62 protein-coding genes (2 of these 62 only partly in view) are annotated in these 55,336 nt (G+C 59.5%); 32 read left to right on the plus strand and 30 right to left on the minus strand.

The features are described 5' to 3' along the window. The 4 genes in view from GRI44_RS09655 to GRI44_RS09670 are tightly spaced (each overlapping or abutting the next) and all read right to left on the minus strand, a layout consistent with a single transcriptional unit that may run on beyond the window. Window positions 1-88: the 5' end (the start) of a glycerophosphodiester phosphodiesterase family protein gene (locus tag GRI44_RS09655; RefSeq protein ID WP_160601599.1), read on the minus strand. Its footprint begins 746 nt before the window's first position; 88 of the gene's 834 nt are visible here — the first part of the coding sequence; its start codon is at window positions 86-88; its stop codon lies off the left edge, out of view. Next, complete coding sequence (locus tag GRI44_RS09660) at window positions 60-521, minus strand: RidA family protein (protein ID WP_160601600.1); 462 nt, start codon at window positions 519-521, stop codon at window positions 60-62. The genes GRI44_RS09655 and GRI44_RS09660 overlap by 29 nt, the downstream gene beginning before the upstream one ends. Then, complete coding sequence (locus GRI44_RS09665) at window positions 518-1,150, minus strand: HAD family hydrolase (RefSeq protein ID WP_160601601.1); 633 nt, start codon at window positions 1,148-1,150, stop codon at window positions 518-520. Before GRI44_RS09665 ends, GRI44_RS09660 begins: the two co-directional genes overlap by 4 nt. Further along, window positions 1,147-1,380 (minus strand): DUF3572 family protein, encoded by a 234-nt coding sequence (locus tag GRI44_RS09670; RefSeq protein ID WP_160602319.1) that lies wholly within the window; start codon window positions 1,378-1,380, stop codon window positions 1,147-1,149. Before GRI44_RS09670 ends, GRI44_RS09665 begins: the two co-directional genes overlap by 4 nt. Window positions 1,381-1,545: 165 nt before the next feature. Here GRI44_RS09670 and GRI44_RS09675 point away from each other — a divergent pair, with 165 nt between their 5' ends. The 3 genes from GRI44_RS09675 (at window position 1,546) to spt (ending at window position 3,641) form a co-directional block, all read left to right on the plus strand. Next, window positions 1,546-1,920 (plus strand): response regulator, encoded by a 375-nt coding sequence (locus GRI44_RS09675; protein WP_160601602.1) that lies wholly within the window; start codon window positions 1,546-1,548, stop codon window positions 1,918-1,920. A gap of 216 nt (window positions 1,921-2,136) precedes the next feature. Then, complete coding sequence (locus GRI44_RS09680) at window positions 2,137-2,382, plus strand: acyl carrier protein (protein WP_160601603.1); 246 nt, start codon at window positions 2,137-2,139, stop codon at window positions 2,380-2,382. Then, on the plus strand, window positions 2,379-3,641 hold the full coding sequence (gene spt, locus GRI44_RS09685; protein ID WP_160601604.1) for a serine palmitoyltransferase: 1,263 nt from the start codon (window positions 2,379-2,381) through the stop codon (window positions 3,639-3,641). Before GRI44_RS09680 ends, spt begins: the two co-directional genes overlap by 4 nt. Window positions 3,642-3,754: 113 nt before the next feature. Here spt and GRI44_RS09690 read toward each other — a convergent pair whose 3' ends face one another. After that, window positions 3,755-4,603 carry a sterol desaturase family protein gene (locus GRI44_RS09690; protein WP_160601605.1) on the minus strand — a complete coding sequence of 283 codons (849 nt, stop codon included), beginning with the start codon at window positions 4,601-4,603 and terminating at the stop codon, window positions 3,755-3,757. 106 nt (window positions 4,604-4,709) lie between these two features. On the opposite strand from GRI44_RS09690, the gene GRI44_RS09695 reads away from it, so the two are divergent. Next, entirely contained in the window at window positions 4,710-5,390 is a 681-nt protein-coding gene (locus tag GRI44_RS09695; RefSeq protein WP_160601606.1) for a Crp/Fnr family transcriptional regulator, read from the plus strand. Window positions 5,391-5,404: 14 nt separating this feature from the next. On the opposite strand, the gene GRI44_RS09700 is transcribed toward GRI44_RS09695, so the two are convergent. Next, on the minus strand, window positions 5,405-6,049 hold the full coding sequence (locus GRI44_RS09700) for a YqaA family protein (RefSeq protein ID WP_160601607.1): 645 nt from the start codon (window positions 6,047-6,049) through the stop codon (window positions 5,405-5,407). Window positions 6,050-6,265: 216 nt separating this feature from the next. On the opposite strand from GRI44_RS09700, the gene GRI44_RS09705 reads away from it, so the two are divergent. Further along, a complete protein-coding gene (locus GRI44_RS09705) occupies window positions 6,266-7,231 on the plus strand; it encodes an IS1595 family transposase (protein WP_160601608.1) in 966 nt (321 codons plus the stop codon). A gap of 205 nt (window positions 7,232-7,436) precedes the next feature. On the opposite strand, the gene GRI44_RS09710 is transcribed toward GRI44_RS09705, so the two are convergent. Further along, entirely contained in the window at window positions 7,437-8,255 is an 819-nt protein-coding gene (locus GRI44_RS09710; RefSeq protein WP_160601609.1) for a DUF3800 domain-containing protein, read from the minus strand. Window positions 8,256-8,372: 117 nt separating this feature from the next. Continuing rightward, window positions 8,373-9,017 (minus strand): hypothetical protein, encoded by a 645-nt coding sequence (locus tag GRI44_RS09715; protein ID WP_160601610.1) that lies wholly within the window; start codon window positions 9,015-9,017, stop codon window positions 8,373-8,375. A gap of 127 nt (window positions 9,018-9,144) precedes the next feature. Here GRI44_RS09715 and GRI44_RS09720 point away from each other — a divergent pair, with 127 nt between their 5' ends. The 20 genes from GRI44_RS09720 (at window position 9,145) to GRI44_RS09815 (ending at window position 25,113) form a co-directional block, all read left to right on the plus strand. Further along, the gene (locus tag GRI44_RS09720) at window positions 9,145-9,636 is read left to right on the plus strand and encodes a hypothetical protein (protein ID WP_160601611.1); all 492 of its coding nucleotides are present in this window, start codon (window positions 9,145-9,147) and stop codon (window positions 9,634-9,636) included. Then, complete coding sequence (locus GRI44_RS09725) at window positions 9,623-10,954, plus strand: DNA-packaging protein (RefSeq protein WP_160601612.1); 1,332 nt, start codon at window positions 9,623-9,625, stop codon at window positions 10,952-10,954. The genes GRI44_RS09720 and GRI44_RS09725 overlap by 14 nt, the downstream gene beginning before the upstream one ends. Before the next feature lie 20 nt (window positions 10,955-10,974). Next, window positions 10,975-12,132, plus strand: coding sequence for a phage portal protein (locus GRI44_RS09730; protein ID WP_160601613.1), 1,158 nt, complete (start codon window positions 10,975-10,977; stop codon window positions 12,130-12,132). Beyond that, complete coding sequence (locus tag GRI44_RS09735) at window positions 12,129-12,437, plus strand: DUF6127 family protein (protein ID WP_160601614.1); 309 nt, start codon at window positions 12,129-12,131, stop codon at window positions 12,435-12,437. Before GRI44_RS09730 ends, GRI44_RS09735 begins: the two co-directional genes overlap by 4 nt. Next, complete coding sequence (locus tag GRI44_RS09740) at window positions 12,434-12,841, plus strand: HK97 family phage prohead protease (RefSeq protein ID WP_160601615.1); 408 nt, start codon at window positions 12,434-12,436, stop codon at window positions 12,839-12,841. Before GRI44_RS09735 ends, GRI44_RS09740 begins: the two co-directional genes overlap by 4 nt. A gap of 102 nt (window positions 12,842-12,943) precedes the next feature. Next, the gene (locus GRI44_RS09745; protein WP_160601616.1) at window positions 12,944-14,107 is read left to right on the plus strand and encodes a phage major capsid protein; all 1,164 of its coding nucleotides are present in this window, start codon (window positions 12,944-12,946) and stop codon (window positions 14,105-14,107) included. 135 nt (window positions 14,108-14,242) lie between these two features. Continuing rightward, on the plus strand, window positions 14,243-14,815 hold the full coding sequence (locus GRI44_RS09750; protein WP_232843097.1) for a head-tail connector protein: 573 nt from the start codon (window positions 14,243-14,245) through the stop codon (window positions 14,813-14,815). Further along, window positions 14,812-14,982 carry a hypothetical protein gene (locus GRI44_RS09755; RefSeq protein WP_160601617.1) on the plus strand — a complete coding sequence of 57 codons (171 nt, stop codon included), beginning with the start codon at window positions 14,812-14,814 and terminating at the stop codon, window positions 14,980-14,982. Before GRI44_RS09750 ends, GRI44_RS09755 begins: the two co-directional genes overlap by 4 nt. A gap of 5 nt (window positions 14,983-14,987) precedes the next feature. Further along, complete coding sequence (gene gp17 / locus GRI44_RS09760) at window positions 14,988-15,398, plus strand: tail completion protein gp17 (RefSeq protein ID WP_160601618.1); 411 nt, start codon at window positions 14,988-14,990, stop codon at window positions 15,396-15,398. A 6-nt stretch (window positions 15,399-15,404) separates the two neighbouring features. Further along, window positions 15,405-15,812, plus strand: coding sequence for a phage major tail protein, TP901-1 family (locus GRI44_RS09765; RefSeq protein ID WP_160601619.1), 408 nt, complete (start codon window positions 15,405-15,407; stop codon window positions 15,810-15,812). Then, a complete protein-coding gene (locus GRI44_RS09770; RefSeq protein ID WP_160601620.1) occupies window positions 15,809-16,123 on the plus strand; it encodes a gene transfer agent family protein in 315 nt (104 codons plus the stop codon). Before GRI44_RS09765 ends, GRI44_RS09770 begins: the two co-directional genes overlap by 4 nt. Next, window positions 16,120-16,329 (plus strand): phage tail assembly chaperone, encoded by a 210-nt coding sequence (locus tag GRI44_RS09775; protein WP_160601621.1) that lies wholly within the window; start codon window positions 16,120-16,122, stop codon window positions 16,327-16,329. Before GRI44_RS09770 ends, GRI44_RS09775 begins: the two co-directional genes overlap by 4 nt. Next, a complete protein-coding gene (locus tag GRI44_RS09780; RefSeq protein WP_160601622.1) occupies window positions 16,322-16,915 on the plus strand; it encodes a tail tape measure protein in 594 nt (197 codons plus the stop codon). Before GRI44_RS09775 ends, GRI44_RS09780 begins: the two co-directional genes overlap by 8 nt. 13 nt (window positions 16,916-16,928) lie before the next feature. Continuing rightward, complete coding sequence (locus tag GRI44_RS09785; RefSeq protein ID WP_160601623.1) at window positions 16,929-19,250, plus strand: DUF2460 domain-containing protein; 2,322 nt, start codon at window positions 16,929-16,931, stop codon at window positions 19,248-19,250. After that, window positions 19,247-20,062 (plus strand): DUF2163 domain-containing protein, encoded by an 816-nt coding sequence (locus tag GRI44_RS09790; protein WP_160601624.1) that lies wholly within the window; start codon window positions 19,247-19,249, stop codon window positions 20,060-20,062. The genes GRI44_RS09785 and GRI44_RS09790 overlap by 4 nt, the downstream gene beginning before the upstream one ends. After that, entirely contained in the window at window positions 20,059-20,472 is a 414-nt protein-coding gene (locus GRI44_RS09795) for an NlpC/P60 family protein (protein WP_160601625.1), read from the plus strand. The genes GRI44_RS09790 and GRI44_RS09795 overlap by 4 nt, the downstream gene beginning before the upstream one ends. A gap of 5 nt (window positions 20,473-20,477) precedes the next feature. Beyond that, the gene (locus tag GRI44_RS09800) at window positions 20,478-22,667 is read left to right on the plus strand and encodes a phage tail protein (RefSeq protein WP_160601626.1); all 2,190 of its coding nucleotides are present in this window, start codon (window positions 20,478-20,480) and stop codon (window positions 22,665-22,667) included. Window positions 22,668-22,697: 30 nt separating this feature from the next. After that, entirely contained in the window at window positions 22,698-23,156 is a 459-nt protein-coding gene (locus GRI44_RS09805; protein WP_160601627.1) for a DUF2793 domain-containing protein, read from the plus strand. A 193-nt stretch (window positions 23,157-23,349) separates the two neighbouring features. Continuing rightward, window positions 23,350-24,474 carry an OmpA family protein gene (locus GRI44_RS09810; RefSeq protein WP_160601628.1) on the plus strand — a complete coding sequence of 375 codons (1,125 nt, stop codon included), beginning with the start codon at window positions 23,350-23,352 and terminating at the stop codon, window positions 24,472-24,474. 108 nt (window positions 24,475-24,582) lie between these two features. Continuing rightward, a complete protein-coding gene (locus GRI44_RS09815; RefSeq protein WP_160601629.1) occupies window positions 24,583-25,113 on the plus strand; it encodes a superoxide dismutase family protein in 531 nt (176 codons plus the stop codon). Here the strand turns inward: GRI44_RS09815 and GRI44_RS09820 are convergent. The 7 genes from GRI44_RS09820 to GRI44_RS14075 all read right to left on the minus strand — a co-directional run bounded on the left by GRI44_RS09820 (window position 25,108) and on the right by GRI44_RS14075 (window position 32,110). After that, window positions 25,108-26,745, minus strand: coding sequence for an MFS transporter (locus GRI44_RS09820; protein ID WP_160601630.1), 1,638 nt, complete (start codon window positions 26,743-26,745; stop codon window positions 25,108-25,110). The two genes, GRI44_RS09815 and GRI44_RS09820, sit on opposite strands and share 6 nt — an antisense overlap. Continuing rightward, on the minus strand, window positions 26,726-27,430 hold the full coding sequence (gene queC / locus GRI44_RS09825) for a 7-cyano-7-deazaguanine synthase QueC (RefSeq protein ID WP_160602321.1): 705 nt from the start codon (window positions 27,428-27,430) through the stop codon (window positions 26,726-26,728). Before queC ends, GRI44_RS09820 begins: the two co-directional genes overlap by 20 nt. A gap of 89 nt (window positions 27,431-27,519) precedes the next feature. Next, complete coding sequence (locus tag GRI44_RS09830; protein WP_232843098.1) at window positions 27,520-27,939, minus strand: DUF3617 family protein; 420 nt, start codon at window positions 27,937-27,939, stop codon at window positions 27,520-27,522. A gap of 87 nt (window positions 27,940-28,026) precedes the next feature. Next, entirely contained in the window at window positions 28,027-28,920 is an 894-nt protein-coding gene (hslO, locus tag GRI44_RS09835) for an Hsp33 family molecular chaperone HslO (protein ID WP_160601631.1), read from the minus strand. A gap of 46 nt (window positions 28,921-28,966) precedes the next feature. Beyond that, complete coding sequence (gene argF / locus GRI44_RS09840; RefSeq protein ID WP_232843099.1) at window positions 28,967-29,917, minus strand: ornithine carbamoyltransferase; 951 nt, start codon at window positions 29,915-29,917, stop codon at window positions 28,967-28,969. Further along, the gene (locus tag GRI44_RS09845; protein ID WP_160601632.1) at window positions 29,895-31,085 is read right to left on the minus strand and encodes an aspartate aminotransferase family protein; all 1,191 of its coding nucleotides are present in this window, start codon (window positions 31,083-31,085) and stop codon (window positions 29,895-29,897) included. Before GRI44_RS09845 ends, argF begins: the two co-directional genes overlap by 23 nt. Before the next feature lie 182 nt (window positions 31,086-31,267). Further along, complete coding sequence (locus GRI44_RS14075) at window positions 31,268-32,110, minus strand: cold-shock protein (RefSeq protein WP_160602324.1); 843 nt, start codon at window positions 32,108-32,110, stop codon at window positions 31,268-31,270. Window positions 32,111-32,390: 280 nt separating this feature from the next. On the opposite strand from GRI44_RS14075, the gene GRI44_RS09855 reads away from it, so the two are divergent. From GRI44_RS09855 to GRI44_RS09870, 4 genes are all read left to right on the plus strand, one after another. Further along, window positions 32,391-32,840 (plus strand): TIGR01244 family sulfur transferase, encoded by a 450-nt coding sequence (locus tag GRI44_RS09855; protein WP_160601633.1) that lies wholly within the window; start codon window positions 32,391-32,393, stop codon window positions 32,838-32,840. A 138-nt stretch (window positions 32,841-32,978) separates the two neighbouring features. Next, a complete protein-coding gene (locus GRI44_RS09860) occupies window positions 32,979-33,380 on the plus strand; it encodes a hypothetical protein (protein WP_160601634.1) in 402 nt (133 codons plus the stop codon). A 4-nt stretch (window positions 33,381-33,384) separates the two neighbouring features. Then, window positions 33,385-34,299 (plus strand): sterol desaturase family protein, encoded by a 915-nt coding sequence (locus tag GRI44_RS09865; protein ID WP_160601635.1) that lies wholly within the window; start codon window positions 33,385-33,387, stop codon window positions 34,297-34,299. A gap of 38 nt (window positions 34,300-34,337) precedes the next feature. Further along, window positions 34,338-35,924 (plus strand): GMC family oxidoreductase, encoded by a 1,587-nt coding sequence (locus tag GRI44_RS09870; protein ID WP_160601636.1) that lies wholly within the window; start codon window positions 34,338-34,340, stop codon window positions 35,922-35,924. Between the two features lie 103 nt (window positions 35,925-36,027). Here the strand turns inward: GRI44_RS09870 and GRI44_RS09875 are convergent, their stop codons facing one another. The 11 genes from GRI44_RS09875 to hisN all read right to left on the minus strand — a co-directional run bounded on the left by GRI44_RS09875 (window position 36,028) and on the right by hisN (window position 48,598). Continuing rightward, the gene (locus GRI44_RS09875; protein WP_160602325.1) at window positions 36,028-38,409 is read right to left on the minus strand and encodes a TonB-dependent receptor; all 2,382 of its coding nucleotides are present in this window, start codon (window positions 38,407-38,409) and stop codon (window positions 36,028-36,030) included. Window positions 38,410-38,661: 252 nt separating this feature from the next. Next, window positions 38,662-40,023, minus strand: a complete 1,362-nt coding sequence (locus GRI44_RS09880; RefSeq protein ID WP_160601637.1) for an ammonium transporter — start codon at window positions 40,021-40,023, stop codon at window positions 38,662-38,664. 20 nt (window positions 40,024-40,043) lie between these two features. Beyond that, entirely contained in the window at window positions 40,044-40,382 is a 339-nt protein-coding gene (locus GRI44_RS09885) for a P-II family nitrogen regulator (protein WP_160601638.1), read from the minus strand. Window positions 40,383-40,513: 131 nt separating this feature from the next. Beyond that, complete coding sequence (locus GRI44_RS09890; protein ID WP_160601639.1) at window positions 40,514-41,233, minus strand: endonuclease/exonuclease/phosphatase family protein; 720 nt, start codon at window positions 41,231-41,233, stop codon at window positions 40,514-40,516. 9 nt (window positions 41,234-41,242) lie between these two features. Next, entirely contained in the window at window positions 41,243-41,818 is a 576-nt protein-coding gene (locus GRI44_RS09895) for a pyridoxamine 5'-phosphate oxidase family protein (RefSeq protein ID WP_160601640.1), read from the minus strand. A gap of 31 nt (window positions 41,819-41,849) precedes the next feature. Continuing rightward, a complete protein-coding gene (locus GRI44_RS09900; RefSeq protein WP_160601641.1) occupies window positions 41,850-43,385 on the minus strand; it encodes a peptide chain release factor 3 in 1,536 nt (511 codons plus the stop codon). A gap of 2 nt (window positions 43,386-43,387) precedes the next feature. Next, window positions 43,388-45,793: a phenylalanine--tRNA ligase subunit beta gene (gene pheT, locus GRI44_RS09905; RefSeq protein WP_160601642.1), complete on the minus strand. Its 2,406-nt coding sequence runs from the start codon at window positions 45,791-45,793 to the stop codon at window positions 43,388-43,390. Beyond that, window positions 45,790-46,905, minus strand: a complete 1,116-nt coding sequence (gene pheS, locus GRI44_RS09910) for a phenylalanine--tRNA ligase subunit alpha (RefSeq protein ID WP_160601643.1) — start codon at window positions 46,903-46,905, stop codon at window positions 45,790-45,792. The genes pheT and pheS overlap by 4 nt, the downstream gene beginning before the upstream one ends. A gap of 144 nt (window positions 46,906-47,049) precedes the next feature. Next, on the minus strand, window positions 47,050-47,409 hold the full coding sequence (gene rplT, locus GRI44_RS09915) for a 50S ribosomal protein L20 (RefSeq protein WP_160601644.1): 360 nt from the start codon (window positions 47,407-47,409) through the stop codon (window positions 47,050-47,052). Between the two features lie 29 nt (window positions 47,410-47,438). Continuing rightward, entirely contained in the window at window positions 47,439-47,642 is a 204-nt protein-coding gene (gene rpmI, locus GRI44_RS09920; RefSeq protein WP_160601645.1) for a 50S ribosomal protein L35, read from the minus strand. 176 nt (window positions 47,643-47,818) lie between these two features. Further along, window positions 47,819-48,598 (minus strand): histidinol-phosphatase, encoded by a 780-nt coding sequence (hisN, locus tag GRI44_RS09925; protein WP_160601646.1) that lies wholly within the window; start codon window positions 48,596-48,598, stop codon window positions 47,819-47,821. 207 nt (window positions 48,599-48,805) lie between these two features. Between hisN and GRI44_RS14135 the strand changes: the two genes are divergently transcribed. Both GRI44_RS14135 and GRI44_RS09935 read left to right on the plus strand, forming a co-directional pair. Then, window positions 48,806-49,837 carry a helix-turn-helix domain-containing protein gene (locus GRI44_RS14135; RefSeq protein ID WP_160601647.1) on the plus strand — a complete coding sequence of 344 codons (1,032 nt, stop codon included), beginning with the start codon at window positions 48,806-48,808 and terminating at the stop codon, window positions 49,835-49,837. Between the two features lie 2 nt (window positions 49,838-49,839). Beyond that, entirely contained in the window at window positions 49,840-50,817 is a 978-nt protein-coding gene (locus tag GRI44_RS09935; protein WP_232843100.1) for a helix-turn-helix domain-containing protein, read from the plus strand. On the opposite strand, the gene GRI44_RS09940 is transcribed toward GRI44_RS09935, so the two are convergent. Both GRI44_RS09940 and glpX read right to left on the minus strand, forming a co-directional pair. Beyond that, complete coding sequence (locus GRI44_RS09940) at window positions 50,798-51,733, minus strand: ribose-phosphate pyrophosphokinase (RefSeq protein ID WP_160601648.1); 936 nt, start codon at window positions 51,731-51,733, stop codon at window positions 50,798-50,800. The genes GRI44_RS09935 and GRI44_RS09940 overlap by 20 nt on opposite strands. Before the next feature lie 160 nt (window positions 51,734-51,893). Next, entirely contained in the window at window positions 51,894-52,901 is a 1,008-nt protein-coding gene (glpX, locus tag GRI44_RS09945; protein ID WP_160601649.1) for a class II fructose-bisphosphatase, read from the minus strand. Window positions 52,902-52,956: 55 nt separating this feature from the next. Here glpX and GRI44_RS09950 point away from each other — a divergent pair, with 55 nt between their 5' ends. Continuing rightward, window positions 52,957-53,412, plus strand: a complete 456-nt coding sequence (locus tag GRI44_RS09950; protein WP_160601650.1) for a hypothetical protein — start codon at window positions 52,957-52,959, stop codon at window positions 53,410-53,412. Window positions 53,413-53,415: 3 nt separating this feature from the next. Here GRI44_RS09950 and GRI44_RS09955 read toward each other — a convergent pair whose 3' ends face one another. Together GRI44_RS09955 and GRI44_RS09960 are read right to left on the minus strand one after the other, a co-directional pair. Then, complete coding sequence (locus tag GRI44_RS09955; RefSeq protein WP_160601651.1) at window positions 53,416-54,735, minus strand: homoserine dehydrogenase; 1,320 nt, start codon at window positions 54,733-54,735, stop codon at window positions 53,416-53,418. A gap of 257 nt (window positions 54,736-54,992) precedes the next feature. Then, a protein-coding gene (locus GRI44_RS09960; protein WP_232843101.1) for a hypothetical protein crosses the window boundary here: on the minus strand, window positions 54,993-55,336 show its 3' end. Its footprint extends 517 nt past the window's final position; only the last 344 of its 861 coding nucleotides appear in the window; its start codon lies beyond the right edge, outside the window — the gene reads right to left on this strand; it ends in the stop codon at window positions 54,993-54,995.

A 55,336-nucleotide genomic window follows, 5' to 3' on the forward strand; every position in this document is an offset into this window, starting at 1 on the left:
TTCGCCTGTTCGGCTGACTGCCAGCCTGACTGCCGGCAGGCGGCGGGGCGCGCCATTGATCAATCAGCGCTAAGAGCAATGATCGCATCCACCTCAACTGCGGCATTAATCGGCAATACCGGGACGCCGACCGCACTGCGGGCGTGGCGGCCGATATCGCCAAACACTTCGACCATCAGTTCAGACGCACCATTGGCAATTTTGGGCTGGTCCGAAAAATCGGCGGTCGAACTGACAAATGCACCGAGCTTCACAATCCGCACCACCCGGTCGAGCGGGATCAGTGCAGCTTTCAACTGCGCCAAAATCATCAACCCGCATGCCCGTGCGGCTGCGGTGCCCTGTTCCAGCGATACGTCTTCGCCCAGCCGTCCTGTTACCAGCTTGCCATCGACAAAGGGCAACTGGCCCGAAACATAGGCCATGTTACCCTGCACCACGACTGGCACATAGCTGGCCACTGGCGCTGCGGCTTCGGGCAGAACGATGCCCAGTTCCGCCAATTTCGCATCAACGCTCATTCTGCATTCTCCCGCAGCAATCTGTCCAGCAGCCATGGCGTTGCCTCGGCCCAGCGGTCAATACGGGCATGGGCATCGCCTGCTTCATGCGCGCAATCGATATGGGGCGACAGCATGGGTTCGCCGCACAAATGCAAACGCTGCACATGGGGTGTCATTTCTGCGACGGATTTGTGGTGCTGGGGCAAATCATCAATAAAGATGGCACGGCTGGGCTGATATTCGTCCATAATGGCCGCCAGCGCCGGGCCTTTTGGCCCCTGATTGGTAAATACCCGCACATCGAGGCCGTGGTCCGCCAATTGTTCGCGGCGGCGTTCCTGGCGTTCGTCCGTCAGATTGGTCAGGATGACGACATCGGCGTGCTCCGACAGGCTCTGAATGCCCGAAATCGCCCCTTCGATGGGGTTCTGGCGGCTCATTTCAGTGTCAAAAAACCCGCCGAGCAATCGCCAGATGTCACGTTCCGCAACAAGCTCGCCGCTTTCCTGCCAGCGCATGGCCGTGGCAAAATTATTGCCTTCCATCTGGAACGTCACGCCGTGGCTTTCATCCAGCCAGTCACGAAATGGGGCGACCATGTGCAGCAACACTTCGTCGCAATCGGAAATAATCAGCGGTTTGTTCATCGGGACAGGCTTTCATGTGCGGCAATCAATGTAGCAGGTTCGACGTTCAGCGCATCTGCCGCCAGCACAAGATCGGGTTCGTGATTGGCAAGAAATTCCAGCACCGCGGCCAGCACGGGCCGGTCTGTCAGATTATCCCGCAGCACTTCCGGCGTCAGGCCGGTCAATGTCAGCAGGCGTTCCGCCCGGAGCGGGTCTGCCAGCACCCATGCCAGCGCGGTCAGCGCCAGCGCTTCGGGATCGCCGGAATGATGTGAGCCATGGTGGCCTTCGGGGGATTGGCAGTCTTGTGTAATTGTCAGTATCCTGCTGGGCGCCTAGAGCGCGTGGATGAAACCAAAGGAGCAGCCCCTGTGACAGAGCATACCGCTACCGGGCCTATCTCTTCAGGTGCAGTGGCAAAGAGAATCCTGGTTGTCGAGGATAACGACCTAAACCGGAAATTGTTCTGCGATGTTTTGAAAGCCAGCGGTTTTGTGGTGGAACCCTGCGCTGACGGGGAACTGGCGCTGAACGGTGCGCGCGCTTTTGATCCTGACCTTGTCATCATGGACATTCAGCTGCCCAACATTTCCGGGATGGATCTGATCGGGCAAATGAAGCGCGATGGCACGCTGTCACGCGTGCCGGTGCTGGCGGTGACTGCCTATGCCGGCAAGGGTGACGAGGAAAAAATCCGCAGTGCTGGCGCCGCCGGCTATCTGTCGAAACCTGTTTCCATCGGCCCGTTCATGCGCGCGGTGAGGGAATTGCTCGATATTCGTGGCTGACGGCACGCTGGCTGAGGAAGGGGCTGGCTGAGGAAGGGGCTGGCTGACAGATCGGGTAAATAGCAGCGAAGCATCGCTGGTCAGGCCGCGCCAGCCGAACATGCCCTTGACAAGCAGTGTCGCAAACCGCTTTTCCCCGCCCTTTGCATCGCCTATTGGATAGGGCATCAGATGGCGGGCACGTGTTCGCCGTAACTTATGATTGGAAATTCCCGCATGGATCGCGCCGCAGTCGACACCAAGATCCGATCGCTGATCGAACCGTTCAACACCAAGGGCGTGGCTATCGAAGATAGCACAACTTTTGCCAATGATCTGGAATTCGACAGCCTTACCGTGATGGATTTCGTCGCCGCAATCGAAGACGAATTCGACATTATCATCAGCATGAACCAGCAGGCTGAAATCGAGAATTACGGCTTGCTCGTCGATGCAGTGACCAAAATGCAGGATGACGCATGAGCGAAGGTATCAGCCAGCCTGACCGGCCCCAGGAAATGCAAGGCGCTGACCATGGCGCCCATGCAGACCTGTTCAGCAAATTCGATCCGCTGATCCAGCAGCGCGAACAATTGCTGGCGGCAGGCATCGAAGACCCGTTCAGCCTGGTGATGGAAAAGGTGATTTCACCCACCCGCGCCATTTGCAACGGGCGCGACACCATCCTGCTCGGCACCTATAATTATATGGGCATGACGTTTGATCCCGACGTGATTGATGCCGGGGTCAATGCCTTGCGCGATTTCGGCACGGGAACCACCGGCAGCCGCGTGCTGAACGGCACCTATCAAGGCCATCGCGACTGCGAGGATGCGCTGAAGGAATTTTACGGGATGGACCATGCGATGGTCTTTTCCACCGGCTATCAGGCCAATCTGGGCATCATCAGCACCATTGCCGGCAAGGGTGATTATGTGGTGCTGGATATAGATAGCCACGCCAGCATCTGGGATGGCTGCGCGATGGGCAAGGCGGAAATTGTGCCGTTCAAGCATAATGACATCGAAGCGATGGAAAAACGCCTGAAACGCATTCCTGAAGGCGCTGGCAAGCTGGTGGTGCTGGAAGGCGTCTATTCCATGCTGGGCGATGTCGCTCCGCTGAAGGAAATGGTCCGCGTGGCCAAGGAAAACGGCGCCATGGTGCTGGTGGATGAAGCCCATTCGATGGGGTTCATCGGCGAAAACGGCCGCGGCGTGGCGGAAGAACAAGGCGTGATGGACGATGTCGATTTTGTCATCGGCACATTTTCCAAAAGCGTGGGCACGGTCGGCGGTTTCTGCGTTTCCAACCATCCCAAGTTTGAAATCATGCGGCTGGTCTGCCGCCCCTATGTCTTCACTGCCAGCCTGCCGCCATCTGTCATGGCCACGGCAGCCACCAGCATCCGCAAGCTGATGCACGGTTCCAACAAGCGGGCGCATCTGTGGGAAAATTCGCGCACGCTGCATGGCGGATTGAAAGCGCTGGGCTTTGCGCTGGGCACAGATACCCCGCAAAGCGCGATTATCGCGGTGATCATGCCCGATCTCGAACGCGGCGCAATGATGTGGGAAGCGCTGCTGACAGAAGGGCTTTACGTCAATCTGGCACGCCCACCGGCCACGCCTGCCAATATGACCCTGCTGCGCTGTTCGCTGTGTGCCGAACATAGCGAAGAAGAAGTGCAGACGATCCTGGGCATGTTCGAGCGCGCCGGTAAGGCTGTGGGCATTATCTGATATTTATGTGCGGGCGCATTTTCATGCGCCCGCACCACCGGGCAGTCTGAATTCCGGCATCCTCAACCCCGGCAAATTTACCTGGGGACCACGTTTCGCACGCAGGAGCCTGTTCAGGCCGGTTTTGCAGGCAAGTCCCCATCCGGTTTTACGCTGACGGTTTCCTTGCTGCTTGTAAAAAGGGGCCAGGCCAGTTGCTGGCCCAGCGTGGCATCGGGCAGATTTTCGACACCGTAACTGACAGGATAGCTGCGGGTTATTTTCGCAGTGCCAAAAATCACGTCCCACAGGAACATCAGATTCCCGAAATTGCCTTTATATTGCACAGCCGGATCGCTGGCGTGACGGCCATGATGGGCATGGTGCGTGGCAGGGGTGGAGATGGTGCGTTCCACCACCCACATGACGGGCGATAACCACTTCATGGCATAAAGCGGCCGGTCCCATGCCACATCACTGTGGGCGCCGATGATAACCAGCAGTTTGACCACGATGTATCCGGCATAGACCCAGCCAAGGCCCATGTAGATAAGCACGCCCGACAGCCAGATGCCCGGCATCATCATGTAATAGAACAGATTGTTCCGGTAAACGAGACGGATGCTCATATAGCGGGCGTTATGGTGCGCGCGGTGGAGATTGTAGAGCCAGGAGAAGCTGTGCGAAGCACGGTGCCACCAATATTGGGTCATATCATCCAGCACGAGGAACAGGCCAATCGCGAGGAATACGTTGATCCCCGTCAGAGCATTTTTCCAGTCCGGTGCGACAAAACTCATCAGCGCCGCCGATGCGAACAGCACGGCAGGCTGTGTGAGACCCAGCAGCACGAAAGTGCTGACAATTTCGACAATCCCATCATCGCGCGTCTGCTCCGACTTGCGGAGCAGGTTTGACCGCCACAGTTCCAGCGCGGCAAAGCCAAGATAAATGGCCAGAATGGCAATGGTCGATGATGGCATTGCAGGTCCCCTCCCCTTGGCGTGCCGGAAAATGTCCGGCGGCTTGTGGCCCAACATCTCGGCCTTACTTGTCAGAGCATCACCTACCCTATAATCCGGCGGGGAAATGTCAGATAGTTTACATTCTTCACCGTCCGGGCGTTCCATGCTGGCGCCAACGCTGTTTGGCGAACTGGGCGCAGCAGCGCAGCACAGCCTGCGCGAGGCCGCGCCAAGGCGGCAATTTGACGGCGGGGCCATCATCAGCCAGCGGGGCGGGACTTCCAACGGTTTCTGGCTGATTGAAAGCGGGCGCGTGACTGTGGGCCAGTTTCAGGCGGACGGCAGTTTTAGGGCGCTGGCGGTCCTGGGCGCGGGCGATAGCTATGGCGAACTGGCACTGTTTTCCGGCCGGCGGCGCGTGGTGGATGCCGTGGCGCGCGGCCCGGCCCAATTGCGCTGGATCGACGGAGCCCAATTCGAAGCGGCGCTGGCGGCGGACCCGCCGGCCATGCGGCGAATGCTGGGCGCCCTGTCAGAAGAATTGCAGGAAATGCTCGATATGCTGTCCGGCATCAGGCGCGGAACCGCAAGTGCGCGGATCGCGGCGGTGCTGGTCAACCTGGCTGGCAGGAGTGATGCCGCAATCGAGATCGGGCAGGCTGAACTGGCCGAACTGACAGGTGTAAGCCGGGTAACGGCAAACAAGGTTCTAGCATCACTGGAGAATTCCGGGCTCATCCAGCGCGGCTATGGCACCATTTTGGTGTCCGACCATGAAGGCCTGGCCCGCTTTTCCAGAACCTAGGAAAGGTTCAGGCTTCAGGCCTCAGGTGCCGCCGCTACAGCGGCAGCCGCACATTTTTCCTGCGTGGCAGCATCGCCGCCTTCCAGCAGCGTAATGGCCAGAAATCCGGCGATCACCAGAACGATGAAACCGGCAGTGACGAGGCCGAGATATTTGTCCACGAAACGCTTGATTGGCGCGCCGAACATCCGGAACAGCACGCCCACAATCATGAAACTGATCGACCGGCTCACGATGCTGGCGAGGATGAAGGTCAGGAAATTCATCCCGATAAAGCCAGCCGTAATGGTCAGCAGCTTGAACGGAATGGGCGTCGCGCCCTTGATCATGATGATTTCGGCGCCGTATTCGCGCAGATAGCAGGCTGCCACGGGGAAGCTCTCGCTCATCCCCAGCCAGCCGAGCAATTGCGCGCCGACGGTATCATACAGCCCCCAGCCAATGGCATAGCCAAGCATCCCGCCGGCGACCGACGCGAATGTCGCCACTGCGGCGAAGCGGATCGCCTTTTTCGGTTCCGCCAGGCACATCAGACCCAAAAGCGGATGCGGGGGAATGGGAAAAAAGCTGGCTTCCATGAAACTGAACAGCGCCAGCCACCACACCGCATTAGGGTGAGCCGCCTTGTCCATCGTCCAGTCGTAAAGTCTGCGCAGCAAAGCCTTGGCTCCTGAAAATTATGCGCCGCGATTAGGGCAGGGCCATGCGGGCCGCAAGCATCCTTAACCGGAAAACCTTCTCAAGCACGTATTTTAATAACCTATCTGGTTATTTTCTATTGACATCGTCACGCTCTTTGGTTAGAGAAAGGCGATTATGTACTTTACAAACCCAGCCCCTTGACCTATACAGAATAGGCAAGGAGCAAACTAACCATGTCGGTACTATCTTCCCCTCATTTCCACGACGAAGCCAAGGCATTCGAATACCTTGAAAGCATCGTATGGGCTGGCGGAATTGTTTGCCCCAAGTGCGGCGTAACGGGTGGCCGCGTGTATGATCTGTCCGGTGTCCGTAGCAAGCCCTCCAAGAAGCATCCCGAAGGCAAGGTGCGCCACGGCCTCAAGAAGTGCGGCGAATGCCGCGCCCAGTTCACCGTCAAGGTTGGCACTGTGTTTGAACACGCCCGTCTTCCCCTGACCAAGATGCTACAGGCCGTTCACCTTATCGTATCCAGCAAGAAAGGCATCAGCGCCCACCAGCTGCACCGCGTTCTGGAAATCCAGTACAAGTCCGCTTGGTTCCTTTCGCACCGTATCCGCGAGGCAATGCGTTCCGGCGATCTGGCCCAGCCTTTCGGTAACGGCGGCGGCGCGGTTGAAGTTGATGAAACGTACATCGGCTTCAAGGCTGGCGTTCCTACCCGCCGTGGCACCGCTCACAAGCGCGCTGTAGTGGCCTTGGTTGACCGTGAAAGCGGCAAGAGCAAGTGGTTCCATGTTGCCAACGCTACGGCTTCTGAAATCCACCCTATCGTACTGGACAACATTCACCGCGAAGCCCGCCTTATGACGGACGAAGCCAAAATGTACCGCAAGATCGGTCGCCGCTTTGCAGAGCATGGCACGACCATCCACGCTACCGGCAACTATGTCAGTAAGGTTGACCGCACCATCCACACCAACACCGTTGAAGGCGCATTCTCGATATTCAAGCGCGGTATGCGCGGCGTGTACCAGCATTGCAGCGAGCATCACTTGCACCGCTATTTGGCAGAGTTCGAGTTCCGCTATAACACGCGCATTGCCAACGGCTTTGATGATAAGGCCCGTTCGGTTGAAGCGATGCGCGGTATCGTTGGCAAGCGCCTGACTTATGAAGGGCCTAACGAAGTCCGCTAAACCGCCTGTGCAGCTTTGGCTTCCGGGCCTTAAGCCACGCAGGCCGAGGCGCTGGCGCTAAGTGATTCAAAATACAAGATTATTAAACGACTGTTTTTCTTGCACGAATCACCGATTTGGTGTAAACAGAATGGGCTGGTTGCGACCCGTCGAATGATTGGGAGTGCACCTGCTTTCCAACGGCCTGGCGGAAACGTCAGGCCGTTTATCCTAGGCGCTTGATGCCATCTAATGTCTTCATGTCCACCTTCCGGTTCAATTTATCCTTTGGTATCCAATTGAACAAATCGACCGCCGCCAAAGACTTCTCTTTGTCCGATAAACGGTCCATTTCTCCTCGCATTTTCATAAGAGTGGCATAAGCAACGATGTCTGCAATTTGGACAAAATGCGACTGCTTGGAGTCCTTAAAGTTTGCATCCTTAATTGTGCGGTCAAGTGGTACGTTTTTGGTTGATGCACCACTGGCCCAATTGCCCTGCGATGATCCAGTAGGGAGGTGGACGCATGCCTTCCGATATAGGCGGCGATATTCGGCGTGGCCTTCGTCGAAAAATATTAAAGCAGCCAATCGTTCCGAGACGCACTTGCGCTGTATGCGCTGGAACATTGCGTAAAGCACAGCCTCTAGCCGGGTGTGCCCGTAGAGTTTGTAATCCCGCTCACAGGTTACCGAAAATATTGAATTGTTGGGCAGAAAATCAAGTGTATCTAGGGCAAAGCGGTATGCCTCAATAGCCTTGGAACCGTACAGCCGCCCCCTACCTCCATCATAGCTATTGCGACCTGTCGCGAGCTTGGAGCCCTTTAGTTCCTTACCGACTGGAATGTTGTAATGGTCCTTCAATCCCTTCCGCCATTCTTTTGCCTTGGTATGATAGTGATTCCAAAGAATTGGCACATCATCCGCAGTCGCGCCAAAAGTAGGCACAGCTACACAAGTCATGATATATGTCTTTTTATCGTCGGACTCATCGGCGTAAAAAGTGTGAAGTCCGCAAGGAGGAAGTTTTTCTAATGGCACCCGACGCGAAAACCGAAAAATGCGAAAAGAGTCAACTTGATAAGTTCAAAGAGACGGCGCGCGAACTTGAATGCGACGACGACGAAAAGCGGTTTAAGGAGCGGCTAGGGAAGCTGGTTAAGAAGAAGCCCTCGGATGAGGAGCCGGTGTAAGCCACACCAATCCGGGCAGTCTCTCATTGGCCCATTCATAGGCCTCTTCGGGAAAGAGAAGCGTAACTTGGTGAATTTTGCAGCGAATGAACTCGCAGTCCTGTAACACCAAGGTATTGATTGACGGGACTCCATCTTTAACCAGAATGGCACACACGCTGCTTAGCTCGCAGTTCCTAATTGCTCCTGCCCCATTGTGGCTGGCTAACATCACGACGTTGACTGGGCCGATAATCTCACACTCTACAAAGCGCTTCCCTTCTACCCGCTCGGTTATGGGTGAGGCCAAATCGGAAAACTTAATTCTCTTCCTTGTGAATTCCTGGTCGACCGGATTTATCCGTTCCGGGCTCTGGAAAAACTGACGCTCGATAGAAGTCCGCACCAGCCTCTGCCTTGCGTGGGCAAAGCCGATCGCAAGCAAGACAAAGAGGCCAGCGCCCAGTGTGGCCGCAGTGACCCAGCCCAGCGGCCCAAAAGCGGCAATCGTCTCCGAAGCACTGGCCGCCCAACCCCACCCTACCGCGAATGCAGCACTACCCACGATTAAAGCCACCAGCGAAACGTGGGCCGATAGGTCGGTGAAGAACTTGTTGAACTTTTGAAGCATAGCCCTTCATATCAAAACCCCGTGGGTTTGTAAGAGACATAATCGCCTAGAGAAACGGAACATCGCGATAGACCGAGTCGGGAATGACCGGTTCTTCAGCGTTCCACAACAGCACGGACATCCGACTATGGCGAAACAAACGCCCGGCGACGCAGCGCGTGGCCGGACCATTCACGTATGGCGAGACGCGTTTCTTGCAGCGCTGGCTGAAAGTTCGAATGTCTCGGCCGCCGCCCGCAAGGCCGGTGTGCCCACCAGCACGGTCTATTCCGCCCGCCGCGAAGATGCAGCCTTCGCCAATCTGTGGTTCGAGGCATTGTGCGAAGGGTATGACAATCTGGAAATGGATTTGCTGCGCCGGCTGCGCGTGGGCGAACTGGATGGCGGCAAGGCCAAGGCACGGCGCAAATTTGACAATGCCATCGCGTTCCGCCTGCTGACCACGCATCGTGAAGCTGTCAGTCGGCAAAAGGCATTGCGGGCAGATGATGATGAAGATGCCATTCTGGCATCGATCAATGCCAAGCTGGATGCCATGCGGGCCCGCGAAAAGGCAGCCACGGCCCTGGCAGCGGAAAACGGCGTTTACAGCGTGAACGACGCCGATGCCGCAGGTTAACCGCTTGCGGCTGCTGCTGTCGCTGGATGATGATGACCGCAAGGCTTTCCTTGGCTGCCTGTCGCCGAGCGAGGCTGAGGAATTGCGCTTTCACTGGCGGCTGTGGGCGCGCGCTGAACAATTGCCCCCGCCCGGCGACTGGCAGACCTGGCTGGTATGTGCCGGGCGGGGTTTCGGCAAAACCCGGGCTGGCTCTGAATGGGTGCGCCTGCAGGCAAAACGTAATCCCGATGCGCGCATTGCGCTGGTGGGCAGTTCAATTTCGGAAGTGCGGGCCGTGATGGTGGAAGGGGAAAGCGGTATTCTGGCCACTTCCCCGCCCCGGAGGATGCCCGTTTTCGAACCGTCGTTGAAACGGATCAGCTGGCCCAATGGGGCGCAGGCGCAGCTGTATTCTGCCGCGGAACCCGAAGGGCTGCGCGGGCCGCAGCACAGCCACGCATGGTGCGATGAAATTGCCAAATGGGACATTGCCGGCGGGCGCGGCATCCGCAGCTGGGACAATCTGATGATGGGTTTGCGGCTGGGGGAAACTCCGCAAGTCATGGCCACCACCACGCCGCGCGCCGTGCCGTTGATGCGCCGATTGCTGGACGAAGCGGCAGATGGCGGCGTGAAGATCACCCGCGGGTCAACCTATGACAATGCCGCCAATCTGCCGGAACGTTTCGTCAAGGAAATCCGCCGGGCCTATGGCAGCACTGCCCTTGGCCGGCAGGAACTGGACGGCGAGATGATTGCCGAAGTGGAAGGCGCGTTGTGGAGCAGGCACATGCTGGAACGGTGCCGCGCCGCAGGAACGGTGGAAGCATTGGCGCGCGTGGTAGTGGGGGTTGACCCGCCCGCCAGCGCGCGCGGCGACGAATGCGGCATCATCGTAGCGGGCATTACCGAAACGGGCATGGGTGTTGTGCTGGCCGATTGCACGGTGGCACGCCCCACGCCGGAACGCTGGGCCCGCGCCGTGGCAGAAGCGGCCCGCGCATGGTCGGCTGACCGGGTCATTGCCGAAGCCAATCAGGGCGGCGAGATGGTCGGCAGTGTGTTGCGCGCCGCAGACATCACCCTGCCGCTGAAACTGGTCCATGCCAGCCGCGGCAAAGTGGCGCGGGCCGAGCCTGTGGCAGCATTATACGAAGCTGGCCGGATGCGGCACGCAGGAATGTTCGCCAAGCTGGAAGACCAGCTGTGCGGGCTGATGGCGGGTGGCAGTTACGAAGGCCCGGGCCGCAGCCCGGACCGTGCTGATGCGCTGGTGTGGGCCGCCCATGAATTGATGCTGGGACGGCAATTTGCCCCCCGTGTCACCCAGATATAACCTTAACGAAAGGCACTTTAATGTCCTTCCTCGATACTCTGGCTTCCGCCTTCAAGGGCGGGGGCGAAAGCCGTGTGCCCATTGCACGCGGCTATGTTTCGCCCTGGGCAACAGCCTTTGAAAGCGGCAGCGGCAAGGCACCGTTTGAATATACGGGCGCAGTGCGCCGCGCCTTTGTCGAAAATCCGGTGGCCCAGCGGGCTGTTCGCATCGTGGCAGAAGGCGCAGGGTCTGCCCCGCTCAACCCGACTGACAAGACGCTAGCGGCGCTGATCGGCGCATCATCGGCGGGCCAGTCGCTGATCGAAACGCTGGCCGCGCATTTGCTGCTGCATGGCAATGGCTATGTGCAGATCATGAAGGATGGCGCGGGCCGCCCGGTGGAACTGTTTGCTCTGCGCCCTGAACGCATTGCGGTGGTGGCAGGCGAAGATGGCTGGCCCGCGGCCTATCAATACCGGCTGACTGACCGCACGCTGACCATCCCACTGGAAGATGACAGCGGCTGGCCCAATATCATTCACCTGAAGGCATTTCATCCTGGCGATGACCATTACGGCGCTGGCTGTCTGGCTGCTGCCGAGCAGGCCGTTGCCATTCACAACGCTGCCAGCCAATGGAACCGCGCCCTGCTGGAAAATGCGGCGCGGCCATCGGGCGCGCTGGTCTATGATGCTGGCGAGCATGGCGGGCTATCCCCTGACCAGTTTGACCGGCTGAAAGCCGAACTGGCCAATGCCTATTCGGGCCAAGTCAACGCCGGCCGGCCAATGCTGCTGGAAGGCGGGCTGACCTGGCAAAGCCTGTCGATGAGCCCAGCTGACATGGATTTTGCCAATCTGAAAGCGGCTGCGGCGCGCGATATTGCACTGGCCTTCGGGGTGCCGCCGATGCTGCTCGGCCTGCCGGGCGATAACACCTATGCCAACTACCGCGAGGCCAACCGCGCCTTGTGGCGGCTGACCCTGCTGCCGCTGGCTGGCAAGATCCTGTCCGGCATCGCGCAGGGAGTGGAGCCCTGGTTTCCCGGCGCATCGCTATCGATCGATCTGGACCGCATTCCTGCCCTCTCGGAAGACCGGGAACGGTTGTGGTCGCAAGTTTCCGCAGCTGATTTCCTCACCGCTGCGGAAAAACGCGCGCTGCTGGGGCTGGAACCGGAAGGAGAAACGAAATGATCCGCGAAGACATGCTGGCGCGGCTGATTGCACAGGCCGCCAGCGAAGGCAGCGAGTTGGTCACTCTGCGCGCAATCGTCGAGGAATCGTCCGAATTGGGCGCAAACCGAGTGATTTCGCGGCTGGGTCTGGCTGACGACAATGCGCAGGATGATCTGGACGAATTGCGCGAATTGCTGCGGGCCTGGCGCGATGCCAAGGCCAGCGCGTGGAAAGCCGCGATCGAATGGCTGGTGCGCGGTTTTCTCGCCATGTTGCTGATTGGCATCGCGGTACGCATCGGCGTGCCGGGGATGCTGCGATGAGCGCGGGGCAAGAATTGCGCTTTGCCGGATATGCCGCCCTGTTTGGCAAAGCGGACGGCGCGCGTGATACCATCACCCGCGGCGCATTTGCGCGGACATTGGCCGAACAGCGCAGCCCGTTGCCGCTCTATTGGCAGCACAGTGCCGACCAGCGCATCGGCTGGGTCGAACGGATTGAGGAAGATGAACGCGGCCTGCGCGTCATCGCCCGCATCGACAACCCTGATGGCCGCGCTGCTGCCGCGCTGACACAGCGGGCGATCAACGGCCTCAGCTTTGGCTATCGTGCCCGGCGCTATCGCCACCATCCCGGCGGGCGCGTGCTGGATGATGTTGACCTGTTTGAAATCAGCCTCGTCACCCATCCGCTGCAAGATGGCGCGCGCGTGCATCTGATCAGCTGATACGCACGCTCACTCACACCCCTTTTTACCGGCCGCCCGCGTTGGGCGGCTTTTTTGTGCCCCCGAACCACTACCCCCCCCCCCTGAAAGGCGAATAACTTTATGGATATTGCAAACCCCACCCCTGCCGGCATTGCTGCGGATCAGCTTAATGCCAGCTTCGATATCGTGGCCCGGCAGGACAAGGCAGAAGCCGACATTTCGGTGCTGCGCAGCGATGTGGACGAAGTGAAAAACCGGCTCGACAAGGTGGGCCGCGCTGCGGTGCGCCCCGCGCTTTCAGGCGGCGACCTTGCTGCGTCTGACGCTGCCGAAGTCAAAGGTTTCGTCGATGGTTATCTGCGGCGTGGCCGCGAAACGGAAATCAAATCCATCAGCGGCGTTGTGCCTGCTGATGGCGGCTATGCCGTCCCCCGTTCGATTGACGCGATGATTGCCCGCGAACTGGTGGAAATCAGCCCGATCCGCAGCATTGCCCAGGTCGTGCAGACCGGCAGCGCAGGATATCGCAAGCTGGTGTCCACCGGCGGCACGGCGTCGGGCTGGGTCAGCGAAACGGCATCGCGGCCTGAAACAGACACGCCGCAATTTGCCGAAATTTCCCCACCAACCGGTGAACTTTATGCCAATCCGGCAGCCAGCCAGTCCATGCTGGATGATGCCGGGTTTGATCTGGAAAGCTGGCTGGCCAGCGAAATCGCCATGGAATTTGCCCGTGCGGAAGGCGCTGCCTTCGTCAATGGCAGCGGCTTTGACCAGCCCGAAGGCTTCCTGAATGCGCCGGTCTCTGTTGCAGAAGACGGCCTGCGCGCTTTTGGGTCGCTGCAATATATCGGTTCCGGCGACGATGCAGGTTTTGGCAGTTCGCCAGAGGCCCGTCTGATTGACCTCGTTCACACGATGAAATCGGGCCACCGGCAGGGTGCCACCTTCGTCATGAATTCGGCCACGCTGGCTGAAGTGCGCAAGCTGAAGACCACCGATGGCGCATTCCTGTGGCAGCCGGGCCTGGTGGAAGGCCAGCCCGACCGTCTGCTGGGCTATCCGGTGGTGGAAGCTGAAGATATGCCGGATATCGCCAATGGCGCCTATCCGATTGCATTTGGTAACTTCCGCCATGGCTATCTGATCGCAGAACGCAGCGCCACGCAGATCCTGCGCGATCCGTTCACCAACAAGCCATTCGTCCACTTCTACGCAACCAAGCGCGTGGGCGGCCAGGTGCTGGATAGCGCCGCGATCAAGCTGCTCAAGATCGAAGCCTGATCTGTTTCCGGCTGGGTCTGCCCCCTTCTGGCCCAGCCGGTTCCCCGTGCCCGCGCCGCCACGCAACACTGCCCCATCCCCCTTGGGCCGACACGCATGATTGCGGCGCGGGCATATTTTCATTCCGCGGACATCATGTCCGGTCAATTACGGGAGACCGCCATGAAGCGGGCTATCGTCGAGCCTGCCGAACTGGCGGGAACTGCCCTGGACGAGCTGAAACAATGGCTCGCCATTTCCACCCCCAAGGACGATGCGTTGCTGGTGCTGCTGATGCGCGCCAGCCTGGATATGTGCGAAAGTTTTACCGGCACCATGCCGCTGGAAGCGCAATGCGAAACCATGCTGCCAGCCGATGGCGGCTGGCACTGTCTTGGCACAAGGCCGGTCAGGTCTATCACCACTGTCGATCTTGTATCGCCCGGCGGTGAACGCAGCGCGCTGCCGGTTAATGCCTATGCCATCGACATTGATGCAGATGGCAGCGGCAAGGTGCGGCTGACACGGAGCGCAAGCGAAGCGCGCCTTGCAGTTCGCTTCAGTGCTGGGCTTGCGCCAGACTGGGGCGGCCTGCCCGAAGCGTTGCGCCATGGCATCATCCGCCTGGCTGCCCATCACTATCGCACGCGCGACACCGGCCCTGCTGAAACACCGCCAGCCGCAGTGGCAGCCCTGTGGCGGCCCTGGCGCCGGATGCGGCTGATATGATCACGGCTGAAACAACCCAGCCTGCCACAGCCTTTGCCAGCAGGATGGCGCAAAAGGCTGCTGTTCTGGCGGAGGCGCATGGCGAAAATATCCTGCGCCAGCGCGCCCGGGATCCGTGGCGCTGGCGGTCTGCCGCATTGCTGTGGCCCCTGTTTTCGAAAGGCTGAAACCTATGGAAACCCTTTTGCGCGCCGCGCTGGTGGGGTGGTTGCGCGATGCACCCGAACTTGCCGGCCAGATCAATTCGATCGAGGAGGAAAGCCCCCTTTCTACAAGCCCGCCGTGGCTGGGCATCGCCGCCAGCGCATCGACCGACTGGAGCACCAAAGACATGCGTGGCCGCGAAGTGCGGATTGCGCTGGAACTCAATACCAGGGGCGATGACATCGCTGGCGATGGCGCTCTGGTGGCGGCTCTCGACCGGAAAATCGAAGCGCTGCCCAAGTCTCAGGACGGCTTTGTCATCGTCAACACCCGTTTTCTGCGCGCCCGGGCTGAACGTCGTGCGCGCAATTTGCGCACTGTCCTTTTGGAATATCAGTTCCGCCTCCTTGAAACCCCTTCACCCCTGTTACCGGAGTAAACCGATATGAGTGCCCAAAAAGGCTCTGCCTTCCTCCTGAAAATCGGCGATGGCGCACAGCCGCCCGCCTATCAGACCGTTGCCGGCCTGCGGACAACGCAAATGTCCGTCAATGGCGATACCGTCGTGGTGACGCACAAGGAATCGGGCGGCTGGCGAGAGTTGCTGTCGGGTGCCGGAACACGGTCTGTATCGGTGTCCGCCAGCGGCATTTTCCTGGGCAGCGACGCCGAGGCATCGGTCCGCGCCCATGCCCTGGCAGGCACGCTGGCTGACTATGAGCTGTCTTTCGAGGATGGCGAGAAGATGCGCGGCCGTTTTCTGGTCCAGCGGCTGGATTATGCCGGAGATTTCAATGGCGAGCGCAATTATACACTGCAGCTTGAAAGTTCTGGCGCGGTGTTGCCTGCATGACCGCTGCTGCCAACGCCTTGCGCGGCGAAGCCATGCTGGTGGTGGCGGGCATTCCACGCCTGCTGCGCCCCAGTTTCACCGCGCTGGTCGCTGCCGAAGACGAATTGGGGCCGCTGTTTGCGCTGGTGGAAAAGGCCGGCGAAGGCCAATTGCGCCTGGCCGATATGGTCGGCCTGTTCTGGCATTGCCTGGCGGACCAGCAAGCCGTCACGCGCACGCAGCTGGGCGAAGCTGTCACGACGCAAGGGCTGGCCAGCTGCGCCAAACCTTTACGCATATTGCTCGGCCAGATCCTTCAGGGCGCAGGATGACAGCGCCGCCCGCCACCGCCCCGTTTGCAGGTACATCATTGCGGCTGGCCGGGCTGGCTGCCCGCGTGATGGGCTGGCGGCCGGCCGAATTCTGGGCGGCAACGCCGGCAGAACTCGCCTGCGCCCTGGCTCCGCCGGAAGGCGAAATCCGGCCCATGAGCATGGCCGACATCGAAACCCTACTGGAGCGTGAGCGCAATGGATGACCAAGTGGACGAATTGCTGATTGACGTGCGCGCAAGCACGCGCGGCTTTGCCGCCGATATTGCCGAAATGCGGGGCACGTTTGATTCCACGCTCGTGGATGGATTTTCCAAGGCAGGCAGCGTCCTTGAACGCGGCCTGCTGACCGCCATCAGACAAGGCGGGCTTGGCTTTGAAGATTTGAAGCGCATGGCATTTCAGGCGCTGGACCAGATTGCGGCCCAAGCCCTTAAATCCGGCATTGGCTCGCTTTTCGGTGGCGGCAACGGCGGCCAGTCCGGCTCCGGCGATCTGGGCGGCATAGTGGGCGGCGCACTGGGGGCCATTTTTGGCCTGCCGGGCCGCGCAACCGGCGGGCCGGTTTCTCCCGGGCGGGGATATCTGGTGGGCGAGCGCGGCCCCGAACTGTTTGTGCCAACCAGCGCCGGCCGGGTCGAAACCGGCATGACCAGCGGCGCAGCCGGGGGGCGCGATGTGCGCGTGGCCATCAACCTTTCATCGCCGCGCGGTTCCAGCGCGCCCGTCGCCCTTCAGCGATCATCCCGCCAGGTCGCCAGCGCCGTGCGCCGTGCCCTGCGCGAATTTTAGAGGAAACACGATTATGGCCTTCTGGCTCGCCCGCGAACGCCGCGGACAGGAAAGCGACTATATCCAGCGCTTCGATCCGCGTTTCTGGACAGTGAATTTTCCGCGTCCGATGATGGCCAGCGTTATTTCAGTGGCGCCCGATGGGTTGCAAGTCGACCTCGAATTTCACCATAATGGGGAGCTGGCCGGGTTAATCTGGGATAGCAAGGATACGCTTGACCATCCGCTGATGGCCTATGCCACTGATCGCGATTATGCCCACACGAAGTTGGCGTTTCACTGGCATTCGACCGGCATAATTGCGCTGGATCAGCCCAATGGCCCGACATTGACCATCGAGGGGCGCGATGCGGCAGGCACGCCCCGAACCTGGTATATCCGGTTGTGGAATTACGCCGTCGGCACGCCGCAGGACGCGCGAATCACGCTGGATTTTAATACGCTGGAAAGCGGTTACGGACTACCCGGCGAACGGATCCACCCGTCCGATATCGACCGGATGTTCATCTCTCTCGTGCCGCCGCAATATGTGCCGGGTGGGTCAGCCATGCTGGATGCCCCTGCCACCGGGCGGGTCATCATGAGCGACATTACATGCGAAGGTGACCGGCCAATGCTGGAAACCGGCGATGTGCTGGTGCCGCCCCATGGCGAGCAGATTGCAACGGCCTATGATGATGCGTTCAACCAGACCCCAGCACGCCTGCTGCGGGTTATTCGCGGCCTCGGCTACAGGGGCAGCATTCTTCACTATGTGGGGATGAGCCATTTTTTCCAGCTGGTGCCTGCCCAAGGCCGGTTGATTGCCGATGCCGCGGGCAATCTGTGCGGCCCTGCGGCGCAATGGCACCAATCCTTTTTTGCCGAATGCGCGGCAAGGGATTATGAAGTCATCACGTCCATTTCATACGAATTGCTGGCCGATCATTGCCCTGATGCCTGGCAGCAGCGGGCAGCAGACGGCGCACCCGCGCGCACCGGATGGGTGCCGTCATCAGCGCTGCTTTCGCCTGCCAATGGCAATGCGATGGGCTGGGTGCGCGCCGCTGCGGGCCATTTCCTGACACTGATGGAAAAATGCGGCCTGCCTGTAAAAGTGCAAATCGGCGAACCGTGGTGGTGGATCATGCCCGATGGCAGGCCATGCCTGTATGATGATGCCGCCAAGGCCGCACTGGGCGGAAACCCGCCCGTAATCGCGACAATGCGCAGCACATTGGACGCCGCCCAACTTGCGCTGCTGGATGATGCAGGCGCGCTTCTGGCACAGTCCACGGCAGATTTTGCCGCATCTGTGCGCGCCGCTGCCACTGATACAGCCGAAATATTGCTGCTGGCATTTACGCCCACCATTTTCGACCCGGCCATGCCTGAACTAAAACGCGCCAACCTGCCGCTCGGCTGGGCAATGCCTGCATTCGACCGGTTGCAGCTGGAAGATTACGACTGGCTGACCATTGGTGCCGACGCCCGCCGGCGCGCTGCCTATGCGGAGGTCAATGACAGGCTGAATTATCCCACTGAATTGCAGGATTATCTTTCAGGGTTCGTCCTGAAGCCGGAAAACGCCGACCATGAATGGCCGCTTATCGATGCAGGCCTCGATGAAGCGGCAGACCGCGGCATTACGCGCCGTTTTGTCTGGGCGCTGCCCCAGGTTTCGCGGGATGGATATACCCGCCTCGCGCCATCGCAGGAGATACAAGTGCAAGCATTTGATGACATACTTTATCCGCTCGCACTGGGGCGGGATGCCGCAGTCAGCCCGGAATTTTCTACCAGCGTTTCTGTCACAGCCTCGGGTCACGAGCGGCGCAATTCCCTGTGGTCGGACGCCCGCCTGCGGTTTGATGTCGGCCCCGGCGTCCGGTCTGATCAGGAACTGGGGACGCTGATCACATTCTTCCGGGCCAGGCGCGGTGCGGCACGCGGCTTCCGCCTGTCGGACCCGTTTGATTTCAGCTCTCATGCCATGACTGGCACGCCAACCATGCTCGATCAGGAAATCGGCGTCGGCGATGGCGTAACTTCCAGTTACCGGCTGGTGAAAAATTATGGCAGCGCCAATGATCCGCAAGTGCGCCCCATCACTCGCCCGCTGGCTAATACAATTGCCGTCAGCATCGATGGTACGCACAGCGCTGGCTGGCAGGCAGAGCCGGGCGGCGTGATCACTTTTGCATCTGCACCCCCTGCTGGCGCAATCATACGGGCCGGGTTCCTGTTCGATGTGCCAGTGCGTTTTGCAGAAGACAGGCTGGATGTAACCGGGGCCAATTTTGCCGCTGGCGAAGCGCCATCTGTCCCGCTCATTGAAATCCGCGAGGCATCATGAACCGGGTGTTTTTTCAAAAGGAGCTTGAAGGTATTGCGACATTCTGGCGCATCCATCGCCGTGATGGCGTGACCCTGGCCTTCACCAGCCATGACCGTGACTTGTGGTTCGACGGGATCAAACATTGCGCCGCGCCCGGAATGGTGCCCAGCGCAATCCGCCGGACATCGGACCTCACGCCCGACAGTGCTGAAGTAAACGGGGTGCTGGGCCATGACAGCATTACAGAAGCCGATCTCATGGGTGGCAGATTTGATGGCGCACAAGTCAGGATTGGTGCGGTGGATTGGGAAAACCTTGATCGCACCATCCTTTACAATGGCGTAATTGGCGATGTTTCGCATGGTGCAGGCAGTTTCAGCGCGCAGCTCAATTCCGCAAAGGCAGAATTTGCCGCAGATTTTATTCCGCGCACCAGCCCAACCTGCCGCGCCCGCTTTTGCGGCACCGGATGCACTTTGCCGGCACAGCGGTTCACCCACGAAGCCAAGGTTCTGCTGGTTGATCTGGATGATAACCGTGTGCGCTTCGATGTCGCAGAGCACGCCATTTTTGCCGAAGGCGAAGTGCGTTTTCTGTCAGGCGAGCAAGCGGGCATTGCCATGATGGTGGTGGGCGCAGGGCCGGATGGCGTGCTGCTGGATGTGCCATTATCTGCCACGACGCACGAGGGCATGCGCGCGGTTATGCGCGAAGGCTGCGACCATACGCTGGCAACATGTGATGCCCGCTTCGGCAATGCGATAAATTTTCAGGGTGAGCCATTCCTGCCAGGCAATGATCTGCTGGCACGCTATCCCACTGGCCGATGACAATGCCGCACGATGCACTGGCATGCGCGGCTGCCCAATTCATCGGCACGCCGTTCCGCCTGCATGGCCGAAATCCTGACATCGGGCTTGATTGTGTTGGGCTGATCGCCGCCTCGCTTGCTGCCATCGGACGGCCGATCGACATTCCGCAAACCTATGCTTTGCGCAACACCGACATCGAACTGATGCTGCAATGCGCTGCACAGGCCGGATTGCGGGATGAGTTCGGGCAGGTTCGCGCAGGCAGTATAATCATGGTCAGGCCCGGCCCGGCGCAATTTCACCTTCTGGTGGCCGACGATGCGGACGGATTCATCCATGCCCATGCAGGGCTGCGCCGGGTGGTCAGGATGCCCGGCCCGCTGGCCTGGCCGATGCTGCGGCATTGGCGCATCACAAACGAGGAATAATCTGTATGGCGACACTTGTTCTAGGTGCCATCGGCACTCTGGTTGGCGGCCCTGTAGGCGGCGCAATCGGCGCTCTGGCTGGCCGCCAGATTGATTCGCAGATCATGGGCAGTTCCGGGCGGGAAGGACCACGCCTCAAGGATCTGGCCCTCACCACATCAAGCTACGGCAATCCAATCGCCCGCCATTTTGGCCGTATGCGGACCGCCGGGTCCATCATCTGGTCAACCGATCTGGTGGAAAACCGGGAATCAACCGGGGGCGGCAAAGGCAAGCCCAAAACCACCACTTTCAGCTATACCACCTCTTTCGCAGTGGCGCTGTCCAGCCGGCCAATTTTGAACGTCGGCAAAATCTGGGCCGACGGCAATTTACTGAGGGGGGCGGCGAGTGACCTCAAAGTGGGCGGCGAAATACGTGTCCACAATGGCCGGGGCGCACAATCGGCAGACCCGCTGATGGTTGCAGCAGAAGGCAGCCGCTGCCCCGCGTTTCGTCATTGTGCCTATGTGGTATTCGAAGATCTCGATCTGTCAGACTTTGGCAATCGCATCCCCGCTCTCACGTTTGAAGTGATTGCGGATAGCGGGCAGATTTCCCTCAGCCAGCTTCTGCCACCAGATATGGAAGACACCCAATGCGATGTCATATTGCCCAATCTGGCAGGATTTTCATACGAAGGTGGCTCGTTCGCAAGTGTGCTGGAAACAATCGATACATTGTTCCCCATGGATAGCGATGCGGGCGGGGACCAGCTGACGATCAACAATGCAGCGAGGCGGCCAGTTTCGCCGGCGATATTACCTGAAGCGGCCATTTCGTGGAATGACGAGGATTTCGGCACCCAGAGCGGGGCACGCCGCGCCCGGCAGCTTAGCCGCGACACAGCGCCGGATGCATTACGCTATTATGACGTGTCTCGCGATTTTCAGCCGGGTATACAACGCGCCGATGGCCGGGCGCGCACCGGGCGGACGCGTACGATGGAATTTCCAGGCGCAATGTCGGCAAATGATGCACGCGCGCTTGCGAACGCAGGTGCGCAGCGCGCAAACTGGATGCGCGAAACATTGGCGTGGCGCGTGGCCGAACTTGATCCAGGGCTAAAGCCCGGAAGCGTTGTCACGGTGCCCAAAACAGCCGGACTATGGAGCGTGACCGAATGGGAATGGCGAGAAGCCGGTATTGAACTTCAACTGGTCAGACTACCTCCCATTCAGACCACCGCTCCTGCTGGTGACTTTGGCCAGCCGTGGAGCGCGCCGGATGAAAGCGCGCGCGAAACATGGTTCAGAGCATTTGAATTGCCATGGGACGGAACCGGCTCTGCAGATAACCCAGCGATTTTTGCTGCTGCATCCGCGTCCGGCAGCAACTGGAGCGGCGCTGCGCTTTACATCGACAATGGCGGCAGCCTTTCACCTATACAGAGCACCGGCAGCCTGCGCAGTATTTGCGGCACTCTTGTCGGAAATCTGCAATCATCGGAAGCGGTTCTGCTGGAACCTGAAGTCTCGCTGGAGATCAACCTGGCGGCCGCTGATCTTCAGTTTCGGCCTGCAACTGTGGCAGATTTGGCCATGGGCGCGAACCGTCTCCTGCTCGGGGATGAAATCATTCAATTTGCCCGCGCAGAACAATTGGATGACCGACGTTGGCGGCTTAGCGGCGTTTTGCGGGGCCGCGGCGGCACTGAACTTGCCGCACAGGGCGGGCACCCGGCAGGGACATTAGCGACGCTTCTAGATGATAGTCTGACCCCGCTTGATTCTGCCAGCATTCCGGTGGCCGAGACTTCGGTTATATCCGCAATCGGCCGCGGGGATGACGAACCGGTCGTGGCGCAGGTCGAAAATTATGGAATTACGTTACGCCCATTGTCGCCAGTTCATGGAAGAGCACGCTTTACTCACGACGGCGGCGTCGCATTGGGCTGGACGCGGCGGGCACGGGGATCATGGCTCTGGCGAGACGAAGTGGGCGTGCCGCTGGTCGAACAGTCAGAAAATTACCTAATTGGAGTTGGGCCCGTACTCGCGCCTGTTGCCTTGTGGGAAAGCGGCCAGCCGGAAATTTTCATCAGTCCGGCCGAGCATCAGTCACTGAAGGCGAGCCACCATGGCTCCGTCGTATGGGTCCGGCAAATGGGGACTTATGCCCAATCCGACCCGCTGTTCATTACCCAAATCGGCTGAGCCCGCCATCCATCATCAGAAAGTCTAACCATGTCCGAACCGATCACTTTCACATCTGCTTCTGCACGCTTTGCTTTGCCCTTCCTGTTTGCAGGCCAGGCCCAGAAGGAATTCTTTGTAAATGAAGCGCATGCGCGGGCTGATATTCTGTTTCATCCCTCTGTCGAAGGCGAGCAGGCCGCGCCTCCTAACACATTCGAAGACGGTCAATGCTGGCTTGTCGCTGACGAGGCGCATGGCGAGTGGGCGGGGAATGGCGGCGCTATTGCAGGACGACAGGCATCGCGCTGGGTTTTCGTACAACCGCGCGACGGCATGCAGATTTTCGACAAACAGACGGGCCAGAAAATCCTGTTTCTCGGCGGATGGCAGAGGGTTTCAGCACCAGAAATGCCGACATCTGGAACGGTAATCGACACAGAAGTGCGCGCAGCGCTTGGTAACCTGATTGAAACTCTTCGGAATGCAGGGATTTTTTCTGCAATCTGATGGGAACATTTGCCATCAGGTAGCGTTTGAGGTGCTCGTGAGCGTGAAAAGTAATGGTTTTCAGACCAAACTGGGCCGATAGATGCCTTCTTGCAACAGTTTGGGAACAATGGTTGCTTGCCACCGCTCAGGGGAAAAGTTAGAAAACCGCCACTCGGTGGCTTTATTTTTGTAAGTATAAGGGGAATTCATAATGCGGAAACTCGTCATAGGAATGGCGATGGCCTCTACGGCCCTCGCATCACCAGCTCTCGCTCGTGATGGCCAGTGGTATGTTGAACTGGGCGGCGGCCCAATGCTCGTTGAAGACATCGATTTCGACGTCAACAATGGCGTTGACACTGTCACTGCTGACTTTGACTATGGTTACGACTTCGGTGGTATCGTAGGCTATGATTTCGGTGCATTCCGTCTCGAAGCAGAAGCCAGCTATCGCGATGCTGACATTGACAAGCTGATCGTCGGCAACTCCGGCGTTGCTTCGGGAATTACAGGCATTCCGGCTACTGCTGGAAGCTACGATGCTAATGGCAGTGCAAACGTTCTCAGCTTCATGCTGAACGGCTTGCTCGACTTCGGCGCTGATGATGGCCTTCAGGGCTTTGTCGGCGGTGGCGTGGGCGTTGCTCGTACTGACGTGAATTCGACAATCACTACAAACGGCCCTGGCGCGTTTGATGATTCCGATAGCGGCTTTGCGTATCAGGGCCTTGCTGGTGTTCGCGCTCCACTGACCGACAACATTGACGTTGGTCTTCGGTATCGCTTCTTCACCGCAACTGGTGTCAACCTCGTCGACACGTTCGGCCGTGATCTGGACACAAAGTTCCGTTCGCACTCGATCCTCGGTACGCTGACGTTCAATTTTGGTGGTGAAGAAATTCTTCCTCCAGTTGCTGCGCCGGTTGTTGCGGCACCGCCACCACCACCACCACCGGTTGTTGCGGCACCACCACCACCACCACCTTGCAACAAGGGCCCGTACATCGTGTTCTTCGGTTGGGATCAGTCAGACATTACGCCTGAAGCTGCTACCATCCTTGACAACGCTGTGTCGGCATACCGCAATTGCGGCACTGCAGCAGTCATGCTTGCAGGTCACACCGACACGTCGGGCACCAAGGTCTACAACGAGGGCCTTGCAATGCGTCGTAACGATTCGGTTCGGGAATACCTTGGTGGCCGCGGCGTACCTGGCACTCGTATCTCCAGCGAAGCGTTTGGCGAAACCCAGCTTCGTGTGCCAACTGCCGACGGCGTTCGCGAACTGCAGAACCGTCGTGTGGAAGTTACCTACGGCCCGGGTTCGGGCATGTAATTTTCGCGAAAGCGAATTTTTTTTCAAGAAGGGGCCGGAGCAATCCGGCCCCTTTTTCGTTGGGGTGTGACAGAGAGATTTTTTCAAGCGCCCTCAGGAGACATGGTCATGGCTGCAAAATCGATATTGGCAATCCTCATTGGAGCCACGAGCCTGTCCGGCTGCATGGCCGCGAACCAGCTTCCGACGGAACGTCTAGCTTCGGCTACGCTGACCCTTTCGAATGGAGCGCCAGCCGGAACGGCCCAGCTTGTGGCCGCCGGACAGCAGCTTTCTCTAGCTGTGGCCATTACCGGAATCTCTGAAGGGGCACACGGCCTGCATCTCCATACAACCGGTTCATGCGTCAGGCCTGATTTCACATCAGCTGGCGGACATTTGAACCCCACCAACAAGGATCATGGCAAATTAAGCCCGAATGGCAGTCACGTGGGGGACATGCCGAACCTTGAAGTGGGCAATTCTCGGACAGCGTCTGCCACTATCGATCTGGCGGGAGAGCGTTCAGAAATCATGGCATGGCTGTTCGATGCAGATGGCATCGCAGTCGTGGTTCATGCAGGCGCTGACGATTACCGAACAGACCCTTCCGGCGACGCTGGCTCGCGTATCGCCTGCGGTGTTCTGAAGAAGCTATAAGCCAGCCTCGCCAGCTTCTTTTGCCCGATTGACCAATGTGCGCCCTGCTTCGGGTACCAGCTTGATCGCAGCCACCAGCAGGGCAAACCCAAGCGGGGTGACCCAGAGCGTAGCGAGTACGCCTTTCGAAAGATCATCACCGTTAGCTGCGGAGACATATCCTGCAGTGAAGGGACCAAGTGCGAGGCCAACGAGCGTTGTCGCGAGGAAAAATGTTGCTGTGGCGACCCCGCGCATCCGCGGCAGTACCAGTGCCTGGCTTGCCGCTGCTGCAGCCCCCAGAGCGGACGCGGTCAGTGCCTGCGCAATAAAGGCGAGCACAAAAAATACGGTCACATCCGATGTCGTATACAAGACCAGCACAACTGGGATCGGGGCAATAAGTCCGAACAGGATCACGAAAACCCGGCCTGCCTCAAAGCGCTCGTACAGATAATCCGCAAGCCGGCCGCCGCCAATGACCCCCAGGAAACCGGCCAGCGCGCTTGGCGCACCCAGCCACCAGCCAAGCTCGGCTTTGCTGACATCAAAAACACGCTCTGCATAAGGCGCAGACCAATATGAAGAAGCATAAGCCATAAAGGCAACGAGGCCGTATCCCAGAATGACGCATAAGAAGGCGGGCGACCCCCACGTCAGGCGGAAGGTCGGCAAATCGCGCGCGCGCAATGCGGTAGCGAAACTGAAGACCGAATAATAGCCGACGCCGAGGAACAGCCATTGATCAGATATTGAAGCGATGAAGCTGCCTTCGCCCGACGCCAGCCAGCGCGTCAAAAGCCAGCCTGTTATTCCCAGCAGCGCCAGAGCCAGAATGTTAACCGCCAGGGCGGCCACGCCGCGGCGGGCTGCTCCGACAAAGGTGAACGGCGGAATTACCGTAAACAGCTCGTTTATGAAGCCCTTGAAGGGATGCGGGTCAGAGGGCGTCGGCATATTGTCGATTGCGCCACGCACCGGTTCCCTGAGGGTTATGACCCACACAGCCAGCAGGAGTCCCGGGAGGCCGACAGCCACGAAAGCGGCTTGCCACCCGGCTAGGCCCAGGGGGCCCCCATCAGGATAGGCTGCATTCCAGTTTTCGACGACCAGGCCGCCAATCAGCAGCGATATGCCGCCGCCAATGTACAGGCCGGAAGAATAGATCGCCAAAGCGGTCGCGCGTAACCGCGCAGGGAAATAGTCCGAAATGAGCGAATAGGCCGAAGGACTGGCGGTTGCTTCGCCAACACCCACCCCAATCCGCGCACCTGTCAGTTCCGCACCATTTCGCGCAAAACCCGATACGGCCGTCATGAAGGACCACACAGCCAATCCAACGGTCATAAGCCGCACACGGTGCCAGCTATCTGCCAGTTTGCCGAGTGGGATGCCGAAAAGTGCATAAAAAACCGCAAAGGCAGTTCCGTAAAGAAAGCCCAAATCCGCGTCTGACAGACCTAAATCCGCCTTGATGTCATTGGCAAGAATGGAAAGAATCTGCCGGTCGACAAAGTTCAGCACATAGATCAGCACCAACACGCTGAGCGCATACCAACTGTAAGTCGGAACCTTGTCATTCACCGGGTCATGCGCGGCGTCGTGCGCGGCACCTGATTGAGGATTGGTCAGCTCAGTCTGCGGTGTCGACATAATTTATCCCATCCTCAATCGCGGCGTCTCTGAAACCTTTTTGCCGCAAACGGCAACTGTCGCACAATCCGCATGCGCGACCATCTGGTTGTGGGTTGTAACAAGACCAGCTCAATCCCGGGTCCAAGCCAAGCCGGGCGGTTTCTTTCGCAATGTCAGCTTTGGTCATATGCTGAAGCGGGGCATGAATGTGCCACCCGCCATCTTCTATCCCCGCCTTGGTGCCAAGACGGGCAGTGTCCTGGAAGCTCTTGATGAATTCTGGTCGGCAATCCGGGTAGCCCGAATAATCGAGCGCGTTCACCCCGATGAAAATGTCCCGCGCATTGACTGCTTCAGCCCACGCCAGTGTCAGTGACAGAAAGACCAGATTTCTTGCCGGGACATAGGTGACAGGTATATCCTGCCCCACCCCATCCATTGGAACATCAATGTCGGCCGTCAATGCTGATCCGCCAAAAATGCTGAGATCGAGCGGTAGCACGACATGGCGAACCACCCCGAGACTGGACGCGATGTTCCGCGCTGCATCAAGTTCGACCCGGTGCCGCTGCTGATAGTCTATGGTGAGAGCAAAGAGGTCAAAGCCACGCTCTTGCGCGATCGCGGCGGTGACCATTGAGTCCAGGCCGCCCGATAAAAGAACTACCGCTGGCCTTGTCTGTCCATTGTGCTGGGCTACCATCATTGTCTGGCTAGGCGGATTTAACAGTCTGCACAATGGGCTGCATCGCGGGGCACGAAATTATGTGATCTGCGCGGCGGGGACCAGAACTAGTTGCAGGTTCCCGTCCGGCGCGCCTCGGCAGCGAATTCAAACGGACGGGAATTCACCATGCCCGTACTGGAAATCTGCACGATATCGCGCGTTTCACGGCGGATATTGGTCCGCCCATAGCCATTCCCGGCACAAGTGTACTGGACAGTCACCTGTTGCTGGCCACCCTCGACAACATAGTGTGAACACTGCTTGTTGCCAGCGTGCTTGAGCTGGATGAACTCGCGGCCACTACGGACGCAAATGTCGCGCTTTGCACCTGTTTCGCGGAAGCGCACTTCCCACTGCCCACGCTCCAGCTGGTCCAGCATCGCCAGCCCAGGTGCCTGCGCCTGCGCCGGGACGAGCAGAACGAGCAGCGGCAATGCCCCAAAGATCGCGGCTGAAAATCGGCCAGCCAGCCCTTTGAATTGCATTGCTCGAACTCCGGTTTGAAAAAATATCAGATAATCATAGCATAAAGTCCGCTGTGGCTAAAGCGTTCCAGAATTGCGATGAATGGTTCAGGCGTCGATCGTGAAAATCTTGGAACAGAAGGCGCAGTCCACCTCGATATTTCCGTCATCATTCCGCATATCCATCCTCTCGGCTTCCGGAAAACCGCTGATAACCTGCTGATAATGATCCGCTGAACACCTACAACCGCGGACCAGCGAGGCGCCCTGCTGCACACGAATTTCATCTTCTTCGTGAAACAGCCGCCAGACCAGCGCTTCGAGTGACAATTCGCGGTCGATCAGTTCCTCGTGCCGGATACTGCCCGACAAAATGGCGACATGTTCCCATTCCGGATGGTTCAGACGCGCATGAATACGTTCCCGCCCTTCTTCTCCTTCAGGCAGATGCTGGACAAGAAAACCGCCTGAAATGCATCCCTTGCCATCATGGCGAGCGGCAACGCGAATGAGCGTCGGAACCTGTTCCGATTGCATGAAGTAGGCTTCGCACGCCGCAGACAATGTCTCGCCTTCTAGCGGCACGATACCTTGATAGCGGCCATTTTCGCCCTCGATATCGAATGTGATCGCGAGGTATCCCTCACCGAACAGCGCTTCGAGCGAGGGATTGGCGCCGAGCGCTGCCAAGCGCTCACGATCAAAGTCGACATAGCCGCGCAGTTCCCCTGCGCGATAATCACACACCAGCAAGCGCACAACGCCGCCTTGTGTCTGGGCCTGGATAGTGAGCTGCCCGGCATCGTTCTTGAGCAAGCCGCCAATGAGCGTGGCGAGAACGAGCGCTTCTGCCAGAAGATGCGTGATTGCCGGCGGGTAGTCATGGGCGGACAATATCTCGTCCACCACCTCATCCAGCCTGACAATGCGCCCGCGGGCATCACGTTCTGGCAGGGTAAAGCTCAAGAGCTGGTCGGAATAGGTTTCACTGTGTTCGATCATCGGCGGAATATGGGGCGTGCGGTGGCGATTGAAAGCCCGCCACTTCTTACAGCTTCCCCAAACTCCACAGCAGCACGGATTTCTGGGCGTGAATGCGGTTCTCAGCCTCGTCAAACACTACCGACTGCGCGCCTTCGAACACGGCGGTGCTGACTTCATCGCCGACATGGGCAGGCAGGCAATGCAGGAATTTGGCATCAGACTTTGCCTTTGCCATCAACGCTTCATTGACTTGAAAGGGGGCCATGGCCGCCACCTTGGCGCTGGCATTATCCTGCCCCATGGAAATCCAGGTGTCGGTCACGATGATGTCAGCACCTTCGACGGCACGCCCTGCATCCTGCGTCAAAGTCACTTGCGCCCCGCCCGCGCGCGCGCCTTCCACAAATTCCCGATCTGGCTCAAACCCGGCCGGAGTTGCGACACGCACGTTGAATTTCATCAGGCCAGCAGCTTCCAGAATGGAATTCAGCACATTGTTGCCATCTCCCAGCCATGCCACTTCCAGGCCGGGCAGCGCTTTGCCTTGCTCGATTATTGTCAGAAGATCAGCCACGATCTGGCACGGATGCGACCGATCGGTCAGGCCGTTGATGACAGGAACCGTGGCATAATGCGCCATTTCTTCAATCTTGGCATGATCATCGGTCCGGATCATGATGGCATCCACCATCCGGCTCAATACGCGGGCGGTATCTGCAATGCTTTCCCCCCGCCCAAGCTGGCTCGTACCTGAATCGAGAATCAAAGCGCTGCCGCCCAACTGGCGCATGGCAATATCGAAGCTCACGCGCGTCCGGGTAGAATTTTTCTCGAAAATCATTGCCAGAACATGGCCGGCCAAGGGGGCATCAGCGTCGATGCGCCCCTTGGGCCAGGATATGCGCGCAGCTTTGCGGTCCTGCGCGTCGTTCAACATGGCAGCCATGGCATTGCCGCCGGCATCAGTCAGATCGAGAAAATGTGGCATCGCGTCAGCTTTGTTCCGGTATTTCATAGCTGGCGGCACCGGCCGACAGCTTGTCAAAAAACTCGTCAATCTCGGCATCGCCAATCACCAGGGGTGGAAGTACGCGCAGAGTGTTGTCGCCCGCTGCCACAGTCAGCAATTGGTGATTGTCGCGCAGATGGACGAAAAATGGCCGGCTCTCGGCTTTCATCTTGATGCCCAGCATCAGGCCTCGTCCGCGCACCAGTTCGAACAGATCCGGATAATTGCCGATGAATTGTTCCAGCCGCGCACGAATTCGTTCGCCCTTGTCGCGCACTTCGCTGAGAAATTCATCATTGCCAACAGCATCCAGAACCGCGGTGCCTGCGGCCATCGCAAGCGGATTGCCGCCATAAGTGGACCCATGTGTGCCAAAGGTCATGCCGCGCGCGGCCTTTTCCGTGGCGAGGCAGGCACCCAGCGGAAAGCCGCCGCCAATACCCTTTGCAGTCGCCAGAATATCAGGCTCGATGCCATATTGTTCATAGGCGTAGAATGTGCCCGTTCGTGCGACGCCGCATTGCACTTCATCCAGCACCAGCATCAGATCATGCTCGTCAGCAAGGGCGCGCAACCCTTTCATGAATTCGTCAGATGCGGGGCGAATACCGCCTTCGCCCTGGATGGGCTCGACCAGAAAACCTGCAGTGTTCGGGCCGATAAGGGCTTTGGCAGCTTCCAGATCATCAAATTCGCAATATTTGAAACCGGGCAGCAAAGGCATGAAGCCGTGGTGCATTTTTTCCTGATTGGACGCGCTGATGGTCGCCATGGTGCGGCCATGGAAAGCATTCTTGAAGGTAATCAGTTCATATTTTTCGTGATTGCCGGCAGACTGGTGATAGGCGCGCGCCGTCTTGATGGCCGCTTCCACCGCTTCAGCGCCGGAATTGGTGAAAAAGACAGTGTCGGCGAATGTCAGATCAACCAGGCGCTGTGCCAGCGCTTCGCCTTGCGGGCTGCCGTAAAGGTTGGACACATGCATCAAGGTTGCGGCCTGATGCTGGATTGCGCCGATCAGACCCGCGTGTGAATGGCCCAGAAGATTGACCGCGATACCGCTGGCAAAATCCAGATAACGCGTGCCATCTTCATCGATGAGGTGGCAATGCTCGCCGCGTACCGGGCGCACGCCGCACCGGGGATAAACTGGCATGAGCGGAGTGATCGACATCGGGAATTCCTGACTGTTTCTGGGCCAATTCGGGCTGGGTACCGGCCGTGATAAGAATTGGGATAAAGGGCTGGAAAAGGTGAGCGGGTCGTAACGACAAATGGCGACCCTTTGGGGGCCGCCATTTGCGTCGTTTATGCAGTGGCGAACAGCCGGATCAGAGCCGGATGTTCGCGGACGTGTCAGTCTTGAACGGGCACAAGATTAACCGCCGAGTGCTTGCCTCGTCGGTCAACTTCGAGGTCGAACTCGAAACGTTCGCCTTCGTTGATACCCTGCAAGCCAGAACGTTCCACCGCGCTGATATGCACGAATGCATCAGGCTGGCCGTCATCCCGCACGAGGAAGCCGAAGCCCTTCATGGCATTGAAGAACTTGACTGTCCCGGTGGCCTTTTCGCCGGTCAGTTCACGCTGGGGGGCGCCGCCGCGCTCACCACCGCGATCACCGCCGCGATCAGGACGATCACCGCCACGATCTGGGCGATCACCGCCGCCGCCGTCGGTTACAGGAATGATATCGCCGACAATCTGCAGGTCCTGCGCGGAAATCTTGCCGCCCCGATCAACCAGATTGAATTCCAGCGTCTGCCCTTCAGCAAGGCCAGCAAGACCGGCACGTTCGACCGCACTGATGTGTACGAACGCGTCTTCGCCGCCCTCATCCTGCTGAATGAAGCCGAAGCCCTTTTGCGAATTGAAGAATTTTACAGTGCCTTTGCCAGTCCCGACAACCTGCGCTGGCATGCGGTTGAAACCGCCGCCTGCACCGCCGCCAGCACCACCGCCGCCGCCGCCGCTACGTGGCGCGCCGCCGCCCTGCCCGCGGCCACCGCCGCCGAACCGGTCACCGCCGCCGCCGCCGAACCGATCACCGCCACCACCGCCGAAACGATCGCCGCCGCCACCGTAATTATCGCCGCCGAATCCACCTTGGGATTCGCCACCGAACGGGGAGAAACTATCTTCACCGAAACCATCGCGCTTGTCACGGCCCCTGCCCCGGCGCCCTTTGTCGTAACCCATAATAAAATTCGTACCTTCGTCACGCCGCCCAGTCATTTCGATGCCGGATGCGCGGACGGGAAGCGCGCCGGACATATGCGGTAGGAGCGAGATAATACCCGAATTCCAACCAAAGAGGTGATCAACATAGCGCAGAATAGAGTTATGCGCGAACATTTTAACATCCACGCCAATAGTGGCGTAAAAATGTGACATTTTCGCATAGGCAGCCACCAATATGGTTGCGAGTCGCGCAGTGCCCGAGCAGTGTTGCGAAATAATTCAACAGGATCAAAAGCCGATGAACCAGTTCCGCCGCCTATCCGACTCGGTAATGGCCAGCCCGCAAATTTCACTGGGCGATATTGCCGCTGCCCATGCACAAGGGGTCAGCCTGATCATCTGCAACAGGCCCGATGATGAAGATGAAGGCCAGTTGAGCAGCGCCGTCATCCAGCAGGCCGCATCCGAGAAGGGGATCGGCTTTCTGTCGATCCCGATCACGCATGCAGGCTTCAGCCATCGCCAAGTGGACGCAATGGCAGATGCACTGGAGCGGACACTGGCAGAACCACAAGGCAAGGTGCTTGCCTATTGCCGTTCCGGCACCCGTTCCACCCTGCTGTGGGCATTGGCGCAATCCGCAAATGGCGGCGATCCGGACCAGTTGGCACAGCAGGCACGGGCCGCAGGCTATGATGTGGGCCCTATCCGTCCGGCAATGGATATGCTGGCCGGCAAGAACAGCTGAACACAAGAAGCCAGATGGCGAAACCCTATATGCGGTCACGCCAAGCCCAGAGCCCGACAGGCCCTAAACCTCGACAAGCCATACAGCGATGTGGCAACGCGTTTGCATGAACACCAGCATCCATTCAGCCGGGCCCAGATGATGGCCGAGCTGCTGCAATTTGGCGGTTCCCTGCTGGCGATTCTGGCCCTTGCCTGGCTGGCCCATCGGATGAAACTGGGCGGCGATACCCGCATCCGTGACGAGGACCACGCCCGCGCACTGGCGGACGATGCAATGTGCGGTTTCCAGGCCGAAGACATCGTCATTGACCGCGCCCGCATCGGCGCGCTGCTGCGGGATGCGGAAGGGCGGATCATGCTGGTACGGCGGCACGGTTCCCATTTTGCCGCCCGCCTGCTCGACGGGCATATTCACACACGGCTGGACCGGAATTTCCTTACCCTTGCCACGCAAGAAAAACGGTTTGGCAGCGTTACACTGGATCTGGGCAAATCTGCGCAATTATGGGCCGCCAGCCTGCGCAGGATAGGGGCCTGAGACAATGCCGGATTTCAGCCCGATTGACTATGCCGTCCCCGTGTTTGTGCTGCTGGTGGTGCTGGAAATGATCTGGGCGCAAAGGCGCAGGCCCGAAGCCTATGAACCGCGTGACACGCTGATATCGCTCGCCTTCGGGCTGGGCAGCACCGTGGCCGGCGTCTTGACCGGCGGGCTGGTTCTGGCCCTGTCGCTGACGCTTTACCAGTTCCGCCTGTTTGATCTGGGCTGGGTCTGGTGGGCATGGCCGCTGTGTTTTGTACTGGATGATCTGGGCTATTACTGGTTCCACCGCTTTGCCCACCGCGTGCGCTGGTTCTGGGCCAGCCATGTAAACCATCATTCCAGCCAGCATTATAATCTGTCCACGGCGCTGCGGCAGACGTGGACCGGGTTTTTTGCCCTGTCCTTCATCTTCCGCATTCCGCTGGTGCTACTGGGTTTCCACCCGGCGATGGTGCTGTTTGTCGGCGCGATCAACCTGTTGTATCAGTTCTGGATCCATACAGAAGCGATCGGCCGGATGCCGCGCTGGTTTGAAAGCGTGATGAACACACCCAGCCACCACCGCGTGCATCATGCCACCAACCCGCTGTACCTGGACCGGAATTACGCCGGCACCTTCATTATCTGGGACAGGCTGTTCGGCACATTCCAGCAGGAACAGGACGACCAGCGCATCCGTTATGGCATTGTCCGCCAACTGGGCAGTTTCAACCTTTTGTGGGCGGTTTTTCATGAATGGATCGGCATTGCGCGCGACGTGCGAAGCGCGCCGTGGCGGCACAAGTTTTCCTATATGTGGCGCGAACCGGGGTGGAGCCATGATGGCAGCCGCGAAACATCCGACATGATCCGCCAGCGCTGGCTGGACAGCCGGCAAAAGGTTTCAGAACAGAACCCGATTGCGGGCGACTGAAACAGGCCTTACTCCTCTTCCAAAATAAGGGAGAGAAAATGGACCAGTTCGACATTATCGTCATCGGTGCGGGCAGCGCGGGCAGTGCAGCGGCAGCGCGGCTGGCGCGCGATGGCAAGCGGCGCGTCTGCCTGATCGAGGCGGGCGGCAAGAACACCCATATGTTCACCCGCACACCCGGCCTTGTCGGCATGATGCCGGACAAAAGCAACTGGGGCTTCGATACAGAACCGATGGAAGGTCTGGGCGGGCGCATTGGCTATCAGCCGCGTGGCCGCGGCATGGGCGGATCCAGCGCGACCAACGGCATGGTCTATATTCGCGGCAACCCGTGGGATTATGATAATTGGGCCAATCTTGGCTGCACAGGGTGGGGCTGGGACGATGTGCTGCCCGTGTTCCGGCGGCAGGAAGACAGCCATCATGGCGCTGGCGAATGGCACGGCACAGGCGGCCCGCTGCACGTCAACAAGCTGATATCACCAAGCCCGGTTGCATCCGCCTTCGTGGAAGCCGCAGAACAACTGCAAATCCCCCGCAATGATGATTTCAACGGCCCGCGTCAGGAAGGCTTCGGCCTGTATGACGTGACCCAGCACAATGGCGAACGCTGGTCTGCGGCGCGCGCCTTTGTCGACCCGCTGGCGGGCAAGCCCAACTTTGAAGTGCTGACCGATGCGCTGGTCGAACGGATCGTGATCGTGAATGACCGCGCTACCGGGGTGATTATCAGCACTGGCGGCAAGCAACAGACTTTACAGGCCGCCGCCGGCGTAGTGCTGTCAGCAGGTGCGTTTGGGTCACCGCAGATCCTGATGCTGTCGGGCGTTGGCCCGGGCGCGGAACTGACCAGACACGGCATCGCGGTGACGCTGGACAAACCTGCCGTGGGCGCCGACCTGCAGGACCATTGCGATTTTGTCGCTGGTTATACGCTGGATGACCCCAGCCTGTTTGGTGGATCACTCAAGGTAGCCCTGCGCGTGGCAAAAGGCCTGGTCGAACACCGCTTTCGCCGAACGGGCATGCTGACGACCAATTACGCCGAGAGCGGCGGTTTTGTTACCATCCGGCCCGATGCGCCTGCGCCTGACGTGCAGTACCATTTCATCCGCGCCATCATCCAGAACCACGGGCGGGACAAATTGAAAGAAAGCGGATTCTCGCTGCATGCATGTGTTCTTCGCCCGGAAAGCCGGGGGTGGGTCAAACTCAGCAGCGCCGATCCTGCCGCTGCGCCAGCCATCAATCCCAATTTCCTCAGCGACCAGCGGGATATGGATCTGCTGATTGATGGCGCAAAGCTGATGCAGCGGATTGCGCAAACGCCGCCCCTGTCCACGCTGGGCGCGGTTGACCGCAATCCGATCAACTTTGATGATCGCAGCGAAGCCGAAACGCGTATCCGCGCTGTGGCAGACACCATCTATCACCCCGTTGGCACGTGCCGCATGGGGCCGGATGCCGATGCCGTGGTGGACCCCACGCTTGCCATGAAGGGCATCGACAATCTTTGGGTCGCTGATGCCAGCATCATGCCGCGCCTCATCAGCGGCAACACCAATGCGCCCAGCATCATGATTGGTGAACGCTGCGGCGATTTTGTCGAGGCAGCCCTCCACTGATTTTGGCCGGCTAATTTCAGCTGGTTGATTTCGGCTGGCCAAATAAGGAAGGGCGGGCCCGCAGGCCCGCCCTTCCCCTTTTTTCACCGAACGGGAAGTCTGTTCAGAAGCTCTTGCGAACAGTCATCCCGAAAGTGCGCGGCTGCCCGATGCTGTAGCCCAGGCGGGCGCGGCCGCCGCGTTCACGGTCAAACGACAGCAGCGTATTTTCATCAAACACATTGTTGATATAGGCGATCACCGACAGCCCGCCGTCAAAATCCACCCCTGCGCTCAGATTGAGTAATTCATAGGATGGCAATTGCAGGTCCACCGTGGTGGTGGCCCCGGCAGGTTGCCCGCCAAATGGCAGGCCATGGGTAAATACGCGCGGGTTCAGTTCCTGATCGGAAGGCTGGGTATAGCGCGTGCCAACATGCTGGAATGACGCCGCAAGATAGGCATCTGCCCCATCGCTGACCGGCCATTCATAGCTGCCCGAAACAGAGAACTGGAATTTCGGCACCGACGGCAGGCGGTTGCCTTCGCGAATACCGGTGGCGGTGGTCAATGAACCTGGCAGAGTGGTGTCGAATTCCGCTTCGATCAGGCTGCCAGCAAAGGTCAGGTCGAAACCGTCTGTCGGAGTAATGCCGAATTCGGCCTCGACGCCCATGCTGTGCGCCTTGTCCACGTTGAACACGATCCGGGACGAACAGCTACCGGCATCCAGCGTGACCTGCAGGTTCTTAATATCATTATAGAAAGCCGCAGCGTTGAAATAATAGCCATTGCCCTGCGCTTTGCCGCCGACTTCATAGTTCCACAGCGATTCGTCATCATAATCCTGGAAACCGCCGAACAGGGCCGCATCAGCGGTGGAGCAAAGCGGGATATTAAGCGGATCGTTGACCCCGCCCAGCCGGAAGCCTTTTGATGCCTGTGCGTTGAGCGTCAGGCCGGGGCTGACATCGTAACTCAGCAACAGCCGCGGGCTGATGCCGCTGGAACTGGTCTTATCCGTGCGGTTGTCGCCATTGGCAAACAGGCCGCCCGATACAAAGCTGCGTTCTTCCTCGAAATCGTAATAGCGCGCGCCCAGGGTCACGGCGAACGCATCGGTCAGTTCATACGTGCCTTCACCGAAAATGGCGATCTGCTTGATGTCATAAGGCAGGTCCGCATTATACGGAGAATCGAGATTGGTGAAGCCATTGGCCACGGCAGCAGACGTGCCAGCCCCCAGCACCGCATCGGTTACCGCAGCATAACCCGGGGTCGGCAGGCGTTGGCGATAAAACCGGTCAGTCTTGGAATAAAAGCCGCCGATCACCCATTGGAACGGGCTGTCATAATCAGACGCAAAACGCAGTTCCTGCGTGAAACTTTCCAGATCAGTCGTATCGCGCAGATTGGACGGCAGCAGCACGCCGGAATCCGGATAGCCCAGATCGACCGATACCGATCCAGTCAGCGCACTCGCATCGCGGCTGACCAGAATTTCCCGGTTGGTGTAAGATGTAACCGAGGTTGCTTCCACGCTGCCAAGGTCCAGCCGCATGACCAGATCGGCAATCCATGTCTCATCCGTAAAACCTTCGCGCAGCAGCAGATATTGCTGGCGCTCGTCAAAGGTTACAGCAGGCCGGGTGGTGGTGTAGGGATTGGCGTAAAGATTGTAGATTTCCTGCCGGTTGAACCCGTCAACATCGATTTTCTGATAGACGACGCGCGGCGTTATCGTGAAATCCGGCGTCGGTTCGAAGGAAACAGCAATGCGCCCGCCGTAACGCTGGCCGCCATTGATGTTCTTGCCCCCAGCAGGGCCAATCGCGTCAACAAAACCGCCATATTCGGTGAAATAGCCAACTACGCGCGCTGCAGCCTTGTCGCCCAGCGGCACATTGACGGCGCCTTTCAGATGATAGCCAATGTCATCCCCATCGACGAGGTTCATATTGGCTTCGACAGTGCCTTCGGTCTGGCCGATCTTGGGCTGGTTGGTAATATAGCGGATGGTGCCGCCGACAGAGCCTGATCCGAACAGCGTCCCCTGCGGGCCGCGCAGCGTTTCCACCCGGTTCAGATCGAACAGATCAAGGTCTGGCGTAAACAAGGAGAGCGAAATGACCGATTCGTCGAAATAGACGCCGACCTGTTCTTTCACGCCGGGCTGATCACGCACCACCTGGCCTGCCGAAACCCCGCGCACCGATACCTGGCTTTGGCCCGGCCCCAGGTTCTGGACAGACAGGCCGGCCACATTGCGGGACACATCTTCGAGAGTCACCGCGCCGGATTTCTGTAAATCTTCCTGCGTCTGCGCGTTGATGGAAAATGGCACATCCTGCACTGTGGTCGCCCGCTTTGTCGCGGTCACGACGATCACATTCTGTCCCGATGGCTCTTCCTGAGCCAACACAGGGCTGGCCGCGCAGGCACAGGCACAACTGCCCAGCAACGCAGCACGGATAGCGGAAATTTTGTAAGACGCGGAAAAAGCCATCATCGTTTCCTCCCATTTGACAGGGGTCTTTGCCCCTTGCCCAAGAAATGAATCAATCGACCGGATTTTGCAATCCGGATGGTGCGAATGATGGATGGTGTAGTTTCTGAGGCACAGGAGAATGGTTCTCCCCGCGCCCAAAAAAGGGGCCGGAGCGGCTGGCTCCGGCCCTTATCAAGGTGATGTTCGCAGGAGGAACATGGGTTAGCGGAGCCGGGTGGGAGAGGTTACCCGGCCCCGCTAATCTGGTGGTCAGTTGTAAGCGCGCTCGCCGTGTTCGCCGATGTCGAGACCTTCCTGCTCGATTTCCGGCGTCACCCGCAGGCCAATGGCAGCTTTCACGATGTAGGCCACGATGGCAGTGCCGATGGCGGCCCAGACAATGGCGATAACCACCGCCGTAATCTGGATGATCACCTGCTCGCCCATGGCGGTGGAACCATCGCCCGGCCCGCCAAACATTGGCTGATAAACGATGCCGGTGCCAATGGCGCCGACGATCCCGGCGATGCCGTGAATGCCGAATACGTCCAGTGCATCATCATAGCCCAGCTTCGCTTTCAGCTTTGACACGGCATAATAGGCAACGATGGAAGCAATGATGCCCAGCACGATCGCGCCGAACGGTCCGCTGTTGCCCGCCGCTGGCGTAACCGCAACCAGACCGGCAATCACGCCCGAACAGAAGCCCAGCGCCGAACCCTTGTGCCCTGCCAGACGTTCCATCAGCATCCATGCCAGGGCGCCTGCGGCGGTGGCAACAAAGGTGTTGATCATCGCCAGACCGGCAGTGCCATCCGCTTCCAGTTCGGACCCGGCGTTGAAGCCGAACCAGCCCACCCACAGCAGCCCGGTGCCGATCATGGTCATCACCAGCGAGTGTGGCGGCATGGGTTCGGTGGGATAGCCTTTGCGCTTGCCCAGGATCATCGCCAGCACCAGTGCTGACACACCGGCATTGATGTGGACCACGGTGCCGCCAGCAAAGTCGAGCGCGCCCAGCTTGAACAGATAGCCGCCGCCTGCCCAGACCATGTGGGCAATCGGGAAATAGACAATCGTCAGCCAGATGGCGGTGAACAGCATGACCGCGGAAAACTTCATCCGCTCCACCGTTGCCCCCAGCACCAGCGCCGCCGTGATAGCAGCAAAGGTCATCTGGAAACTGACAAAGACATATTCGGAAATAACTTCGTCAGAAAAAGTGGCCGCCGTGGATTCGGTGGAGACGGAAGACAGGAACAGGCTGCCGCTGGATACGAAATTGCCGATCAGCCCGTCTGACGTTTCGGGGCCGAATGCCATGGAATAGCCCCACATTACCCAGATCAGCATGGCCAGCGTGGCCGCCCCGCCAATTTGCGTCATGGTGGATAGCATGTTCTTGGACCGGGTCAGGCCGCCATAGAACAGGGCAAGGCCCGGCAGGATCATCAACAGAACCAGAATGGTGGAGGTCATCATCCACGCATTATTGCCCGGATTGGCCACTGCCGGTGCGGCTTCTGCGGCCACTGGCGCAACTGCCTCGGCGGCGTCCTGCGCTAAAGCAGCGGTGGCGGCGAACATCGACGTGCCCAGCACGCCTGCGCCGCAAATAACTTTACGGATCATCGTCATATCCCTCATCTCAGTCATAGGGCCATATCGCCGGTCTCGCCGGTGCGGATGCGGGTGGCCGAAGCCAGGTCGAAGACAAATATCTTGCCATCGCCAATGCTGTCGGTGGTGCAGGTTTGCTGGATTGTCTCGACCACCTGCGGCGCAAGTTCGTCGCTGGTGGCAATTTCCAGCTTCACCTTGGGCAGCATATTGGTGGAATATTCAGCCCCGCGATAAATCTCGGTCTGGCCTTTCTGGCGCCCGAAACCCTTGACTTCGGACACAGTCATGCCGGCCACCCCCACAGCGCTGAGCGCCTCGCGGACTTCATCGAGTTTGAACGGTTTGATGATGGCAACGATGAACTTCATCTAGCCCCCCTGCTTCTAACCGGACGATTACCGGCTTCGCATATTCAGCAAAAGCCGTGCCAGTTTTGCAAGGTGGTTGATTTTGCGTCACAAACGGCTGTTCGGTGAAAAGCCGAACGGACGCTACTTGCCTATTTTTTAAGCACTGCCTTTAATTTAGGCATTGAAAGTTCAGCCCACAGTGGCAAATGATCGGATGCCTGCGCTGACAGGGCGCTATGGTGGACGCCGTGTTCGACCATGTCCCATTCCAGCGAGGTGATGATGCGGTCCAGCCGCGCTACGGGCTGCCGGCTGGGAAAGGTGCGGCCGGTGGGCAATGTATTCCAGCCATCGCCAAATTCCTGCATCGCGCCGCCGCGCACTCCCCATTGGTTGAAATCACCCATGATGACGGTTGGGCATGCCTCGCCGCAATCATCCAGATGGGCAAGAATGGCCTTTGCCTGATCACGCCGGCGCAGGCCTGAAAGATCAAGATGGGTGCCGATAATCCGCACCCGGTGGCCGTTGATGCCGATATCCACCCGCGCCGCGCCGCGTGGTTCCAGCGTGGGCAGGTCGAGCGGCTGTGCATCGAGAATTTCGAAATCGCGGCGCACCAGAATGGCATTGCCGTGCCAACCCAGGCTGCGCGGGCGCTTGCCCACATCCGCAGGCCGCCAATGCGTATCATCAAGCGCAGCGCGGGACAGAACGCTGGCCCTGTCCCCCAGCCGCATGTCCGCTTCCTGCAAGGCAATGACATCGGCATTGATTTCACGCAGAACCGAAATGATGCGATCAGGATCGCGGCGCCGATCAAGACCGACACCCTTGTGCATGTTGTAACTGGCGAATTTGATCTTCAAGTCAGCGGGTCATTCGGTTTCGGTGGCAGGCGCCCCGGCGATATAGCGGTCAGTAGGGCGCGCAGGCAGGCCGTCAATGCTGGTGGTGCGCCCGGCATATTTGACCGCCCATTCATCACCTTCTGCCTGGGCATGATATTTGACCAGCGTCTGGCGCTCTGTTTCCATCTCCATCACAGGGACGCCCCACCCGCAACTTGTCTGCACGCTGGACACTGCAATATCGAAAATCTGCCGCGTACCCGGCAGAAGGGTGAAATGGCTGGCGAGCGGCGTAAATTCGCGATCAGCCGGAAGCACGGCCCGCCCCGTTCCATATATTCGCAGGATGAGCGCAGGCTGCTGGAAATTGCAAAACATGATGGTGATGCGGCCATCTGCCAGCAAATGGGCATTGGTTTCATTGCCCGATCCGCCCAGATCCAGATATGCGACGCGGTCAGGCGCAAGAATGCGAAACGCGTCATAGCCCTTGGGGCTGAGATTTATGCGCGTGCCTTGCGCAGCTGTCGCCACGAAAAACACCGGCTGGCGCTTGATCATCGCGATATGATCGGCAGTCAAACTGTCAGTGAAATCAGCCATATTGCAATGCTATAGCGGGCTGCGCGCTTTGTCACCGTTCCTTCGTCGCGGAAAATGCAAGGTCGGGGTTCTTTTCTTCCTGATATCCGACATCCCATGGCGATTTCGCCATGAACACCAGATCGCCATCGCGGTCCTTTGCCAGATTGGCGCGATTGAAACTTTCAAACTGGTTCAATGCCTCTGTCGGCCCCTTGACCCAGCGCGCCGTGGCAAAGGGCGCCATTTCCAGCACCGCTTCCACCTTATATTCAGCCGAAAGGCGCGAAATCAGCACTTCCAATTGCAGCTGGCCAACCACGCCGACAATCCACTGCCCGCCAATTTCAGGGTAGAAAACCTGGATCACGCCTTCTTCTGAAAGATCGTCCAGCGCTTTGCGCAATTGCTTGGTCTTGGTCGGGTCTTTCAGCACCACGCGGCGGAGTATTTCCGGCGCGAAATTGGGCAGGCCGGTGAAACGTACAGTGTTGTTTTCACTCAGCGTATCGCCCACCCGCAAGGTGCCGTGGTTGGGGATGCCGATGATGTCGCCCGCTTGTGCGGTATCGGCCAGTTCGCGGTCCTGCGCGAAAAACAGGATCGGCGAATGGATGGCAATGGGTTTGCCCAGCCCCGACGGCGTCAGCTTCATGCCGCGTTTGAAAGTGCCTGACACCTGCCGCATGAAGGCAATCCGGTCACGGTGGTTGGGGTCCATATTGGCCTGAACCTTGAAGATGAAGCCAGTGACTTCATCGCGGTCGGGCGAGATCTGTTCGTCGCCAGCCGGCTGCGGGCGCGGCGGCGGGGCGATATTGGCAATCGCCTCGATCAGTTCGGTCACGCCGAAATTCTTGAGCGCAGAACCGAAGAACACCGGCGTCAGATCACCATGGCGATAGGCTTCTAAGTCAAATTCGGGATAACCGACCTTGGCCAGTTCCACTTCTTCGGCAAAGCGTTCCGGCAGGACCGGGTCCTTGTCCCGCTTGCCCAGAAATTCCTTGCTGGGGCCTTCGGGCCGGGCAACACTGTTGGTCGCAAAATCCAGCACGCCTTCGAACTGGCCGCCCATGCCGATGGGCCAGCCTTGCGGGCTGACATCCAGCGCCAGCATATCGGCCACTTCGTCCAGCAATTCGAAGGTATCGCGGCCTTCGCGGTCCACCTTGTTGACAAAGGTGATGATCGGCACGGAGCGCAAACGGCACACTTCGAACAGCTTGCGGGTCTGCGGCTCGATACCCTTGGCAGCGTCGATCACCATGATCGCGGAATCGACCGCCGTCAGCGTGCGATAGGTATCTTCGGAAAAATCTTCATGGCCCGGCGTGTCGAGCAGGTTGAAAGTGATGCCCTCGCGTTCGAAAGTCATGACCGAGCTGGTCACGGAAATGCCGCGCTGCTGTTCAATCTTCATCCAGTCGGACCGTGCGCGCCGCGCCTGCCCGCGTGCCTTGACCTCCCCTGCAAGATGGATCGCGCCGCCTTGCAGCAGCAGCTTTTCCGTCAGCGTGGTCTTACCCGCGTCAGGATGGGAGATGATGGCGAAGGTGCGCCGGTTGGACGTTTTGCCGGAAGTCATGATCAGCCCCGCAGCTCCGCGCCGAGTTTGGCAGCGGCTGTGACGACCTTGTCGGTAATCGCCTTCAGGTCTTCATCCTTATAGGTCTTGTCTCCCGGTTGCAGCGTCACTTCAAGAGCGATTGATTTGCTGCCTTCGGGCACGCCAGCGCCGCGGAAATCATCGAAGATGCGCGCATCGACAATGTTGGCCTTGTCTGCGCCTTTCACCACGCGCAGCAGATCGCCCGCCGGAAGACTGGCCGGCACAAGGAAGGCAAAATCGCGCATCACAGACTGCAATGCTGGCGGCGAATAGGCGGGACGGGCAAAGCTGGCGGCGCCCTTTTTGCCAGGAATAGCGTCCAGGAACAGTTCCACAGCGACAACCGGCCCAGCCACATCAAACGCAGCGAGTGTCAGCGGGTGCAATGCACCAAACCGCGCCAGCACATTCTTGGGGCCAAGGCGCAAGGTGCCTGACTGGCCCGGATGGAACTGGTCCCCCGCGTCGCCCATCACCTGCAGCTTGTCCACCGGCGCACCGGCCTCTGCCAGCAGCGCCATGGCTTCGGCCTTGGCATCATAGGCATCGAACGCCGCCGATTTGCCGCCATTGACTGTCTGCGCCCAGCTGCGCGGTGATTTATCGCCTGCCAGAATGACACCCAGGGTGAGACGTTCGTCGCTCGACCCGTCAGCGTTGCGGAAATAGCGGCGGCCCACTTCGAACAAGCGCAGGCCATCGGCCCCGCGGTCAAGATTGCGGCGGGCAGCAGACAACAGCCCCGGCAGCAACGATGGCCGCATGGCTTTCATGTCTTCGCTGATCGGATTGTCCAGCACCCACAGGGGCTGGCCTTCCTGTGCAAAATGGGATGCATCGGCGGTGGGAAGGAAGGACCAGGTGACCGCCTCGTTCAACCCGCGCGCCGCAGCGGCGCGGCGCAGGCGCCGTTCCAGCACCTGTTGCGGCGTTGCCGTTGGCAGGGCGACGCCGTCCTTGCGAGCCAGCGGCACGCTCTGGATGGAATCGAGACCGTGGATACGGACCACTTCTTCCACGATATCGGGCGCGCCATCGACGTCGGGCCGCCATGTGGGAACGGTGACTGTCCAGTCGTCCGCGACTTCGAAACCGAGCGAGGCCAGCGTTGCGCGCTGTTCGTCTTCGGCAATGGCGACACCGCCCAGCGTTTCTGCAAGGCAGGGGGTATAGTTCACCGTCTTGCGCTCTGTTGGCGGCGCGCCTGCATGGACAGGTTCGGACGCCTCGCCGCCGCAAATGTCGAGGATGAGGCCTGTCAGAATGGCAAGGCCATCGTCAAGGAATGCCGGATCAACGCCGCGTTCAAACCGCCCCCGGGCATCCGACGTAAGGCCCAGCGCGCGGCCGGTTGCGCCAATGCGTTCCGGGTCAAAATAAGCCACTTCCAGCAGCACTTCGCTGGTATTGTCGCTGCAACCTGAATCTTCGCCGCCCATGATGCCGGCAATGTCGTGCACGCCATGATCATCGGCAATCACGGTCATCTCTGGTGTCAGCGTGTAGGTTTTTTCATTCAGCGCCAGCACGGTCTCGCCATCTGCCGCACGCCGCGCCACTACCGCGCCGGTCAGCTTAGCCGTGTCATATGCGTGGGCCGGGCGGCCATAGGCAAGCATCACGTAATTGGTGATGTCGACCAGCGCGGAAATAGGGCGCTGCCCTGCACTGATCAGCCGTTGCTGCATCCATTCAGGCGCACTGCCATTGGTAACGCCCTTGATCGTCCGGCCATAGAAAGCAGGGCATCCTTGCGCATCATCCGTGCGGATTTCGACCGGGCACGCGCCCGACACGGCGAATTGCGGCACTGGCAGCGGCTTCAGCGTGCCGATGCCCGCCGCCGCAAGGTCGCGCGCAATACCGTAAACGCCCATGCAATCAGGGCGGTTGGGCGTGATCGCCACATCGAACACCGGCGATGCGCCGTGATATTCGGCAAATCCGGTGCCAACCGGCGCATCATCGGGCAATTCGATGATGCCGTCATGTTCGTCGCCCAGTTCCAACTCGCGCACAGAACACATCATGCCGTTGGATTCGACCCCGCGGATCGCGCTTTTGCGCAGTTCCATTCCATTGGCCGGAACGACCGCGCCGGGAAGCCCGAGCACACCTTTCATCCCCGCGCGCGCATTGGGCGCGCCGCATACCACCTGCAGCGGATCGCCCTCGCCTGTGTCGACGGTGAGAACCTGCAATTTGTCGGCATCGGGATGGGGCGCAGCTGTCAGCACCCTGGCAATGCGGAAACCGGCCAGACGTTCAGCCGGGTCTTCCATGCCTTCCACTTCCAGCCCGATGCGGTTGAGCGCCGCGGCAATCTCAGCAGGCGAAGCGTCAGTATCAAGATGGTCCTTGAGCCAGGTCAGCGAGAATTTCATGCGCTTGCTCCTACGCCAGCCGAAAGGGTCGGCTGGTCGAACGGGCTGAACCCGTAATGCTGCAGCCAGCGCACATCGCCGTCGAAGAAGGCCCGCAGATCGTCCATGCCATATTTCAGCATCGCCAGCCGGTCGACACCCACGCCAAAGGCAAAGCCCTGCCATTCATCAGGATCGAGCCCCGACATTTCGATGACCCTGCGGTTGACCATGCCCGAGCCGAGCAATTCCATCCACGCGTGGCCGGGCGCATCGCCGCTGCCGCCCAGCACACGGCGGTCCTTGCCGTCCGCACCTTTTTCGACCGCGAAACCGACATCGACTTCAACCGATGGTTCGGTGAAGGGGAAATAGGACGGACGCAGCCGCAGCACGATATCATTGCGCTCGAAGAATGCCTTGAGGAAGGTTTCCAGCGTCCATTTCAAATGGCCAAGATGAATATCCTTGTCGATCACCAGCCCTTCGATCTGGTGGAACATCGGCGTATGGGTGGCATCGCTGTCTGACCGGTAGACGCGGCCCGGCGCAATGATGCGCACCGGCGCGCCGCCTTCGATCATGGTGCGGATCTGCACCGGCGATGTATGCGTGCGCAGCAGCATCCGCCTGCCATCTGCATCATGGTCGGGGAAATAGAATGTATCATGCATGGCCCGCGCCGGATGGCTTTCGGGCATGTTGAGGGCGCTGAAATTATGCCATTCGTCCTCGATTTCAGGGCCGGTTGCGACCGAGAACCCAAGATCGGCAAATATCTCCGCCAGCTCGTCCATGACCTGGCTGACGGGGTGGACGGTGCCTCGCGGGCTGTCAGGCGCGGGCAGCGACAGGTCCATCGTTTCTGCCACCAACCGCTGCTCCAGCGCGGCATGTTCGAGCGCCTGCTTGCGCTGCGCCAGCGCATCGGCCACTTCGCCGCGCGCCGCCTGAATGACTGGCGCCTGCGCCTGGCGTTCTTCGGGGCTCATCTTGCCCAGCGTTTTCAGCAATTGGCTGATCCAGCCCTGTTTGCCCAATGCGTCAATCCGCAGCGCTTCTACTGCGTCAAGCGTGTCGGCAGCGGCGATGGCAGACAGGCTGGTGTCTTTACGGTTTTGCAATTCGGTCATGGGCACGCCCGCTAGCGCCAATCGGCGCGCAACGCAAAGAAGGAGTATGCCTGATGGCATTTCCTGCCGCCTGTCCGGCCATGCCCAACAAAAAAGGCGGCCCCGAAGGACCGCCTTTTGCGATATTCAATTGAACCGATCAGTTCAGGCTGGAAGCGCGTTCTTGGCCTGTTCGATGATCGTCTTGAAAGCAGCGCCTTCATTCATCGCCAGATCCGCCATGACCTTGCGGTCAAGTTCGATACCGGCCAGCTTGGTGCCGTGCATGAACTGCGAATAGGTCAGGCCTTCGGCCCGAACTGCAGCGTTGATGCGCTGGATCCACAGGGCGCGGAAGCTGCGCTTCTTAACCTTGCGGTCACGATATGCATACTGGCCAGCCTTTTCGACGGCCTGGCGTGCAACGCGAATCGTATTCTTGCGGCGACCGCGATAGCCCTTGGCCTGATCGAGTAACCGTTTATGTTTGAGGCGGGTGGTAACACCGCGTTTAATGCGTGGCATAGTCTAGTACTCCTGTAATCCGAACCGGCTCAATCGAGGCCGTATGGGGCCCATTTCTTGATCGTCCGCGCATCAGCATCGGAAATCACGGAAGTGCCACGGTTCTGGCGGATGTACTTGGCAGTGTGATGCGTCAGGCGGTGGCGCTTGCCAGCCACACCGTGCTTCACTTTGCCGGTTGCGGTGATTTTGAAGCGTTTCTTCACACCGCTTTTGGTCTTCAGCTTGGGCATTTTTGTTCTCCCTAAGGAATATGGGTCAGAAACACGCTTCGTTGGCCCTGGCAGCCCTTACAGCCAGGCCAACTCATGAATCACGTGTAGTGAAGCGCGGGCCAATAAGCCCAAGCCTGTAAAATGGCAAGCCCAGTGAGCGACGGAATTTGACAGCCGCCACCAAGCGCCGAAAACTAATGCCCGCTGGCCAATGCCTCGATCACATCTTCCAGCCGCGCCGGATCGCCCAGCGCCAGCACATCACCTGCAGAAGCGGCGTGCAGCGGTTCGCCATTCCAGTCACACACCAGGCCGCCTGCGCCTTCCACGATGGGCACCAGCGCGGCAAAATCATGCAGCTTCAACCCCGCTTCGCACACCACGTCGAGATGGCCCGAAGCCAGCATGGCGTAATTGTAGCAATCGCCGCCCATCACCATCCGCTTGTGATCGGTGCGGGCGGCAAGGGCCATGAAATGTTCGCCCTGGTGGGCATCGAAATAATGCGGGCCAGTGGTCGCCAGCGTTGCATCCGACAATTCGCGGCAGGGCCGGGTGGTCACAGGCTGGCCATTCAGCGTGGTCGGCCGGCCGGTAACGCCCAGCCAGCGTTCACCCAGAATGGGCTGGTCAATGATCCCCAGCACTGGCCAGCCATCGACCAGAAGCGCGATCAGCGTGCCGAAAATGGGCCGGCCAGCCAGAAATCCGGTTGTGCCGTCGATTGGGTCGAGCACCCACTGGCGGCCGGATTCGCCCGGAGTGGTGCCAAATTCTTCACCCGCCACCCCGTCACGCGGCACTTCTGCGGTGAGGATACGGCGCATGGCTTCTTCGGCGGCGCGATCTGCTTCTGTGACAGGTGTGGCATCATCCTTGCGCTCGCCCGGAACGGTCCGGAAATGCGGCTTGATCGCAGCGCCCGCCAGATCTGCCAGGCGCTGCGCCAGAGCGATGTCGTTTCTAAGGTCCATACCGGTGCCATTTGCCATCTGCCGCCGCCTGGTCAAGTCCTGACGGTCTGGATCCATCCGGCTTTTGCATTATAATTACTTGTCCGGATTCAGCGCTTTGTATTTTTCATCGGAAATGGACCTTGCGGCCTTTAAGCATTGCCAGCACGAATAGTTGTTGCTTTTAGTCAACTTCTCGCGCCCAAGTGGCGAAAGGCGAAAGAATAAGTGAGTACGGATCGCAAAGAAATTCCACTGGCCGCTGGCCAGACGGCTGATGTGGATTTTCATGACAATGAAGTTCGCAGCGGCCTGAAGCCGGTGACAGGGTCGACACCCGATGGCGTTCCGCTGTCGTTCAACCGTGCGCCCGTCGATGCCTTATCCCCGTGGATTGGCCGGATGATGGTGGCTGTCGCGCGCGGCACTGACAGCATTACCCGCTCGGGCCTGCTGTGTAATGATGCAGGCTATGTCCGCACCGCCGTTGCGGTGGACTGGGTGGCGCAGACGGCAGATGGCGCCATGGAAATCCGCGATCAGACGTTTCTTTGCGGCCAGCATAGCAAGGCCATGCCGATGAAATTCACCGGCGGCATCGAAGTGGCCGGGTTCATGCTCAAGCCCGGCGCCATGCGCAGCCTGTGGGGTGTGGATGATGGCAGCCTGATCGATCGGATCAAATTCATGGATTACGTCGGCATCGACGACCGCGAATTGACCAATTTGCATCACCCCGGCATCGGCGCAGAAGAATGGCTTGGCGCAATCGAAAGCTGGCTGCTGCATTCCATCACCACCCGCGGGGTTGCACCGCCAGACCCCCTGGCGCAGGCATTTGAAGAAGCGGCTTTTGCCGACCCGAACCAGTCGATTTTCGAATTTGCGGAAATCAACAATGTCACGGTCCGCACTTTGCAGCGCGCTGTGAAACGCAGTTTCGGCCTGACGCCCAAACAGGTCATGCGCCGGGCGCGCACGCTTGATCTGGCAACCCGCCTATGCGGGGTGGCAGACGAGGAAGAAACCGAAGAAATCCAGCTCAGGTTCTTTGACCAGTCACACGAAATTCGCGAATTTACTGCCTTTTTCGGGATGACCCCGCGCCAGTTCATGCGCGACCGGCAGGGTCTGCTGACACTCAGCCTCGAAATCCGGCAGGCGCGCCGTCTGGAACTGCTTGACCGGATTGCCCCCGATGCCATCCGCCCCTGGATGCGGGCCCCCCTTCAGCCGGCGCCATCGGCCAGCACCAACTAGCCATGTCAGAGGGCGACGCAAATCAAAGGCTGCTGAAGACCATCGCACAAGGCACCGATGCGCCCGGCAGCCAGCCCGTTTCGGTCAGCCGTGCGCCTGCCGCTGACCTTTCCCCGTGGATTGGCCGCATCCATGCAACCATGGCGCAGGTCGACGGGGCGCAGACAATCAGTTGCGGAATATTGGCAGATACTTCCGTGCTTCGCATCCTCCTCAAGGGAGAATGGCAGGCAGAGACCAGCAGCGGTCCGGCTTTCTATTCCCGCACGGCGATTTTCTTCGGGCCCCATTCACGCCGTTTGCCGTGCCGAGTGAAGGGCGATTTTGCTACCGTCGCCCTGTCGCTGGCACCTGGCACATGTCACGCGCTGGGGCTGCATGATGTGGCGGGGCTGACGGACCGGTTGAGCCCATTTGAGGAACTGGGCTTCGACAGTTCGGAATTGATGGCCCTGTTCAGGGATGGCGCGACCCGCGCCGAGTGGATGGACGTGCTGGAAAATTACATGCGCGCGCTTGTTCAGCAGCGCGGAATGATGGAACCTGATCAGATTACCCGGCGGTTTGATGAAATCGCCTTTGCCAATCCGAACATCAAGGTGAAGGATTTTGCCAAGGCCAACGGCATCGAGCCGAAACGGCTGGAGCGAGTTATCAAAAGGGATTTCGGCCTGCCGCCCAAGCAGGTTTTACGGCGCGCCCGCGCTCTGGACATGGCAGCCCATCTCAAAGGCGTGGCTGACGCATCGGAAGCCGCTGAACTGGCGCTGCGTTATTTTGACCAGTCGCATCTCAACCGTGACTTTGTCGACCTGTTCGGCATGACGCCAACGCAATTCGTACGCACACCCCAGCCCCTGATGACGCTGACGCTGGAACACCGGCAGGCACGGCGGCTGGAAGTTCTCAAACGGGTTGAACCCGATGCCATCATGCCATGGCAGGAACCGCCGGAACGCGTCAGTCGAACAGAGAGCTGACCGAACTTTCGTCGGCAATCCGCCTGACCGCTTCGCCAATCAGCGGTGCAATGGTGAGGATGCGGATCCGGTCACTGTCGAGCGCCGCATCGGTTGGCCTGATGGTATCGGAAATGACCAGTTCTTTCAGCGCCGATGCATTGACCCGGGCCACTGCCCCGCCAGACAGGACACCGTGAGTAATATAGGCGGCAACACTGCTCGCCCCCTGATCCAGCAACGCCTGCGCTGCATTGCATAATGTGCCGCCCGAATCGACAATATCGTCAATCAGGATGCAATGGCGGCCCTGCACATCACCGATGATGTTCATGACTTCGGATTCGCCGGGCCGGTCGCGGCGCTTGTCCACGATGGCGAGCGGGGCATTGTCCAGCCGTTTTGCCAGCGCGCGGGCGCGCACAACGCCGCCCACATCGGGCGAGACGACCATCAGATCCTGATCGCCGTAGCGCGCCTGAATGTCTGCTGCCATGACAGGCGCTGCATACAGATTGTCGGTCGGAATATCGAAGAAGCCCTGGATTTGTCCGGCATGAAGATCGACTGACAGGACGCGGTCCGCGCCGGCTTCGGTAATCAGGTTGGCCACCAGCTTGGCGGAAATCGGTGTGCGCGGGCCAGGCTTGCGGTCCTGCCGGGCATAGCCGAAATAGGGCACCACGGCAGTGATCCGGCGGGCCGAGGCACGGCGCAGCGCGTCAATCCCGATCAGCAGTTCCATGAGATTGTCATTGGCCGGAAAACTGGTCGACTGGACGATGAAAACATCCTCGCCGCGCACATTTTCATGAATTTCGATGAAAATTTCTTCATCGGCAAAACGCCGGACGCTAGCGTCAGTCAGGGGCATTTCAAGATAGGCCGCAATTGCCCGTGCAAGAGGCAGGTTCGAATTTGCGGCCATTATCTTCATGCAGAATTCCTTTGTACGCGGTGCCCGGGTGCCGCAGCGAATCCCTGCTGGCTAATGCCCAGACCGATTAGCCCACCGTCATGCTATTGCAACAGGCCTGCTGCGCGGGTTGTTGAAAGAGCGGGCCTGCTGCAGGATGGGTGCCGTTCATAAATGCCGGTCAGACGCCGTGATGTTCACCCTTGATCCAGCGCACCGTGCCCGAACTGGCGCGCATTACCACGCTTTCGGTCGTGACGCGGCCACCGCGGAAGCGTTTCACCCCTTCCAGCAATGAACCGCTGGTGACGCCGGTGGCGGCAAAGATGCAGTCGCCCTTGGCCAGATCTTCCAGCTTGTAGATGCGGTCGAGGTCTTCGATGCCCCATTTGCGGGCGCGGGATTTTTCATCCTCGTTGCGGAACACCAGCCGGCCATTGAACTGGCCGCCAACACAGCGCAGTGCCGCTGCTGCCAGCACGCCTTCCGGTGCCCCGCCCTGGCCCATATACATGTCGATCGTGGTGTCCTCGTCAGTCACCGCAATCACGCCGGCCACATCGCCATCGGGGATGAGATAGATGCCGCAGCCAATGGCGCGCAATTCCTCGATCATGGCGGCGTGGCGCGGGCGGTCCAGCACGCAGACGATGATATCGCCCGGCTCCACGCCCTTGGCGCGGGCAACGGCCTCGACATTCTCGGTCGGGCTTTTGGCCAGATCGATGATGCCTTCAGGATAGCCGGGGCCAACGGCCAGCTTGTCCATATAGACATCAGGTGCGTTCAACAGGCAGCCCTCTTCTGCGGCCGCCAGCACGGCGAGGGAATTGGGGCCAGCCTTGGCTGTGATGGTGGTGCCTTCCAACGGGTCGAGCGCAATGTCGATTTTGGGCCCACGGCCCGGCGCGCCGCCTACCTTTTCGCCAATATACAGCATCGGCGCTTCGTCGCGTTCGCCTTCGCCGATGACTACGGTGCCATCGATATCAAGTTCGTCAAAAGCGCGGCGCATGGCTTCCACCGCAGCGGCATCAGCGGCCTTTTCATCCCCTCGGCCAATCAGTTTGGAGGCAGCGATTGCGGCAGCTTCGGTAACCCGCACCATTTCAAGGACCAAGGCACGGTCGAGCACGCTGCTCTTGCTGACACGGGCCGATGTGGCGGCGGAGGATGTACTATCGTTCATGGCAGATTCAGTCCCTTTGGCGCGGTTGGGAGCCGCTTAGACAGGGAGCCCGGGAATGTCGAGAATTGCCGCACTTGCTATTTTATCGCTGGCAGCCTCGGCGACCGGGGCACAGGCGCAGCAACAGGGCCGGGTCACTGCCGAAAAGGTCATCGAAGCGGCCCGCGATGCCTATGGCCCGCCCCCGCCGCAGCCTGCCTGCGCACCGCAGGAAGGCGACGAAATTGTGGTGTGCGCGCGCGAACAGGACAATTCGCAATTTCGCGTCAAATCATCGTCGGAACTGGATGGCCAGTCAGAAGAAGCACTGGACGATGGCCTTCCGCGCGCACCCGACGTGGCCGGACCGGGCATTTTCAAGGGCCCCGCCACAGTCGGCAGCCTGTGCATTCCCGGCCTGCAAAAATGCCCGCCGCCGCCTGCCTATATGATTGATTTTACGGCATTGCCCGATGCGCCCGAAGGGTCCGATGCAGATCTGATCGCCAGGGGTCTGAAAAAAGGCCGGTAAAAATCAGCCCTCGATAATCTGCATTACCAGAGGGTCCGCAGTCAGGCTGGGCGACGCGCCGAGCAGTTCCAGCACGTGAGAAACGTTCTTCTCCGGCCCGTCATGCGCCACCATTGCCACCAGCACTTCGCCGCCTGCAGATTTCTGGCCCTGCTGGATCATGCTTTCAATCGACACGCCGGCATCGCGCATCGCAGCGGTGATTTCCGCCAGCACACCGGGCCGGTCAGTCACGGTGAAGCGCAGATAGGTGCGCCCCGTGCGGTTGCCGGAACCAGCCGCCGGCATGGCCACCAGATCAGCCACCGGCACGGAAAAGGGTGCGGACGTTTCGCCGCGCGCAATGTCGATCAAGTCGGCCACCACGGCGCTGGCTGTTGGCCCATCGCCTGCGCCGGGGCCCTGAAACAGCAGCCGGCCGGAATAATTGCCTTCCGCGACAACAGCATTGGTCGCGCCGGTCACATGGGCCAGCGGGTGGTCCCTGGGCACAAGACATGGCTTGACCCGCTGCAGCAACCGGCTGGCGCCATCATCGCCCGTTTCCACATCGGCCATGCCGATCAGGCGAATGACATAGCCAAGCGCGTTGGCCTGGGCGATATCGGCGGCCCGCACCTGCGCAATACCTTCGCATTCCACGGCGGCAAAATCCACTTGCGAGCCGAATGCAATGCTGGCCAGAATCGCCAGCTTATGTGCTGCATCGGTCCCTTCGATGTCAAAGGTCGGGTCCGCTTCGGCATAGCCCTTTGCCTGTGCTTCCTTCAGCGTATCGGCAAAATCCGCGCCCGTCGCTTCCATGGTGGACAGGATGTAATTGGATGTGCCGTTGAGAATGCCGTAAATATGCTCGATCGCGTTGGCTGCGGTCCCTTCGCGCAGGCCTTTGACCACCGGAATGCCGCCAGCCACTGCGGCTTCGAATTTTAGCGGAACGCGGGCCGCTTCTGCCAACCGCGCCAGTTCCATGCCGTGATGGGCGATCATGGCCTTGTTGGCCGTAACCAGACCTTTGCCTGCCTTGATGGTGTTGCGTGCCAGGGTCAGCGCTGGCCCGTCGGACCCGCCGACCAGTTCAACCACCACATCCACATCATCGCGCGCGGCCATGGCCGTCATGTCATCTTCCCACGCAAATCTGCCCAGATCGACGCCGCGCTGCTTGCCCTTGTCGCGGGCGCTGACTGCCACAACCTGCAATTCACGCCCTGCCCGTGCCCGCACGATGGCCGCATTGGCATCCAGCAGGCGAATCACGCCGCAGCCGACAGTGCCCAGCCCGGCCAAAGCAATCCGCAAGGGTTTTGAAGCGTGTGCCATGGTCTGCTGCCTGTTCCTTTGTTGTTGCCGTGTAAAGCCCGGGCGCGATGCCTGATCACACCCGCCTTAGCCGTTGTCAGGCGCGGGAAGGAACCCGCTTTGCGCCCAAGGTTTCCCTTGGGCCGCCAAAGGTGGGTTTGCTGCAGGCTACACCGTGGCATCCTAGGGGGCGGCAGGGTAAGGGGGCGGGGTAAGGCAGCGCACAGCACGGCGCCGCCATCACCAGCCACAAGCACATCTATCCAGCAGGAGCCAGTCTATCCAGCAGAAACCAGCCGATTGCGCTCGCATGGGCCAAGACTGCTGATCACAAATCTGTAATCATCAGCAGCCTGCGCGCGGGAACCGGCTTCGCGTGAAAGATTGGCCGCGCCAGGCAATGCTGCCGGCAAGAAACAGGCCAGCCGGTACCACTCCAGCGTATCCCGCGCTGGCGGGCGCGCTGCCTGATCGACAATCTCGGTCCACGAAACGCCCCATTCAGGTGCCTGGCCGGGCCGGCGAATGACCGTCAGCGACACCGGACCATCCCGTTTCGTCGAGAGGAATATCTGCGTTTCTGATTCGCCCACCAGATTGCCGTTTACTGACAGCGCATCGC

The organism is Allopontixanthobacter confluentis (assembly GCF_009827615.1).
Lineage (GTDB): Bacteria > Pseudomonadota > Alphaproteobacteria > Sphingomonadales > Sphingomonadaceae > Allopontixanthobacter > Allopontixanthobacter confluentis.

Excerpts from the sequence above, each read along its gene's own strand:
- GRI44_RS09660 (WP_160601600.1), bottom strand. The coding sequence starts at position 521 with ATGAGCGTTGATGCGAAATTGGCGGAACTGGGCATCGTTCTGCCCGAA.
- GRI44_RS09665 (WP_160601601.1), bottom strand. The coding sequence starts at position 1,150 with ATGAACAAACCGCTGATTATTTCCGATTGCGACGAAGTGTTGCTGCAC.
- GRI44_RS09680 (WP_160601603.1), top strand. The coding sequence starts at position 2,137 with ATGGATCGCGCCGCAGTCGACACCAAGATCCGATCGCTGATCGAACCG.
- spt (WP_160601604.1), top strand. The coding sequence starts at position 2,379 with ATGAGCGAAGGTATCAGCCAGCCTGACCGGCCCCAGGAAATGCAAGGC.
- GRI44_RS09690 (WP_160601605.1), bottom strand. The coding sequence starts at position 4,603 with ATGCCATCATCGACCATTGCCATTCTGGCCATTTATCTTGGCTTTGCC.
- GRI44_RS09695 (WP_160601606.1), top strand. The coding sequence starts at position 4,710 with ATGTCAGATAGTTTACATTCTTCACCGTCCGGGCGTTCCATGCTGGCG.
- GRI44_RS09705 (WP_160601608.1), top strand. The coding sequence starts at position 6,266 with ATGTCGGTACTATCTTCCCCTCATTTCCACGACGAAGCCAAGGCATTC.
- GRI44_RS09715 (WP_160601610.1), bottom strand. The coding sequence starts at position 9,017 with ATGCTTCAAAAGTTCAACAAGTTCTTCACCGACCTATCGGCCCACGTT.
- GRI44_RS09720 (WP_160601611.1), top strand. The coding sequence starts at position 9,145 with ATGGCGAAACAAACGCCCGGCGACGCAGCGCGTGGCCGGACCATTCAC.
- GRI44_RS09725 (WP_160601612.1), top strand. The coding sequence starts at position 9,623 with ATGCCGCAGGTTAACCGCTTGCGGCTGCTGCTGTCGCTGGATGATGAT.
- GRI44_RS09730 (WP_160601613.1), top strand. The coding sequence starts at position 10,975 with ATGTCCTTCCTCGATACTCTGGCTTCCGCCTTCAAGGGCGGGGGCGAA.
- GRI44_RS09735 (WP_160601614.1), top strand. The coding sequence starts at position 12,129 with ATGATCCGCGAAGACATGCTGGCGCGGCTGATTGCACAGGCCGCCAGC.
- GRI44_RS09740 (WP_160601615.1), top strand. The coding sequence starts at position 12,434 with ATGAGCGCGGGGCAAGAATTGCGCTTTGCCGGATATGCCGCCCTGTTT.
- GRI44_RS09745 (WP_160601616.1), top strand. The coding sequence starts at position 12,944 with ATGGATATTGCAAACCCCACCCCTGCCGGCATTGCTGCGGATCAGCTT.
- GRI44_RS09750 (WP_232843097.1), top strand. The coding sequence starts at position 14,243 with ATGTCCGGTCAATTACGGGAGACCGCCATGAAGCGGGCTATCGTCGAG.
- GRI44_RS09755 (WP_160601617.1), top strand. The coding sequence starts at position 14,812 with ATGATCACGGCTGAAACAACCCAGCCTGCCACAGCCTTTGCCAGCAGG.
- gp17 (WP_160601618.1), top strand. The coding sequence starts at position 14,988 with ATGGAAACCCTTTTGCGCGCCGCGCTGGTGGGGTGGTTGCGCGATGCA.
- GRI44_RS09765 (WP_160601619.1), top strand. The coding sequence starts at position 15,405 with ATGAGTGCCCAAAAAGGCTCTGCCTTCCTCCTGAAAATCGGCGATGGC.
- GRI44_RS09770 (WP_160601620.1), top strand. The coding sequence starts at position 15,809 with ATGACCGCTGCTGCCAACGCCTTGCGCGGCGAAGCCATGCTGGTGGTG.
- GRI44_RS09775 (WP_160601621.1), top strand. The coding sequence starts at position 16,120 with ATGACAGCGCCGCCCGCCACCGCCCCGTTTGCAGGTACATCATTGCGG.
- GRI44_RS09780 (WP_160601622.1), top strand. The coding sequence starts at position 16,322 with ATGGATGACCAAGTGGACGAATTGCTGATTGACGTGCGCGCAAGCACG.
- GRI44_RS09785 (WP_160601623.1), top strand. The coding sequence starts at position 16,929 with ATGGCCTTCTGGCTCGCCCGCGAACGCCGCGGACAGGAAAGCGACTAT.
- GRI44_RS09790 (WP_160601624.1), top strand. The coding sequence starts at position 19,247 with ATGAACCGGGTGTTTTTTCAAAAGGAGCTTGAAGGTATTGCGACATTC.
- GRI44_RS09795 (WP_160601625.1), top strand. The coding sequence starts at position 20,059 with ATGACAATGCCGCACGATGCACTGGCATGCGCGGCTGCCCAATTCATC.
- GRI44_RS09800 (WP_160601626.1), top strand. The coding sequence starts at position 20,478 with ATGGCGACACTTGTTCTAGGTGCCATCGGCACTCTGGTTGGCGGCCCT.
- GRI44_RS09805 (WP_160601627.1), top strand. The coding sequence starts at position 22,698 with ATGTCCGAACCGATCACTTTCACATCTGCTTCTGCACGCTTTGCTTTG.
- GRI44_RS09810 (WP_160601628.1), top strand. The coding sequence starts at position 23,350 with ATGCGGAAACTCGTCATAGGAATGGCGATGGCCTCTACGGCCCTCGCA.
- GRI44_RS09815 (WP_160601629.1), top strand. The coding sequence starts at position 24,583 with ATGGCTGCAAAATCGATATTGGCAATCCTCATTGGAGCCACGAGCCTG.
- GRI44_RS09820 (WP_160601630.1), bottom strand. The coding sequence starts at position 26,745 with ATGTCGACACCGCAGACTGAGCTGACCAATCCTCAATCAGGTGCCGCG.
- queC (WP_160602321.1), bottom strand. The coding sequence starts at position 27,430 with ATGGTAGCCCAGCACAATGGACAGACAAGGCCAGCGGTAGTTCTTTTA.
- GRI44_RS09830 (WP_232843098.1), bottom strand. The coding sequence starts at position 27,939 with ATGCAATTCAAAGGGCTGGCTGGCCGATTTTCAGCCGCGATCTTTGGG.
- hslO (WP_160601631.1), bottom strand. The coding sequence starts at position 28,920 with ATGATCGAACACAGTGAAACCTATTCCGACCAGCTCTTGAGCTTTACC.
- argF (WP_232843099.1), bottom strand. The coding sequence starts at position 29,917 with ATGAAATACCGGAACAAAGCTGACGCGATGCCACATTTTCTCGATCTG.
- GRI44_RS09845 (WP_160601632.1), bottom strand. The coding sequence starts at position 31,085 with ATGTCGATCACTCCGCTCATGCCAGTTTATCCCCGGTGCGGCGTGCGC.
- GRI44_RS14075 (WP_160602324.1), bottom strand. The coding sequence starts at position 32,110 with ATGGGTTACGACAAAGGGCGCCGGGGCAGGGGCCGTGACAAGCGCGAT.
- GRI44_RS09855 (WP_160601633.1), top strand. The coding sequence starts at position 32,391 with ATGAACCAGTTCCGCCGCCTATCCGACTCGGTAATGGCCAGCCCGCAA.
- GRI44_RS09860 (WP_160601634.1), top strand. The coding sequence starts at position 32,979 with ATGATGGCCGAGCTGCTGCAATTTGGCGGTTCCCTGCTGGCGATTCTG.
- GRI44_RS09865 (WP_160601635.1), top strand. The coding sequence starts at position 33,385 with ATGCCGGATTTCAGCCCGATTGACTATGCCGTCCCCGTGTTTGTGCTG.
- GRI44_RS09870 (WP_160601636.1), top strand. The coding sequence starts at position 34,338 with ATGGACCAGTTCGACATTATCGTCATCGGTGCGGGCAGCGCGGGCAGT.
- GRI44_RS09875 (WP_160602325.1), bottom strand. The coding sequence starts at position 38,409 with ATGGCTTTTTCCGCGTCTTACAAAATTTCCGCTATCCGTGCTGCGTTG.
- GRI44_RS09880 (WP_160601637.1), bottom strand. The coding sequence starts at position 40,023 with ATGATCCGTAAAGTTATTTGCGGCGCAGGCGTGCTGGGCACGTCGATG.
- GRI44_RS09885 (WP_160601638.1), bottom strand. The coding sequence starts at position 40,382 with ATGAAGTTCATCGTTGCCATCATCAAACCGTTCAAACTCGATGAAGTC.
- GRI44_RS09895 (WP_160601640.1), bottom strand. The coding sequence starts at position 41,818 with ATGGCTGATTTCACTGACAGTTTGACTGCCGATCATATCGCGATGATC.
- GRI44_RS09900 (WP_160601641.1), bottom strand. The coding sequence starts at position 43,385 with ATGACTTCCGGCAAAACGTCCAACCGGCGCACCTTCGCCATCATCTCC.
- pheT (WP_160601642.1), bottom strand. The coding sequence starts at position 45,793 with ATGAAATTCTCGCTGACCTGGCTCAAGGACCATCTTGATACTGACGCT.
- pheS (WP_160601643.1), bottom strand. The coding sequence starts at position 46,905 with ATGACCGAATTGCAAAACCGTAAAGACACCAGCCTGTCTGCCATCGCC.
- rplT (WP_160601644.1), bottom strand. The coding sequence starts at position 47,409 with ATGCCACGCATTAAACGCGGTGTTACCACCCGCCTCAAACATAAACGG.
- rpmI (WP_160601645.1), bottom strand. The coding sequence starts at position 47,642 with ATGCCCAAGCTGAAGACCAAAAGCGGTGTGAAGAAACGCTTCAAAATC.
- hisN (WP_160601646.1), bottom strand. The coding sequence starts at position 48,598 with ATGGACCTTAGAAACGACATCGCTCTGGCGCAGCGCCTGGCAGATCTG.
- GRI44_RS09935 (WP_232843100.1), top strand. The coding sequence starts at position 49,840 with ATGTCAGAGGGCGACGCAAATCAAAGGCTGCTGAAGACCATCGCACAA.
- GRI44_RS09940 (WP_160601648.1), bottom strand. The coding sequence starts at position 51,733 with ATGAAGATAATGGCCGCAAATTCGAACCTGCCTCTTGCACGGGCAATT.
- glpX (WP_160601649.1), bottom strand. The coding sequence starts at position 52,901 with ATGAACGATAGTACATCCTCCGCCGCCACATCGGCCCGTGTCAGCAAG.
- GRI44_RS09950 (WP_160601650.1), top strand. The coding sequence starts at position 52,957 with ATGTCGAGAATTGCCGCACTTGCTATTTTATCGCTGGCAGCCTCGGCG.
- GRI44_RS09955 (WP_160601651.1), bottom strand. The coding sequence starts at position 54,735 with ATGGCACACGCTTCAAAACCCTTGCGGATTGCTTTGGCCGGGCTGGGC.